Below are 57671 nucleotides of genomic sequence, written 5' to 3' on the forward strand. Positions count from 1 at the left end.
TGAGTACATCGAGATCACCTTTGATGAAGGTGTCCCTGTTGCCGTGAATGGTCACGTCATGCAGTTTCATGAACTGATTGGAGAACTGAATAGAATTGCCGGCAAGCATGGGGTTGGCCGGATTGATCACGTGGAGAATCGACTGGTTGGCATTAAGTCTCGTGAACTGTACGAGTCTCCCGCAGGAATCGTCCTGGTAAGCGCACATAAGGAACTCGAGGGATTGACTCTGACGCGAGAAGTAGCACAGTTTAAAGCCGGTATCGAGCTTGAGTACAGTAAACTCATTTATAATGGGTTGTGGTTCTCTCCGCTGAAACAAGCGCTCGACGCTTTCGTTTGCGAGACGCAAAAACATGTCACCGGCGATGTGCGTGTAAAACTTTATAAAGGGCACTTTCAAGTGGTTGGTCGGAAGTCAGCCTATTCGCTGTATCGCCACGACCTGGCAACATACTCGACCGGCGACTCCTTCAACCACAACGACGCGGTTGGGTTTATTTCCTTGTGGGGTCTTCCAACCACTGTTTACGCCGAAGTACAGAAACAGACTGGCCCAAAAGAAGGGCCAGTATCTGCAACTTCTTTTTCCGATGTCACCGCACACGTCCTTGAGGAGGTCAACAGTTGAAGCTTTGGGGTGGCCGCTTTACACAAGAATTAAATCAACTTGCACTTGAATACACAGCATCAATTGGGTTTGATCATCGTCTGTTTCCGTTCGATGTGGAAGGGAGCATGGCACACGCACGGATGCTTGCGCGAGTGGGCATCCTGACGCGTGAGGAGGCCGATCAGCTGATTTCCGGGCTGTCCGGCCTCAAGGCCGATTACGAAGCTGGCAGGCTCAGTTTTTCCATTGATGACGAGGACGTTCATATGAACGTGGAACGTCTGTTGCACGAGCGGGTCGGCGTGGTCGCAGGGAAACTGCACACAGCGCGCAGCCGCAATGATCAAGTGGCTCTTGACATGCATCTGTTTGTTAAGCAGGCGATTGCGCTTGTGGAGGAGGCCGTCCGAGACCTGCAAGGGGCCCTCGTGGAAACGGCACAACGCAATATCGATGTCATTGTGCCAGGATACACGCACCTGCAGCGCGCCCAGCCGATCCTGTTTTCACATCATCTTTTGGCCTACTTTTGGATGCTTGAACGGGACAAGGGTCGACTTCTAGACGCGATGAAACGTGCGGATTGGATGCCGCTTGGGGCTGGGGCTCTTGCGGGGACGACGTTTCCCATCGATCGGGATTTTGTGCGTGAACAGCTGGGATTTGCAGCCCTCTATGAAAACTCCCTCGATGCTGTATCTGACCGGGATTACGTAATTGAGTTCGTCAGTGCCTTGTCAACGCTGATGATGCACCTGTCCCGATTGTCTGAAGAGATCATCCTCTGGTCGAGCGAGGAATTTGGCTGGGTTGAGTTAGCGGATGCCTATTGCACCGGATCGAGTATGATGCCGCAGAAGAAGAACCCTGACGTGGCTGAGGTTGTACGAGGCAAGACAGGCCGCGTCTACGGACATCTGATGGGGCTGCTTACCATCCTTAAAGGGCTTCCACTCGCTTATAACAAGGATTTGCAGGAGGACAAGGAGGGCGTATTTGACGCTGTGGATACCGTATTGCCCGCACTGCGCCTGTTTGCGGGTATGATTCGGACCTTGTCGATGAAGCGGGAGCGTTTGTCCCATGCTTTCGATCACGATTTCTCGAACGCCACAGACCTGGCGGATTATCTCGCTGCAAAAGGCTTGCCCTTTCGGGACGCGCACGCAGTCGTCGGACGCTTGGTTCTAGAAGCCATCACCCGCGGAACAAACTTGGCTGGTCTTAGTCTTGACTTGTATAAGTCCGTCAATCCCTTGTTTGAAGAAGACATTTACACGAAACTCGAACCCGCTCACGTTGTGGAGGCAAGGCAGGCTCGCGGGGGAACGGCTTCGAGTGCAGTTGCCGTCCAACTGGAGCTTGCCAAGCAGCGCCTTGCCGGCACTTGAAACGAATCGATGAGCAGGACAACAGCCTGCAGGGGCATTGCCTCTGCAGGCTGTTTGGGATAGATTGACGTAGTGTGAGCTTGTCTTGCAAGGTAGAATAGACATGATAGAGAGAATCAGGCGTAGCTCGGGACCGAAAGAAAGAGAGTTGAGAGAGTCCCCATGACGCCATCCTGGGAGTGGAAACGTTGCTGATTGTTCAGAAGTACGGTGGTACGTCGGTTGGGACTGTTGAGCGAATTCAGGCCGTTGCTGACCGGGTCGCTGAGACTGTGGCAAACGGGTCATCTGTCGCCGTTGTCGTCTCTGCCATGGGGCACACCACAGATGAGTTGGTGGCATTGTCGAGTGCGCTGACCAGAGTGCCAAGTCCGCGTGAAATGGATGCCCTCCTGTCAACTGGGGAACAGATATCGGCCGCTTTATTGTCGATGGCTTTGGAAGTGCGTGGTGTCCGTGCCCGGTCGTTTACGGGGCGGCAGGCCGGAATCGAGACGGAGCCTGTGTTCGGCAGTGCACGCATTGCAACGATTCACACAGAAGCGTTGCAAACGGCACTTTCTGAAGGAGTCGTGCCTGTCATAACCGGTTTTCAGGGTTATGCCGGTGAAGACGTCACAACACTTGGACGCGGCGGCTCGGATACAACCGCAGTTGCTGTGGCTGCGATGCTTCATGCAGACGTTTGCGAAATTTATACGGATGTTACGGGGGTCTTCACCACAGATCCACGACTTGTCAAAACAGCGAGGAAGCTCTCTGAAGTCTCCTACGATGAAATGTTGGAATTAGCGAATCTCGGTGCGCAAGTCTTACACCCTCGCGCGGTCGAGAATGCGAAACGATATCAGGTGCCGCTTGTCGTCAAGAGCAGCTTTTCACAGGAGGAAGGGACCTACGTGACTGAGACTTCAAACTTAGAGCAGCAGAGTGTTGTTACGGGCATTGCATTTGAACGGGAAGTAGCTCGGGTGGCTTTGATCGGCGTGTCGCTGCAAAAACATGGGTTAGCGGCCGTTTTCGGCAAGCTTGCTCGGGAAGGGGTTAACGTCGATGTCATCGTTCAGAGTGTCGTGCAGACAGTGGACGCAGATGTATCCTTCACAGTGCGCGAGAGCGATGCGGACAAGACATTGTCGCTGACGCGTGCGATGCAGGAAGAGCTCAGCTTCCGCGATCTGGTCCTCGAAACCGGACTAGCAAAGGTGTCCATTGTGGGGGCAGGCATGATCAGCAATCCCGGTGTTGCTGCACGGATGTTTGAGGTGCTGGCAGGGAACGGGATCGAGATAAAGATGGTCAGTACCTCTGAAATCAAGGTCTCATGTATTATCGGCGAATCCGATATGGAAAAGGCAGTTTCTGTACTCCATACCGCATTCCTTGAGTCCAGTCCCGCTGTATAAACGCCCTTCCCCCAAGGGAATGGATGTGTGAGCGGGCCGGTGTGTGTGCATGCGCGGAACGAATTTCCTTTGCAGTTTGTCTCATTTATGTCTTGCAGGAGCGGTAATGTCGTGTTAATATAAGCGATGTCGCTGTCTAGGCGAGGACAAGCGCAAAGGAGCTTTTGGAGAGATGTCCGAGTTGGCCGAAGGAGCACGATTGGAAATCGTGTAGGCGGTTTAAACCCGTCTCGAGGGTTCGAATCCCTCTCTCTCCGCCATGGCGGTGTAGCTCAGCTGGTCAGAGCACACGGTTCATACCCGTGGAGTCAGTGGTTCGAATCCACTCACCGCCACCATATCCGAACAGTCAGGGTTTACCTTGGCTGTTCTTTTTGTATCTGCGTACAAGGCCCCCTCTCAGTACCTCTATTTCGTACATCCCGACTTGGACATTCGCGGTGATTCGGCTGTGTTGGAAATGATGGTAGATAGGGACCGCCTTCAGAGTGTAGAGTAGAGATAGCTAGTGGGTGGACACTCGCAATCTTTGAACCAGGCGCCCAACGATGAAGGGAACGATGAAATGAATTTAGATATCCACTTTTGGTTGCAGCACTACGGGTATATCGGCGTGTTCTTTATTCTGATGAGTGAAGTAATCGGGATTCCATTCCCAGCCGAGACTACCCTGACCCTGACGGGAATTGCCTGGAGCGCCGGGCAGTTATCGTTGCTGCCCCTCGTGATTATGGCCTCGCTTGGCAACATTGTAGGTTCAACAATTGGCTATCTTGTAGGCAAATACCTCGGTCGCTTGGTGATTTTACGGGTAGGAAGGTTTGTTGGAATTACGGAGAAGCGGCTTGACGCAGCTGAAGTACAGTTTGGGAAGTATCAGTACGGCATTCTCGTCGTGGGCAAGTTCATCGCGGGGATTCGCGTGTTGATCCCTTATCTGGCCGGGATTAATGAAATGCCGTTTGTGCGGTTTACAGTCATTAACAGTATCAGTGCTGTCCTCTGGGTGTTCACATTCATCGTCCTTGGCAAGTATATTGGGCAGTTGTGGAAGAAGTTTCACCCAATTATTCTGCATTACCTGACACCGTCGATCATCATTTTGTGCATCCTTGTTGGGCTGTACGTTTGGTGGAGGGTGTATCGGCATCGGAGAGAGAAGTTGAAGGACAGTGAGGACCGAAATTCGAATCAATCGATGTAGTCAAAATGAAGAAGACGAGGTGGATTACTCCTCCTCGTCTTCGTCTTCCAGCTCATCCATGTAAGTGTTGTAGGCATCGACAACTTTTTGCCACTCTTCGTCAGTGTCGATGTCCGCGAGCACCATTTGGTCTCCGTCTTCACCGTCGATCCGGAAGATAACACCCTCTTCAAGCTCGTCATCAATTGGGAGCAAAATTGCGTAATCCTGCTCTTCAACGGTAATGACGTCGCCGAGAACAAACCGGTGTTCCTGGCCGTCCTCATCTTCCAGAACTATGACTTCCTCATCAAACTCGTCGTCATGATGATGGTCGTGGTCATGATCGTGATCCGCCATAATAACCCTTCTTTCTGCCACTGGCAACAATAACTTGTCCAACATAGCATGTCCTGCCAGACCTGTCAATGTGCCAAACAGACTGCCAGTTGCTGCTAATCAAATCTACAGACGCCCGGTCTGCAGCGGCCCCGGGCCTCAAACCCGGTTGCCATCGTCATCCTCTTCAACGCGTGCCAGCACCGCCTGAGCGAGACGGCTTGTCACTTGCTGGAGCAGGTCATTGACCTCTTGTTGGGACTGTTGAAAGGAGACGACTTCCGGTATCTTTTCCAGTTCGCCCATAATTGATTCAGAGTTGTGAAGTAAATGTATATAGTGCTTTGGTGGAACCTTTCGAGCCTGGAAATCTCCAATTTGCTCCTGAAGAAGCCTGAGTTCAGCCATTAACTGAGTCGCTCTTACGTGCGCCTTCAGGTTTCGTTCTGCTTCATGAAACGCAATGATTTCGGGCGATTGCATGATGAGTGACGCAAGTTCGTCTGTTTCGGCCCAAAGTTCGCCTTGATTCAAGGATACCAGCCTCCAAGATCATGAAGAAAGGGTCAGTTATGACCCTTTCTGTGGTGTAGTTCGTTGTATTGGCGATATGCGTCCGTTGGGCGGTTTTCAATTCTGTCTCCAATGACAGCGAGGATGATGCCTGCCACCGCAAGTATCGCCAACATGACATAAGACTTGGCAACTAGCCCAATGGCGACCAAGACAAATAAAAGTCCGAATAGTACATAGCGTATACCGAGTGTCCGGTTCACGGGTCGTTGCTCCTCTCTATGATTTGAGAATCATGCATGGTGCTTAATGCACCCCTCAATGCATCTTGCTTAATGGATCATTCTTACTGCATCTTCCTTACTGCATCTTCCTTAATCGATCCTGCTTAATGAATGATGCTTAGTTGTATTATACTTGAATATCAATCGTGCAGAAAGGTCATCGTTCGTGACTGTTTCGTGACGCTCCTTGACCCGCCAAGTTCGATGGATTAATCTGTTCATAGGACCTTAGTTTGCTGAAAGGGGGGCGCGCAAATGACTAATGGACTCATTGGAATGGCTGTTGCGGCAATTGGTGTTATTTGGATGTTGATGACCTGCGCGTCAGAAACAAAAGAGAATTTTGACCGAGCCCTTGCAAAAGAAATAGACGAATAATGTCTGATACAAGGTCCTGATTGTGAACAGCAGGGGAATCCCTGCTGTTTTTCTATGCACTTGATGATGGGAGGCTGTGCAAGGTGGAATTCTCAGATCTGAATATTCGCTTTCGAGGCACTACACCATTCGTCTTTTACTTCGAAAATGTACATCTATTGCTGTTGACGTATGAGCGGGACGACGCAAAGTTTTTGTTTCGAATCGCGTCCCAATCCGGGACTGATGTCACACTCGATTACCCCGGGGAGACGTTCGTCGAGCGTGTTCTTGACACATTGTCCAAGGTCTTTTTCGTGCAGGTTCAAGAAGGTGAGGAGGCCGAAGCAGAGGAGTATGTGCTCGGGAGCTACTTTGAGTTAAACGGCAAGCTCTATGCGGCTTACTATCAGCGTGAAAAGGTGGACGGTGAGGTGGTGCTGTTCAGGCTTGAAGGAGATACACCGGATTACCTGCTCGAGCCGCTGGAAGGCGATGAATACCAGCGAACTGCTTCATATTTCCTCGAAAATTATGTGTAAAGCAACAGGCAGAGAATTCGTATGTTATCATATGCGAACACAGCAGCCCTGAAGCGGGGATGAAATGGCCCCAAACCAGGCACGTCAAACTGCCTGTGAAAAATTCAAAAGCCAACAACGCAGGCACCCGGACACGGATGCCTGCTGTCATGGTCTTTGGAGCGCTTACAGGTTCGATGTCAAAAACTCGGATAACTCTTCAGCTTCATCTTCACGGCTAATCTGGAAGGCGTGCATCAGATAAGCCACGTCAGCTGCTTCATCATCGTTGAGGATCGCCGTTCGTCCGGTTTGGATGACTGTGACCAGCTTCTTACCGTAAAAGTGTGCGGTTGTCGTGATGGCGACATCGAAGCGGCTGTGATTACCGGCGTATCCAACATAACGGGTTGACGTGTTTTCTGTGTCATCATAAAGAATCCAGTCGTCCATCATTTACCCTCCGAACGAAACAAGATGGTCAACCGCAGTCTGACCTTGTGCCGCTATTGTACCACGATGCACCCGGCTAAATTTGAAATCGACGAGATTTAACCACGGGCTGGTTTTGCTCGCTTTGTAAGCGGTTCAATTCGTTGGTTGCTCTAATGAATAGTTCCTTATCCCGGGCCGAGAGGGCTTCATCAATCTGTTGCCGCAGCCGTTCTTTTTCATTATCTCGTTTCTGTACCTCACGCAGAAGTTCGGTGACTTCTGATGGAACAGGCAAGTCAGGGAGGTTCACAAACAGGTACAGCACATCCTGTCGATTGAAAAAACTCCTCAACCGACTCAGGATCTCGTCCGGCTTACTGACTTTCTGAACAGACCCGGCGGCCGGAATACGTGCAATCATGCCGTGACGTCCGATAATCAAAAGGGGAACGTTTTCCAAAACAATATGAGTCAGCTCGACCTGCTGGTGTCGCGCTGCAAGAAAGTCAAGAATGCTGTCCGCACCCTGTGGAAGGATTTTGGTCTTGAGTAGGAGTAGTTCTTCTTTTGCAATCATGAATACCCCTCCTTACCAAGGAAATAATAGGTATCAAAGATTCATCAAGCAAACCCTCATCAAAGGGTTTCATTCATGGCGTTCTGCATCATTCCAAGGCTTGTGTGTCGTTCCGATACTGAGGAGCACAACAGAGCCTGAATTTGTGTGTATCATCATCGTATGCAGAGAGACCATATCCTGTGAATTTTCGAAACCAAATGTGTTGCTTCACTGAGAATCAGGGATTCTACGTTGCTTCACTGAGAATCAGGGATTCTACTATGTATATATTTTATCAGAATCATGACTTCTATAGAAGCAGGAGTCGTTTGCCACTTCGGATGCCTTTTCATTTGGAAATACGGGTGGTACGATGAACCCGAAACGTTGCTGAAGGGATTGAGGTCTGTGAAGAAGGCTTTAGTCGTCCTTGATGTACAAAATGAGTTTCTCGGCAATACCCTGGACTACATCGCACCTTTATGTCAGCGGTACGTAAATTCGTCCGCAAACGAGTATGACGCTATTATTTTAACTCATTGGGTGTACAAGGAAGCAGAAGGAAAGAGTGAGCTCCTGGTCAGCCATCCATCCGCCGTCACGGTGGAGAAGCACGGCTATTCGGGTCTCACTGCAGAAACCAAAGCAGTGTTTGACGAGCGTGGGATTGAGCAGGTCCACATTGCGGGCGTTGATTCTGAAGGCGCTGTTCTTGCCACGATGTTCGCCTGCTTTGATGCCGGGTATCAAGTCCAGATTCTCGAACGGCTGGTCGCATCTTATCACGGCCGCAACTGGGAATCGATGACCATCGCCAGACACATCTTAGGGCCGGAAAACGTTGTGAATATTGGTGGTGATCGCGTTTACGTGTAAGGTCTAACAGCTTTGAAAACCGCCTCCCCGAGCATACTACGTGCACGGGGAGGCGGTGCTGTATGGATAACTGGGTGTATTTTGCGGGCCTTTACGGTTCTAAGTTTGAAGCGTACTGCGCCGTGATGTGGATTGAGGCAGACGAACGAATTCGCGGTACGACTCAACCCACTGAGGTCCAGGTGTATCAGACCAGACACGGGAAGTTTGGCGTACGCTTTCGAAAGGCAGAGGACCACACGCTGTCACAATCCGTCCGAACGACGTACTAAGTCACGCCAAATGTGACCCGGGTCACAGACTGACCGCGGGTCAAATATTTACTGAAACGACGTGTTCATTGCAGCGACCACCTCGTCGCGCTCGGACTTGTTTCGTGAGTCAGCCATCCGGTTCCAAGACTCCAACTGTGGGCCTTGGTGACCGGATGGTTCTTTTTGCTGGTAGTCTCCTTCGTTCGGTTGCGACCGAGTGGTTCCGTCCAATGGGCGCTGAGATGACAGATGCCGACCGGAATTCTCCTTGGTCTGATCAGAACCTTGGTGATGTATTGAAGCAAGGCTGCCGTTTACCTGACGATGTTCGTGCTGTTGGCCGTGGTGCTGAGCAGATATTTCATCCGCTGGTCCGTGATGGCTGTCATCTATTTTGGAATGCTTCATCTCACGGTTTGTGTTGGACTTCGTCGTCTGGTTGTTCCGATTGCTGATGTTGTTCTCGTTTTGGGATTCAACAACGCCGCGAGTGTCCTTTATCCCGAACAGTTCCATGACGGGACACCAGCCGAGAATGCCCTCGGTCACTTTCATGGCCCCAAGTGCCATCAGGGCCCGACTACCGAGACTCGAATTGCGGCTTGAGACAGAGCTGCCGATGAGAAAGAGTCCGCTCGCTAGTCGGATGTAGCGGTCAAGCTTACCGATGTTCGGCTGCCACTCGGCTGAGGAGGTATGTGCCGTTTTCTGGTTCAAGCTTCTATGCTGCGATGTAGATGATTCGCCCGTGATTTCAGCGGTTCCTGTCATTTCAGCGTGCCCTGTTATTGCAGCGTTCCCTGTCATTGCAGCATTCAAGGAAAAAACTCCTTTCTGATGGTCCATACTGGTGTTGGAAACACTTCCGCTCGGTTTTGTTGATTACAAGTTTTCCAGACATAGTATGTCCGAGCATCAGGTGACTATGTTGGTTCATACCTTCTCGTCTACGGGTTGAGTTGTGTTTGACCTTTCTTGACTAATTGATGTTTGTGCATCATACTAGGGACGTACAAAATACTGATTGCTCGGACAGTCACGGTCCGTGCCAAGGAGGAACTTCGAATGGGCTTGATTCCGTATGTTGTTGAACAAACCAGCCGTGGAGAACGCAGTTACGACATATATTCCCGGCTGCTCAAGGACCGCATTATTTTTCTCGGCAGCGCAATTGACGATGAAGTGGCCAATGCTGTCGTTGCCCAGATGTTGTTCTTGGCAGCGGAAGATCCAGATAAGGATATCCAGATGTACATCAACAGCCCTGGTGGGTCTGTTTCAGCTGGACTAGCCATTTATGACACCATGCAACACATTAAGCCTGCGGTTTCGACCATCTGTGTGGGATTGGCGGCCAGCATGGGGGCAGTGCTGTTAACCGCTGGTGAAGCTGGCAAACGTTTCGCTCTGCCAAACTCAGAAATCATGATTCATCAACCGCTCGGTGGAGCCCGTGGGCAAGCATCTGACATTCAAATCCATGCAGAACACATCCTAAAGACCAGACAACGGCTCAACAAGATTTTGAGCGACCGATCCGGTAAGCCCCTCGAACAGGTGGAAAAGGACACCGACCGTGACCGGTTTATGTCCGCGGAAGAAGCCAAGGCTTACGGGCTGATAGACGATGTCATCGTTCGGAAGTAAGAAAGACAACGACGATACCGAGGTCAATCGGATTTGGGACAGGTTACGTGCCGCAGGGAATGAGCGGGGATGGATATCGTTTGGTAAATATATGGACCTTGCTCTTTATGGCCCGGAGGGATATTACCAACGGGTCGTCCGCTTAGGCGGAGCAGGGTCCGATTTTTACACTGCAGCTCAGTTTCCGCTCTTCGGCATGACAATCGGACGATACATAAGTCAGCGATGGCAAGAGCGGGCTATGCCGGATGATGTGTTGCACATTGTCGAACTGGGACCGGGCCAGGGAGAATTGGCCTATCAAGTATGCTCCTACCTGATTCACGAGCAGATTGTCCATGGACCCATTCAGTACACGTTCGTTGAACGATCAAAATACCTTTCTTGTGCACAGCGTGAAAAGGTACATCCGCTTCGGGAGCGCATTCAATTTGGCTGGATCGATCCAACCGAGGCCGCTTCTTCTGAGGGGTTCAAGTCCCCTGAAGGGTTCAGCATATCTGGGGAGATTGTCACAGGACGTCGGCACGCCTTCGTCATCTCAAATGAACTTCTTGATGCCCTTCCCGTCGAACGTATACGTCGGACAAAGGACGGTTTTCTACAGTCTTACATCCGGGTTAAGGATGGGGAGAACGAACTTCTGGAATCGTTCCTGAAGGCGGACGAGCCTCTGGTATCATTGGCAGAATGTTACGCGCCGGTGCCGGAGGGACAGGCAGCGGAGATTTGTCTTCAGTATCCGGATATCTTTCAATTTTGTGCGTCCTTGGCCGACGAGGTCGATGGTCTCTTCTTTGATTATGGGACGTACAGGGATGAGTGGGCGGCTGGGATTCGACCGTCAGGAACCCTGCGGGCGTACCGCAACCATCAGTTGGTCGACCCCCTCAGCCAACCCGGGTTTGCCGATTTAACGGCTGACGTCAATTGGGACCTGGCTGCAGACGCAGCGCGTAAAGCCGGATTTACGGTCAGGGAAATCTCTGGTCAGGGCTCTTTTCTCATGAAAAACGGGATCATGGACGTCGCGGCCAAGCTCGTTGCAAATCCTCAGTTGGCGCCAATTCCATCGTCTGGCCAGCATCCCTCGGATGTTCCTTCCGAACGGCACAATCCTGGTGCAAACACGTTGTCTGCCACGGCAGTTGTTTCAGGAGCCATTAAGCAGTTGGTGTTGCCAGGGGGCATGGGGGATAGATTTTCCGCTTTCGTGTTTGTGAAACAAAGAGGGGATGGAGAACAGCTGTGCTAAGGCGACTGGCAATAGTCTGTTTGATTGCTGGACTTGTATTTTTACTTTTGGGATTAGGCTGGATGGCAAAGTCACACATGTAAAAAACCTGGATAGGACTGTCGCGGGACTCTGATACAGAGACTTGCGACAGTTTTTTTGCGATCGGTTGGCGACCCCACCGTTTATCTCACACGTTTGTCGACAAATGTGACATACTATAAATTGAAAAACGGATATTTCGTATGGATCATTTAAAGCAAATTATGTACTATATAGATCGGGAATCAGAACGTCGTGAAACACCGTTATGCGACAAGGACAGAAGAGAAAAGGGGCGTTCAGACGGATGGCAGTGAAGGTGGCAATCAACGGATTTGGCCGTATTGGTCGGATGGTGTATCGAAGAGCCCTGGAAGTTGGCGACATTGATGTTGTGGCTGTAAATGGGACTGCAGACGTCGAGACGTGCCTGCACCTGTTAAAATATGATTCCATCCATGGGACATGGCGGGTGCCAATGAAGAGCCTGCCGGATGGTTTCGAAGTGGCAGGCCAACAAACGCGTTATTTCTCAACCAGAGATCCTGCAAATTTGCCTTGGGGTGACCTGGATGTTGATGTGGTTATAGAGGCGACTGGGAAGTTCCGTACCCGGGAGACCATGCAAGTTCACATGAATCAGGGCGCCAAACGGGTTGTCCTTACTGCGCCGGCAAAGACAGCGGCGGATGCGGATGTCACACTGGTAATGGGCGTCAATGAACATATGTACAATCCTTCTCTGCATCGGATCATCTCTGCTGCGTCATGCACAACCAATTGTCTCGCGCCTGTTGTCAAAGTTTTGCATGAGACGTTTGGGATCAACCACGGACTGATGACGACGGTTCATTCCTTTACAAATGATCAGAACAGTCTCGACAACCCGCACAAGGACCTGCGCCGTGCAAGAGCCTGTGGAGAATCACTGATTCCGACGAGCACCGGTGCAGCCAAGGCGATGGGCCTGGTGTTGCCGGATTTGGCAGGCAAACTCAACGGAGTGTCCATCCGGGTCCCGACGCCGAACGTATCCATGGTCGATCTGGTCGCTGAACTATCACAACCTGTCACCGCAGATGCAGTCAATTTGGCTCTGTTTGAGGCAGCGAACGGGCCGATGTACGGAACACTTGGTTACACAGAGGAGCCCCTGGTGTCTGTCGACTTTTACGGCGACAGTCACTCCGCTGTGGTGGACGGATTGTCGACTATGGTGATTTCGGAACAGACGGTGAAGGTGCTCGCCTGGTATGATAACGAATGGGGATACTCTTGCCGCGTGGTCGATATTGCCCGGTTGATTGGCGGCGTTGCCGCTGACAGCGAGGGCACTGTTCAGGAGTTCTATCCAAAAGTTCAGTCGATGGCCTGAACACCCTGATTGATTTTTACAATTTACAAAGGTCCGTTGACATTTGCACGCTGAGGTTCTCGGCGTGCATTTTTTCGTAGACTTCTGTACGCTAAGAGGCGACAGTTTGTCTATTTCGCAGCAGCAAAGGAGTCGTATTCGTGGAGATCTATTTAGACAACGCTGCGACAACACCCATCTTGCCGGCGGTGCGCGAGGCTCTGCTTGAGGTCCTCGACATCTATGGAAACCCGTCTTCCTTGCATGGACAAGGCGTAAAAGCACAGAAAGTGCTCGAGGGTGCACGCAGTGAAGCTTTAAAAGCACTTGGTGTGCGGACTGGGAAAGTGGTCTTTACCGGCGGCGGCACTGAGGCGAATAACCTGGCCATATTCGGAGCTGTCTCTCGACATGAACGTCGTGGGCGGCATTTGATAACCACGTCAGTCGAACACCCATCGGTTCTTGAGGCATTTCGGAGTCTAGAACGCCACGGATGGAATGTTACCTACATTGCACCAGCGCAAGACGGGAGTGTGTTGGCAGCGGACGTGCTGTCTGCTGTGACCCCCGAAACGGTGCTCGTGAGCGTGATGCACGTGAACAATGAGACTGGCGCAATGATGCCCATTGAAGAGATTGCAGACGGACTCAAGGTGTTTCCGAAAACACTTTTTCATGTGGATGGAATACAGGGCTTTGGCAAGGTTCGTGTCAACCTTCAATCCCATGCTATTCATATGTATTCCATGTCAGGTCACAAACTTGGGGCCCCAAAAGGTGTCGGTGGTTTGTATGTTCGACAAGGGCTGGACATTCACCCGGTCTTGTACGGGGGCGGTCAAGAGTACGGACTTCGTTCTGGCACGGAGAACGTGCCTGGCATCCATGCATTTGCGACGGCGGTAAGGTTGGCCGCAGAGAGCATGGACGAGGAGAGCCGGCGCGTTTCGGGCCTCCGAACCCTGCTTCGGGATGCACTGACTCAAGATCCGCGGTGTGTAGTGCACAATCCGTCCCAAGTCTCACCTTATATCCTGAGTGTTTCATATCCCGGTCTGAAAGGCGAGGTCCTCGTTCATGCGCTCGAACGGGAGGGTGTGTACGTGTCCACCGGATCGGCATGCTCAACAAAGGGAGGACGTATTGCCGCGAGTCACGTGATGCAGGCTATGGAATTATCGGATGTTGAGATAACGGGTACTTTGCGGTTGTCCTTAGCACGGTGGACGACCGAAGAAGAGGTCTTGGAAGCCGTGAAAATTATCCGCCAACAGGTGGACTGGCTGTACGATGTGGGAGGCATGAAATGATGATTGAGCACGTGGTTATCCGTTATGGGGAAATCAGCCTGAAGGGAAAGAATCGCCACGAATTCGAACAACGGCTGTTCAATAACCTCAAACGTAGCGTTTCAGATATGCCAGAGGTACGCTTGCAGCGAACCGGAGGGCGCTTTATAGCCAGTCTTGGCGGGGCTGATGTGGAACGAGTGATGGAGCGGTTTTCAAATGTTTTCGGCGTGTTCTCGCAAAGTCCTGTCGAAGTTACGGCATTGTCTGTAGATGAGATGGTCGAAGCGGCAAAGCGGGTCATTCAGGAGGAACAAGGTGAACATCCCGCCAGGACGTTTAAGATTGAAGTGAAGCGGGCAAACAAGCGTTTTCCTCTTGACTCGCTGCAACTGGCGGCGGAAGTTGGGGGTCGCGTCCTCGAAGACATGCCTTCTCTGACTGTGGATGTCCATCATCCGGATACGACCGTGTTTATCGAGGTGCGGGAGAATGAAGCGTACGTGTTTGGAAGACGGGTGCCTGCCGTGGGCGGACTTCCTGTGGGTACGGCAGGGCGCGTTGGTTTGCTTCTGTCCGGCGGGATTGACAGCCCGGTAGCGGGGTGGCTCAGCCTGAAGCGCGGGGTGGACATTGAGGCGATCCACTTTCACAGCTTCCCATTCACAAGTCAGCGTGCGCTTGACAAGGTGGAGGACCTGGCGCAGATCCTGGCGAACTGGGCCGGCCGTGTGCGTCTGCATACCGTTCATTTTACCGATGTTCAGACAGAGATTCGCAAACACTGTCCGGATTCATTGGGGATTACTGTAATGCGGCGCATGATGTTGAGAATTGCGACAGAGATTGCGAAGCAGCGAAAACTGTTGGCACTTGTCACTGGAGAGAGTCTCGGGCAAGTGGCCAGTCAGACGTTGGAGAGCATCCGCACTATCAATTCGGTGACAAACGTACCTATCCTGCGACCCTTGATTGCTGAGGATAAAGTGGATATTATCCGGAGGGCCCGCCAGATTGGCACCTATGAAACGTCGATTCTCCCGTATGAGGATTGCTGCACCATCTTTGTCCCAAAGAGTCCTCGCACCCGGCCGAAACCGGAAGAAGCAGAGGCAGCCGAAGTGAACCTGGAGATTGACAGACTAGTCACAGAGGCGGTTGAACGAACGACGCAAAAGACTTTTGTCGCCAAGGAATTTATCGAAGCACCTGTTCTGCGAGTTTGATTCTGGCTGTATCTGAGCACCCTACGCGTGGAGGGTGGTTAAAATGAGGACGATCCGCTCGATGTACAGGCTTGTGCGTTTCATGCTGCTGATATACGGCACAGTCAATGCCATTTTAAAGAGCCGTGGGTTTGTCGTTGTCATGGCGCTGCTTCGAATGCTGATGCGCCGGCGCGTCCGCAGTGTGAGAAAGACTGCGGCATTGACATTTGTGGATGGTGGTGAGCCTGCAATCTACAGACGTCAAGGCTGGCGTAAGCTCACTTTGCAGCGCAGGGACTAAGGTCTATGTCGGAACAAAATTTTACAGAGTTGCCGATTTGATACTAGGCATGATATTCCTCTTGTGTTTAAAAACTCCTGAAATCGGAAATGATGATTAATAGTTTCTGATACACAGGATTGTTAAATGCAGGAGGACTCTATATGTCACAAACCTTAAGAACAATGAGACAGGACGCCTGGACAACGGAGGATGACTCCGCACTGGCAGAGGTTGTACTCAAACACATCCGCGACGGAAGTACACAGTTGGCGGGATTCAACGAAGCCAGTCGACGGCTGGGACGCACGGCAGCGGCGTGCGGATTTCGCTGGAATGCGTGCGTACGAAAGCAATACAGAAAACAAATAGAGCTTGCGAAGGAAGACCGTAAAGAGAAGAAGTCGCAAAAGATCCAGGCGCAGCTGGAAGGCGGCGACTATGATCACCCGACCGCAACGCTCATGAGTTGGGCACAGGTATTGCGATTCCTGCGTCAGGAGAAAAACACAGCACAGCAGTGGGCGTCCAGATGGCGTGCTGCTCAAAGAGAGAGCAACGAATGGAAATCAAAGTACGACCATCTGAACCGGGAGTCATCGCAGATGCGCGAGGAACTGCAACGGTTGCGTAAAGACTATGAGACAATGGCTGCGGATCACCGCGCGCTTGTGGATATCGTCGAGCGTGCACGGAAAGCCGCGTTCCTTGACGGAGACGACATGTCAGCAGGATTTATCTACCGGATCGACGAGTACGGGAACCTGGAGCGCGTGAATCCAGACGAACCACACCAGCAGGCGGAATGACTGCTGCGGTGAATGACTGCTCGCGGATTCTACACAAATTGTGTTTGGCAGCTTGCCACACTTACGACGAACGGCCTGAGAACTCTCAGGCCGTTATGTTCGTTTCAAAGAGAGGCACGGGAAAGTGCCTGACTGATATCCTCCCAAATCTCCGAAAACGGTTCAATGCCGACCGACATTCTGATTACGCCGTCCGTGATGCCTAGACGCAGTCGTTCTTCGCTGGTAAACGCCCGGTGAGAGGTGAGAGCTGGATGTGACAGTGTTGTGCGCACTCCGCCCAGGGAAGGGGCGAAATCGACGTGCTGGCAAGATGCGACGAAAGCATTTGCCGCCGGCTCACCACCCGCCAAGTCGAACGACACCATGGCTCCAAAGCCGCCTTGAAGGATCCGCTTCGCAACCTCATGCGTTTCGTGAGCATCGAGTCCTGGATAATAGACCTTGTGTACCGCCTGATGATTTTGCAATGCGCGTGCAAGCTGCATGGCGTTTTCACACTGTTGCCGGACACGGATGTGAAATGTTTCAAGTCCTCGTTCGGTCATCCACGCATCAAACGGAGATAAAACACCACCGAACGTTTCAACAAACTTGCGGACTTTCGCAATGACCTGTTGCGATCCGCTGACTGACCCACCGATGACGTCGCTGTGCCCGTTGAGGTATTTGGTTAAGCTGTTCACCACGAGGTCAGTCCCATAGCTGTACGGTTTCGTTAACGAAGGGGTCGCGAACGTGTTGTCGACCATCAAAAGACAGTCGTGGGCTTTGGCAAATCCGCTCACCGTCTCAAGGTCCGTCACCTGAAGCAAGGGATTTGCGACGGTCTCAGCGTAGATCATGCGCGTCGTCGGGCCATAGGCTGCTTCCAGCGATGCGGGGTCATTCACATCTGCGTAGGTGACTTCTACACCCCAAGGACGAAGAACCTGTTCGAAAAATGCATAGGTGCCTCCGTACAATACCTCTGTTGCAATCAGCGCGTCCCCAGGGTGTAAGAGCGCGAAACAACCTGCGGAGATAGCAGCCATCCCGGACGACGTCAGGACGGAGTCTTCAGTTGCCTCAAGGCGAGAGATGATTTTCTCGACCTGAGCGGTGTTGGGGTTGCCGTTTCTCCGATACACGTAGGCCGACGCTGGGTCGCTGTAATACGCCCTGACTTCGTCAAGGTTTGGGAATGTGTAGACCGAGCTCATGTAGAGTGGGGTGGTTTCAGGTCGAATTGCCGCTGAGGTATGCCTCGCAGGTTCCTGGTGGTGCAGGTCTTTGTCGGAACTGTTGGTCATTGAATCCGTCTCCTTCAAAATGAGTCAGGAGGACTTTATGAGGATAGCTCCCCGAGTCTCGGAGCGAGCTTCCGAACAAACTCCATTCCCGATGAACACATCCTACCACGAACCGACCTCCGTATCTGCTATATCTGCATTTATCCTCCAGAATCCGGAGAGACTACGCTGTGAATGTGTTCGGGAGGACTGGTGTGATGCGGTTTCACAGATGGCTGTTGTGCCTTTGGCTAGGATTAACACCACTCTTGTTATCTGGTTGCTATGATCGCAAGGAACTGGAGCAACAGGCATTTGTGACTGTGCTCGGTATTGACAAAGGACCTTCAGGGACGATTGATTGTACCTTTGAACTGGCAACGCCACAAAGTCCTGGCGGGGGCGGACCAGCGAGTACATCAACACAGTCAGGGAAGCGCGTGGCCGTGCGCGCTCACAGTATCGCGGAGGCATTGACCGTTGCGAATGCCAGTGTCGAACGTACTTTGTCGTTTACGCACCTGACATTGATCATGTTTGGACAGGCTCTGGCGCAGGACGATTTGGCCGGGCTGACCCAATCTCTGATTCGCTTTCGCGAATTTCGTGGAACGATTCTCCTCGCCGTGACAAAAGGCACTGCCCAGGGGACGATGACAGCATTTGAACCCGTCCTCGAGCAGTCGCCATCTCGAGCAGCAGAAAGCATCGCGTTGGTAGGGCAGCAAATCGGGATCATTCCACTGACGTATCTTCATGACTTCACGAGGCAATTGTCGACACAGCACACTGGGATGGTTGTCCCACTCTACGCTGTCAATGACAACGCGAAACAAGACCCGTCTGGAGAGCAACCGATTCCCGAGACTGCACACCCTCAGTTGAACGCAGGCTCCTTGCCGAGGACTGGCGGGAATCCCGTTGAGTGGAGCGGCGCAGCCGTTTTCCGCGGGGCTAAGATGGTCGATACCTTAAATGGGGAGCAAATGCGGGATGTGCTCTTGTTGCAGGGGAAAATCAAACGCACCTTGATTACATTTCACGATCCGGTAGACAAACAAGCATACATCGGCATGTCTGTTCATGCCGAGGAGGCACCCATTTATCAGGTGAGGTTGACAAAGCCTGTCCAAATTCAAGTTCAAGTACCGCTTGAAGCTGACATTCAGAACACACAAAGCGGGGTGGATTATACCAATCCAAGTATGCGGGCGCGGCTCGAAAAGGACGTCGATCAGCAACTCAACAGTGAGTTTAGCGCAGTACTAAAACAACTGTTAACGAAGGATGACGCAGACGTGATACCGGTCTCAAACCGCATCCGTTCCAAGTTCGCGACGCACCAAGCATTTGCCGCATATCCGTGGGAGCAGCAACTTACCAACGCGCAAATTTCCGTGAGCACAGACCTGCACATTCGCAGGTTTGGCATCCAAACGAGCCCGATCAAGCCGAACGCGTAACGATGGTGTCACGCGCCGAAGCAGCATAGTTACTCACCAATATCCGTACGGGGCAGGCGGTGCCGCGTGTAACCACGGTTGACCAGGGACCTGCTGCCCAGGGACCTGCTGACCAGGGACCTGCTGCCCAGGGACCTGCTGCCCAGGGACCTGCTGATACGGACGATAGGGGTTGGGCACGCCTGCAGCGGGTGGTTGTCCGGTAATGTAAGGTTGCTCTTTATTTGTATCATGTTTCTCTTTCGAGGGGCTTTCAAGCATGCCGGTTACGACCGGACCTATCGTCTGCATCAGGATTGGCCAAATGGGACTGTCGACCACTTTGGCCACAGATTTGATATCAAACGAGCTGTCTGTTTTCACCGTATCTCGAAAAGACTTAGAAATGGCAATGGCCATGCGTACGTACTCTTCAACACTAAGACCGAGCTGACTTGCTTCTCTCGCGATGCTCCGTTGCAACGTTTTAGGAACAAGGGTACGCCGATACTTTCGGGGCCGGCTTGCAGGTTTACCGTTCGACCGACTATGTGTGTGTTCCCGGGTTAAACGTCGGTTGGAACGGGCGAGCTTCGCCAATGTAATCCCTCCTTGTGAAACAATGCCGCGGACCCTGGGAATTTCCCGAGTCCGCCGCTATGCGAAACGCACGGCACTCTCCGTATCATCAGATGCACATACCCATGCCTGGTTGTAGTGCAAACGCCCGTAGTGTGCAGAGCCTTTTTTGGAGTCCAACTTCTTCAAACAGTTTGAGCCCCGGGTCGAAGTCCCGGAGCTCAAAGAATTTGCATTGCGGTGATGCGGCATGACAACCTAAGCTTCCAGACCGCCGTTGGGGCTGATAATCTGTCCTGTAATGTACGATGTGCGCGGGGATGCAAGAAACAGCACAGCATTGGCGACGTCGTCAGGATGTCCGAGTCGGCCGACAGGTGTCCTTGCTTGCAACTGCATGACTTCCTCTTTAGATAGTGACTGCAACATATCTGTTTCAATTGCCCCGGGTGCGACAGCATTCACTGTGATGCCGGACGGGCCGACTTCTTTGGCGAGTGCCTTTGTGAATGCGATAATCCCGCCTTTTGAGGCCGAATAGGCTACCTCATACGAACCGCCTGAAATGCCCCAGATGGATGATATGTTGATAATACGGCCGTAACCTGTTCGTAACATATATGGCAGTACTGCCTTCGTACATAAAAAGGGAGCCGTCAGGTTGCTGTTTAACATTCTCTCCCAGTCTTCAAGCGAGGTCTCAAGCAACAGCCTTGCCTCGGCGATCCCGGCGTTGTTGACGAGAATCTGAGGTTGGCCGAGTGCGGTGGCGGCCACAACGAGACGGTTCACCTCATCTTGTCTGGTCACATCCGCTTGTACCGCGACAGCTTTACTGCCCAGGTTTAAGATGGTTCGCACGACCTCATTCGCCGCATCTCTCGAACTTAAGTAATTGACGACGACGTGTGCACCTGCCCGTCCGAGGGCAACTGCAATGGACCGTCCAATCCCGCGGGATGCCCCGGTGACAATCGCGGTCTGACCAAAGAGTGGTCGAGTCGTAGAGAACATTTCAGGGTTTTTCACGATCACAAGTTCACTCCTTGCCCCCATACACGATGGGACGTTGATGCAGCTCGCCAAGGATGAAATAGCGGCGCCGCAATCTGACAAGTTTTGCATTGTGACATTGTATCATAGAGGCGGAGCGTTGTCCCATCACCTGCAGGCAAGGCGGTCTATCGAAGACGCGGTTGAGGGTTGAGGGTTGAGGGTTGAGGGTTGAGGGTTGAGGGTTGAGGGTTGAGGGTTGAGGGTTGAGGGTTGAGGGTTGCCGCGGATAAGGGAAGTTTTGTTCGCTAAACACCGAGATGGAGCGCTCGAGTGGGTCATAGAGGAAAAATTGTCCGTTGATTGCTCAAAACTACCACCCCCGGTGGAAGAAATCCATCATAAGGGAAAGTCTGGACGTTGTTTCAGCGGATCGCGCCGAAAAAAACATGATAGAGGTAAATTTGACCGCTATTGTCTAAGGCCATTGCGGGCACCATTGCGGGCACCATTGCGGGCACCATTGCGGGCACCATTGCGGGCCTAGCGCCCGAACATTGCGGAGCACCATCGCCGGAACATGATGATCGCGTCACTTGGACCGCTGCGGGCCGGACAAACTCTGATTTGCTTTGCAAAGGTGTGGTTGAACTGCTAACCTTAAATCGAAATATCGGAGGGGAGTGGACTATGATTCGGAAGGTCTTAATTGCTAATCGTGGCGAGATTGCCTGTCGGATTATTCGTACCTGCCGTGAGATGGGCATCAGTACAGTGGCAGTCTATTCTGATGCTGACAAAGACGCATTGCATGTCAAGGAAGCAGATGAAGCGGTTCGTATCGGTCCGCCTCCCGTTGCACAGAGCTACCTGCAAATCGACGCGATTATTGAGGCAGCTCAACAGACTGGTGCTGACGCCTTGCACCCGGGATACGGTCTCTTAAGTGAGAATCCTGAGCTGGCGCGGCGTGTTGCAGCAGCTGGGATCCGCTTTATTGGACCTTCTCCCGAAGCCATGGCTGAAATGGGGAGTAAGGTTGCCGCTCGGTCACGGATGAAAGAAGCAGGTGTTCCGCTCGTTCCTGGTTCAGCCGGGGCACTCAAGGATGTCGATCACGCTCTTGCCGAGGCCAAGGCCATCGGTTACCCTGTGATGCTGAAAGCTTCCGCAGGCGGAGGCGGGATTGGTATGCAGGTGGTTGGCGATGCTGAAGCCTTAAAGAAAGCGTTTGCTTCGAACCAGGCGCGAGCTGCAGCCTACTTTGGCAATGGTGAAATGTTCATTGAAAAGCTGGTGCAAAGCCCTCGCCACATCGAAGTGCAGGTTCTGTTTGATGAGCATGGGAACGGCGTGTACCTGTGGGAACGCGAGTGCTCCATTCAGCGGCGGCACCAGAAGGTCGTCGAGGAAGCCCCGTCATCGTTTGTCGATGCAACTATGCGCAAACAAATGGGAGAAGCAGCCCTGCGTGCCGCCCGAAGCATTGGATACACGAATGCAGGTACCGTCGAGTTTATTGTCGATGCGGATAAGAACTTCTATTTTCTGGAGATGAACACAAGGCTGCAAGTGGAGCATCCTGTCACTGAGGCCATTACTGGACTCGACCTCGTCGAGTGGCAGATTCGGATCGCAAGAGGAGAAGCGCTTACCTTTGGACAGGCAGACGTTCGCCTCTCGGGTCATGCGATTGAATGCAGGGTATACGCGGAAGACCCTGTGAAAATGTTGCCGTCGCCAGGGACAGTCACGGATCTCATCCTTCCTCAAGGTGAAGGGATACGCAACGATGTAAGCCTTGTCGCGGGGGCTGCTGTCACTCCTTTTTACGATCCGATGATTGGAAAACTGATTGCCTATGGAGCCAACCGAACAGAGGCCATTTCGCGCATGGCAAAGGCCATCTCTGAGTACCGTATTGAAGGAATTCGTACGAATCTTCCACTGCTTGAAAAGATTATCACGAGCGAAGCATTCGCCGCGGGCGAAACAACCACCGAATTTATCCAACATCATATCAGCTGGAAGGAGTAATCAATGTGACTGTCGTAGCCACCATGGCCGGAACCGTATTATCTGTACTCGTAGCTGTAGGGGACTCAGTGACGGACGGACAAGATGTCGTTGTCCTCGAGTCTATGAAAATGGAGGTCCCCGTTCAATCCGAAGGGGCTGGTGAAGTTTCCGAGATACACGTTCAGCCGGGAGATTTCGTCAACGAAGGCGATCCGCTGCTCGAACTGAAATAAATCTGAATCCATTGGAGGGACGATGGATGGGTCTGCCGCAATCTGTGGTGATCACGGAAGTAGGACCGCGAGACGGGCTTCAAAACGAGTCCCTGTTCGTCGCAACTGACAAGAAAATTGAGTGGATCAACCGGCTGTCTGATGCCGGTTTCCGCCATATTGAAGTGAGCTCATTTGTTCATCCAAAGTGGATTCCCCAACTCGCCGATGCCGTGGAAGTATTCCACGGCATTAAGAGAGCAAAGGGCGTCGTTTATAGTGCTTTGGTGCCGAATGAACGCGGACTTGAACGTGCCTTCGAGGCACGTGTCGATGCGGTGAGCATTTTTATGTCTGCGAGTGAGTCGCACAATCAGAAGAATATCAACAAGTCCATTCGAGAGACCTACCCCGTACTGCGCCCTGTTGTAGAGTCTGCGAAAGCTGCCGGGCTACCCGTTCGCGGCTATGTATCTACCGTATTCGGCTGTCCTTATGAGGGGAATGTTGACGTAAACCAGGTTCTGTCTGTTGTGGACAGCCTGCTTGATATGGGCGTTGACGAGTTGTCCCTTGGCGACACCATCGGTGTTGCGGTTCCCACGCAGGTGACAGAACTGATTGCACGGCTCAGTAAAGAAGTACCACTCTCTCGGATTGCCCTTCATTTTCACGATACCTACGGGATGGCAATGGCAAACGTATGGGCAGGCTTGTTGGCTGGCATTGAACGGTTTGACGGATCGCTCGGCGGCCTTGGCGGGTGCCCGTACGCGCCAGGAGCGTCCGGGAATGTGGCAACCGACGACCTCTTGTATCTCTTTCAGAAACTCGGTGTAGAGACCGGCGTCAACCGAGAGCAGGCGCTCTTGGCAGCAGCATGGTTCGAGCAAAATGTCGGCCGTACACTTCCGAGTCACGCGATGTCGGTGCTTCGAGGTCAGTAGACGAGACTAGCGAAGAGGAGCAATAAAGCTCTGAGCAGCGACAAAGCTCTGAGCAGCGACAAAGCTCTGAGCAGCAACAAAGCTTTGATGCTTCATAAGGCTCTGAGGAGCAACAAAGCTCTGAGAAGCAAAAGAAGTTCTATGCAAATCAAGCTCGAAGTGGGACTACTTGGTATTGCGCGCGATTGGGATGGCGCAGTTGATTGGTATTGCGAAGGAGGAGACTGCCGTGAGTTCGTCTTTGGTGTTGTTCGAGGAAACGGGCGGCATTGCGACGATTACCTTGAATCGGCCGGAAAGTGCTAACGCGCTGTCCCGAGAACTCTTGACGGAGCTATCGGGGATTCTAACCGAGGTCGCCCACCGTGAAGACGTACGCGTCGTCGTTGTGACTGGCGCTGGAGATCGGGCGTTTTGCGCCGGTGCAGACTTAAAGGAACGCAAAGGCATGAATGATGCTGAGGTTAAGGCGGCTGTCCAAGGGATTCGTTCGTCCATTCATGCTGTATCGGCACTGCCGCAACCAGTCATCGCTGCCGTAAATGGTGTTGCTTTTGGCGGCGGCACGGAACTGGCTTTAGCAGCAGATATACGCCTTGCGTCAGAAACTGCCAAATTCGGGCTCACCGAGACGAGTCTCGCGATAATTCCCGGTGCGGGCGGAACACAGCGGCTTCCAAGACTCATTGGAATGGCCAAGGCGAAAGAACTGATCTTCACCGCGCGTCGAATTGATGCAAAGGAAGCTATGCGGCTTGGGCTTGTGAATGAGACTGTTGCAAGTGAAGAGTTACTCTCACGTGCTCGTGAAATTGCAGAGGAAATTGCAAGCAACGGCCCCATCGCGGTTCGTCAGGCGAAGCTTGCCATCAACAAAGGCGCAGAAGTTGATCTTGAGACAGGTCTGGCCATTGAAGGGCTGGCATATCAAGCAGTGATCCCGACGGAAGACCGCATTGAGGGTCTTACAGCATTTGCGGAAAAACGTAAGCCGCAGTATAAAGGTAAGTAGGGAGTGTCGTTCATGTCCAAAGCGAGTCATGCAGACCGTGTCAGCCAGATTTTGTCCGGAGGTGCTCCAAAGTACCACGAGAAGAACGCCGAGACAGGAAAGTTGTTTGTTCGTGATCGGCTGCGCATGCTGTTCGACGGCGATGTGTCTTTCGAAGACGGCATGTTTGCCAATTGTGAAGCGGACGGTCTCCCGGCTGACGGCGTCGTCACCGGCATTGGCCAGGTCCACGGCCGGTCGGTTGCGGTGATGGCGAATGACAGCACGGTAAAAGCCGGCAGCTGGGGTGCCCGCACGGTTGAAAAGATCTTGCGCATTCAGGAAGTTGCGGAGAAGATGCAGATTCCGTTGGTGTACCTGGTAGACTCTGCCGGAGCTCGCATTACAGATCAAGTGGAGATGTTTCCGGGTCGCCGCGGAGCGGGCCGTATTTTCTACAATCAAGTCCGATTGTCAGGGATGATTCCGCAGGTTTGTATCCTATTTGGCCCATCTGCCGCAGGCGGGGCGTATATTCCAGCGTTTTGTGACATCGTCATTATGGTTGATAAAAACGCGAGCATGTACCTTGGTTCACCGCGGATGGCCGAGATGGTCATTGGCGAGAAGGTCACCTTGGAAGAAATGGGCGGGGCCCGCATGCACTGTTCGGTCAGTGGTTGTGGTGACGTGCTTGCTCCTGACGAACCCGCAGCGATACAATCAGCGAGAGCATATCTCTCATATATGCCGAATCACTGCGGCGAATCAGTCGCATCGGAGGTTGCGCTTTCTCCTGCAAAAGTAGAGAAAACGTTGGCTGAAATTATCCCGAGCAACCAGAACAGCCCATTCAACATGCACGACTTTATTACGCGCATTATTGATGAAGGTTCTTGGTACGAGGTCAAACGCTTATTTGCGGGAGAGATTCTTACAGGGTTTGCAAGGATTGATGGACGAGCTGTAGGCATTGTCGCGAATCAACCCCGCGTCAAAGGCGGTGTATTGTTTGTGGATTCGGCAGACAAAGCTGCAAGGTTTATTACCCTCTGCGACGCCTTCAATATCCCGCTGCTATTCCTCGCCGACGTTCCCGGCTTCATGATTGGGACAAAAGTCGAGCGAGCTGGTATCATACGACATGGTGCGAAATTAATTGCAGCGATGTCCGAAGTAACTGTTCCTAAAATCAGTGTGATTGTGCGCAAGGCTTACGGCGCTGGCTTATATGCCATGGCTGGACCTGCGTTTGAGCCCGATTGTTGTCTGGCGCTCCCATCGGCGCAGATTGCCGTCATGGGTCCGGAGGCAGCTGTAAACGCCGTTTACAGCAACAAAATAGCTGAGTTGCCGGAGTCCGAGCGTGCTGCTTTTATTGAACAAAAACGAGAAGAGTACAGGGAAGACATCGATATCTACCGACTGGCATCGGAGCTCGTCGTAGATGGGATTGTCGAGCCGGATGATCTGCGGGACGAATTGACTCGTCGGTTCAAGGTTTACGAGACCAAGACGATGACGTTCGGACGACGAAAGCACGCCGTGTACCCAGTCTAGGAAATGGAGTTGTCAAAATGAAATGGTCGTTGCGGTCAGAACCGACCGGTCAATCCTTAACGGATTTGCATACAACGGAATTTGCGCGGGTCGCTGACCTGTATCATGGACAGGATCCACAGTCACTCACGACGTATCGCAATCGTCAGCGCGCACTCGAAACACAGTTTTCAGCAGCTCATCGACAACAGCTTGTAGAGACGTTGAGGCCCTTTCTGGCGTCTGTTGAAGCTCCTGAAGCTGCACACAGAGAGCTCGAGCGTTTGCTGCATCCGGAGGCGACTGTAGTGATTGCTGGACAGCAGGCAGGACTGTTTACGGGTCCGCTTTATTCCGTGTATAAAGCGTTATCTGCGGTCGGTATGGCCCGGCGGATGGAAGCGGAACTCGGAAAACCGGTTGTCCCAATGTTTTGGATCGCCTCTGAAGACCATGACTGGGGTGAGGTCGATCACGCTTATCTCCTCGACGCAGGGGATAACGTGCGGAGACTTCGGTTGTCTGACCCAGCGCCCTTACACCAGATGGTCCATCATCAGACGTTGTCGAGAGAGTCTGTCACAGGCATCTTGAATGCACTTGAGGAGACACTGCCTGCAGGGCCCTGGCGGTCCGAAGTCTTGCAGGCTGTGGGGGAAGCTTACCGCTCGTCGTCCACACTTGTTGGTGCATTCGCGCGGTTGATGTACAAGTTGCTTGGAGACACGGGACTCGTCATGCTCGACCCGTGCTTGCCCGGTCTTCGGGCGTTAGTCGGTGGCGTCTGGCGTGATGTGATGGAGAAACAAAACGAGTTGTCGAAGCGTCTTGAAGCGCGGTACAGCGAAGTCAGTGGACGAGGCTTTGTCCCTGCTGTCGTTCGCGATGAGTCGAACACCACGTTGTTCTATGTGATGGATGGTAAACGGTATGTGCTTGAGCGCACGGACAACGAGCATCGCCTCAGAGTGCGCGGGGTCGGGGTGGAGGACTCGATTGAAGGCTGGCTGCGAAAAGCAGAACAGAGTCCTACTTCATTTAGTTCGAATGTACTCCTCCGTCCTGTAGTACAGGATCATCTGTTGCCAACGCTTTGTTTTGTCGGAGGACCGGCTGAAATTGCCTACCATGCCCTGTCAGGGGCGGTGTTCGAAACCCTTTCACGCACGATGCCGCCGCTGTTGCTGCGCGACAGGCTGACGTTGTATCCCCCGACAGTACTGCGCAACATGGAAAAGTGGGAGATCTCAGCTTCTGAACTGACTAGGCCGGTGAACCTTGAGTCACGAGCGGTAAATGAACTCGGTGGAGATGCATTTGATGAAATTCTCTCCACAATGGCCAAGGAAACCGAAGCGCGATGGAGCAACTGGGCGTCTCAGTTTGAGTCGCTTGGACCACAAGTGCAGGCGATGGCGAAGTCCCAGGTGAAGAGGGAAATCGCTGGGATGAACAAAACGACATCCAAAGCGAAAAATCTGTTTGTCAGAGCGCATGAGACAGAGCTTCGGCAGTTGCGGCACATTGAACGGTGGCTGTGGGCGGATGGTCATGCGCAAGAGCGCCGACTGTGTCCCCTGAACTTCTGGGCTCGCTATGGTCTCGACTGGTTGCAGCAGTTACCCTTCTGGGGAGACTACACCAAGGAACGCGGCGTGTTCGACGTCCTCTTGTAAGCACCTCGTTTCAATCGACAATATGGTCATGATATACAGGGCTGTTCAGCGATCAACCAAGGTCGCTGAATAGCCCTTTTGTATGCCGAAAAAGTTGAGAAAAGTTTCTTGAACCAGCAGGAATTGATACGTGTGGGGCGAAGACATAAGACAGTGGTGGAAAGTGGAGTGAAGTGGAGCAAAATGGAGTCCGGGCGGTGATGAGAAGCGTGTTCATGGGGGAATATCAGCATACCCTCGACGAGAAGGGACGGGTTATCGTTCCTGCGAAGTTCCGCGAAGGATTGGGCGAATCCTTTGTGATGACGCGCGGCTTGGACAAGTGTCTGTTTGTATACCCGCAGAGTGAATGGGAGATTCTAGAGCAGAAGTTGAAAAATCTGCCGATGACAAGGGCGGATGCCCGTTCGTTCGTCAGGTTTTTCCTGTCTGGAGCAACCGAATGCTCTCTCGACAAACAAGGACGCATCGTTATCCCTACTCTCCTCAGAGACTACGCGGCACTTGACAAGGATATTGTTGTCCTTGGGGTGTCGAACAGAGTCGAGATATGGAGCCAAGAAAAATGGCGCGCGTATGCTGACGCTGCTGCCGAATCTTTCGCAGATATTGCTGAGAATCTGGTTGACTTGTCGTTTTAGGCAAAATCGAAATCGTTCTGGGGGAAGGCCTTTTGCAGTTTGAACATGAGACGGTACTGCTCACTGAGTTGGTTGACAGCGTCCTGCCGAAAAGCGGCGGGGTCTACATGGACTGTACTGTAGGCGGTGGTGGACACACCAAACTTCTGCTCGATAAGAGTGCCCCGGCCGGTCTCGTCATCGGGTTCGATCAAGATAACACAGCTTTGGAATTTACTCGCAGGAAATTCGCGGACTATGGCGAACGAGTTACGCTGGTGCACGCGAACTTTCGCGAAATCAGGCGAGTGGCCGCCTCGTTGCAGGTGGAAGCTGTAGATGGGATTGTGTTTGATCTCGGTGTATCATCCCCGCAGTTTGACGTGGCGGAGCGGGGGTTTAGTTATCGGGCCGATGCGCCGCTCGATATGAGGATGGATCAGACGATTAGTAAAACCGCAGCAGACGTCGTCAATGAGCTCGATGAAGCCGAGTTGGCGAAAATCTTCTTTGAATACGGTGAGGAACGCTTCAGTCGGGCGATTGCGAGAGCACTTGTTCGCGAACGCGCGAAAGCGCGGATCGAGACAACGGAAAGACTCGCTGAGATTGTGAAGTTGTCGATTCCGGCGGCTGCAAGGCGCAGTGGGCCGCATCCAGCAAGAAGGGTGTTTCAAGCCTTGCGGATTGAAGTGAATGATGAACTTGGCGCACTTGACGAGGCGCTGGACGGAGCGTTCGAGATCCTTGCTCCTGGCGGTAGAATTGGAGTCATCACGTTCCATTCACTCGAAGATAGAATTGTGAAAAGAAGATTTGCTAAATGGTGTAAGGGATGCACATGTCCTCCGGAGTTTCCGGTTTGTGTATGCGGTAAGGAACCTCTGGCAGATTTGGTGACTCGTAAAGCCATCACCCCTGGAGAGGTCGAATTGAGTCGAAATCAGCGGTCGAGGTCAGCGAAGCTGAGGGTTGTGCAGAAACGATAGGAGGTTAGGAAAATGGCAATGGGAGAAAGCGTGGCACGGGTGACGACTTCGCAGGCGTTTCCTATTGAATCACCGAGTATTGATACGAGAGTTCGTACAGCGCCGGCGCCAGTTCGAAAGTTCAATATGGCGTCCATGTGGTTCTGTATTGGTGTTGCAGTAGCGGCATTCTGGTTTATCGCGAGTTTCGGAGCGAAGATCGATGCAACAAACTACCAAATTGACAATCTGCAGACACAGATCAAAGCCCAGACCGCTGAAAACGCGTCATTGACAGCGAGCGTAGCCCGTCTTAAGGAACCATCCCGGATTCTCAGCATTGCACTTGGCGCCGGCGAAAAATACGCAAACCCGGTAACCATTACTGCCACGAGCAAACACTAAAGTCTGGATGGTGACAAAGAGGTGAAGCAGGTAGAAAAGACTTCAAGGAAACGGCGTCCGAGTCGACATCGCAAACGGATGCACCTGATTCAACTCGGGTTATTGGCAGCGCTCGGTACAGTGGTCTATCGAATTTCGTTTGTGCAGTCAGCCTTTGGCCCGGGTCTTTTGGCCTCGGCGGCGAAAGTTCAGAATGCAACGCGCGTCGAAGTGGCACAGCGCGGTGCCATTCTTGACCGCAATGGAAACAAACTGGCGTATGACGTTCCCGCGTTCATGCTTGACCTCAAAACGAGTTCGTTTCAAGACCTCCCATCATTGGCTGATGCGTTAGCACCCCTCCTTGGCAGCAACAGTGCGACGGTGCTGGCCAAACTTCGTTCCGGAAACAACTGGATTGAATGGCCGACGCCGATTCTTGCAACCACCAAGGACAAGGTGAATCAAGCCCTTGCAACCCTCGGAAAAGCTGATAAGCAAGACTACTCCCAAGACGTGACCTTCACGCCGACAGAGCAACGGTTTTACCCTTATGGTAGTTTCGCTGCCAATACCATCGGTTTCGTGAATCACAGTGGTGTCGGCGTAAACGGCCTTGAGGCAGAATATAACCAACAACTGTCCGGAACCAACGGCGAAATCAAGTATATTGAGGACCGCTGGGGATTCCCGATTCAGTCCACGATGCAAACCATCAAAGCCCCAGTGCAGGGCGACGACCTCCAAACGACGATTGACCAAACGATTCAGGGCTTTGTTGAACAGAAGATGGATCAGCTCGTCGCAGACTACCACCCGGAGCATGCAGCCATTATTGTCATGGATCCGAAGACGGGTGCGATTCTTGCGATGTCGAGCCGCCCCACGTTTGATCCGAATACTTATTGGGCGGCACCGAGTTCAACCGCGCTCAACAACAACTGGGCGGTCGATGCATCGTTTGAGCCTGGGTCAACATTCAAGGCCATCACACTGGCTGCGGCGTTGGCGACAAATTCCATTTCGCTGAACCAGACCTTCATGTCAGGTCATACGACCGTTGCAGGCCGGACCATTTATGACTGGAATGTGGTCGGTTGGGGTGTCCTGAATTTTGAACAGGCCCTGGAGATGTCCAGTAACGTCGGATTTGCCACCATTGCGCAGCGTCTCGGCTGGCCGAATCTAATTCATTACATGCAGGTGTTTGGCTTAACGAAACCGACCGGCATCGACCTCCCTGGAGAGGCAACCTCTTTGATTTTCCCGCCTGCAAGCCGACATGTGGTTGAACTTGCAACCTCCGGGTTTGGACAGGGTATATCTGTGACGCCAATGCAGCAGATGGCTGCCTATGCCGCGATTGCCAATGGCGGGGAGTTAATCCGACCGCACCTGGCACAGGCCTTAATCAATCCGATCACAGATAAGGTCGTACAATCGTTCTCGCCAGTCGTCGAAAATCCCCAGGTCGTTCCCAAAAGCGTCATTGCAGCAGTGAACCATGCTCTTGTCCTCGATGTCTCGACAGGGATTGACCAGATTGCTCAGATCCCAGGTTATCAGGTTGCAGGTAAAACCGGTACGGCCAATGTCGTTGATCCGACGACAGGCAAGTACTACTCGAATCGATTCATCGTATCCTTTATGGGATATGCCCCGGCGAGTAACCCCAAGTACGAGGTGTACGTGACGGTCGACTGGCCGAAGACGCCGATTGGCAGCACATGGGGCAGTACGGTTGCTGCACCTACGGCGAGAGACCTGCTCGAAGAGTGCCTGCAATACGGGCACGTACCGGCGGATGACCCGGCGACACTGCCGAAAGCGAATCAAAGGGCCCAGGCGGCAGTCCAATCAACCCATGTCCAAATGGTGACGGTACCACCCATCCTCGGTCTCACCCCGTCCGAAGCGAAGACCAAGTTGGCTGCAGCTGGATTTTCACCGCAGATCGTGGGGAACGGATCGACAGTGGCAGATGTGTGGCCGAGACCCGGTTTACAGTTGCAAAAGGGCGCGAAAGTGTTCGCCGTAGTCAAGGGGGCAGGCGCAGGAAAGGTAACTTTGCCTGACTTTAGAGGTACGTCGACACGCGACGCAGTGAGTGTTCTTGCCGAGCTTGGTATGGAAGTAGACGTCAGCGGGATCGGTTACGTGACGGCGCAGTCAATTCCGGCCGGACAAGTCGTACAACCCGGTACCGTCGTGAAACTCACCTGCGGCATACCGTCTACAAACACGTTTCTTCAGGGGAACAGGAATACGGTCTCACAGACAAACAACATCGGATGACACTCGTAACTCTCTCTGCGTCACTTCTATCGTGAGGATTGTCCGCATAGACTCCATCTAGACAAGACAGGTGGAGGCGACGCACGTGCGAGTGACACATGGGACGATTAGACGCCGACTGGTCGTCTTGCTATTGACGCTCATCGTAGCCATCGGAGCACTGATCGGACGGTTGGGCTTCATCCAAGGAGTTCAGTCGGGTTGGCTGACGAAGGCCGCTGAGGCTCTGCATAACCGCAGCATCCCTTTGCAGGGGGTTCGCGGGACCATCTATGACAGCACGGGGCAGAAGCTGGCGTATACAGCGAGTGCTCCGTCTGTCATTGCTATGCCCGCGCAGATTACGGACAAGCCAAAAACAGCGGACGAGTTGGCCAAAATCCTCGGGATGCAAAGCGCAAATGTCCTCAAGCTGTTGCAGAAACGAACGTTGATGGTCTGGATTAACCCGAACGGCAGAAAAATCACAGATGCTCAGGCGAACGCCATTCGGGCGTTGCGCCTGCCAGGTGTGTATCTGACCGAAGAGGGGCAAACCGTCTATCCGGACGGATCGTTGGCAGCCTCGGTGCTTGGTATCACAGGAGCGGACAATCAGGGATTAACAGGTGTCGAGAAAGAATACGACAGTATTTTGGCTGGACATCCTGGGTCTATCACACTCACCACGAACGCTAGAGGAAAGAAGATGCCAGGGACAGGTGAACAGTTCATCCCACCCCAAGCAGGAAATGACATCCAGCTGACCATCAACGCGAATATCCAACAGTTTGTGGAGCGGGAAGTTGAGCAGGCGGTCGCGGAGTACAATCCGGATCACGTTACAGCGATTGTCGAGGACCCGAAGACCGGTGCGATTCTCGCGATGGCAAACTACCCAACCTTCGACCCAGCCAATTGGCGCAGCGCGCCAGCGTCTGCATACAACCACAATCTAGCTATCTGGCAGACCTTCGAACCTGGGTCAACATTTAAAATTGTCACCCTGTCAGCAGCGTTGCAGGAAAATAAGGTGAATTTCAGCGACAGCTTTTACGATCCCGGATACTACGAAGTCGCTGGGCATAAGATTCGTTGCTGGAAGGCTGGCGGTCACGGGTCCGAGTCGTTCTTAAACGTCGTAGAAAACTCGTGTAACCCTGGATTCATCGCACTTGGCGAAAGGCTTGGCAAAGAAACCCTGTTCTCCTATATTAAAAAATTCGGGTTCGGTTCCAAAACCGGGATCGACCTGCCGGGTGAAGGGAACGGCATTCTATTCAAACTCTCGAAGGTCGGCCCGCTCGAATTGGCCACCACGTCGTTTGGGCAAGGTGTTTCCGTGACTCCGATCCAACAGGTCATGGCAGTCGGTGCTGTAGCGAACGGCGGGTTGTTAATGCAACCGCACGTCTTGAAGGCGATCTTGAACCACAACACAGGTCAGGTGATTCAGGAAGTACAGCCGAAGGTTGTCCGGCGGGTGATATCGACTCAAACGGCGACACAAGTGCGGCAGGCACTTGAAAGCGTGGTGGCGAATGGCTCAGGGAACAAGGCCTACCTGGAAGGGTATCGCGTCGCAGGAAAGACGGGTACGGCGCAGGTGGCCCAAAACGGTCACTATGCGGCAGGCCACTACATCGTTTCCTTTATCGGGATGGCTCCCGCCAACAATCCAAAGGTGGTCGTCTACATTGCCATTGACCATCCAAGGCCGAAAGCTGGGGTCGTGTTTGGTGGTGTCATTGCGGCCCCAATTGTCGGACGAATCATCTTCGATACACTGCAATACGAAGGTGTGCCATACGATTTCAACGGACTTGCGAAAAAGTACCGCTGGGGTGACATACCGAACATTGCAGTTCCGAATTTTGTTGGGATGACTATCGGGGATGCACAAAAAACGGCCATCGAGAGCAGTGCACAGTTGCAGACGCAGGTGCTTGGAACAGGAAAGTACGTTGTCGCTCAGTCACCGCCTGCAAACACCAAAGTACCACCGGGTACAACGGTTCGACTGTACCTCGGCGACAAGGCTCCAGCCCCGTAACGAGGCCGCTTGGGAGCAATGACTTACGTTGACAAAGCGTACAAAACGCAATAGATTGGCAATCATGGACGAGTATCAGATCCGTCCCATGTATGATACAGCGAGGGGGCTTCATGGTGCAGATTGGCCGCTTAATAGATGCGCTGCTTCGTTACCGCACCATCAACGATGCCGATGTTGATATCCGGTCGATTACGTCTGACAGCCGCAAGGTACAACCGGGGAGCTTGTTTGTGGCGTTATCCGGTTACACTGTAGATGGACACGATTTTATTCAAGAGAGTGTCGAGCGGGGAGCGGTTGCCCTGCTCGTCGAGCGCGAAGCGAAGGATGTGAATGTGCCGCAGATTGTGGTTCCGGATAGTCACTTGGCTTCAGCCATTGTCGCGGACGTCTTTTACGGCCACCCGTCGAAGCGGATGCGCATGATAGGGGTAACTGGTACAAACGGGAAAACAACAGTCACGCATCTGATTGAACGCGTACTCGCAGATGCAGGTAAATCCCCAGGCATCTGCGGCAGTCTCGGTGCCCGTTTTGCTGGCAAGTCAATTGAACTCGCGAACACGACGCCGTTTCCAGTCGATCTCCAGTCGATCTTGAACGATATGGTTCTGTCCGGCTGTACGCACGGCGTGATGGAGGTGTCTTCACACGCGCTCGAGCGGCGACAGACGGCCGGTACAGATTACCGCGTGGCGGTATTTACAAATCTGACGCAGGACCACCTGGACTTCCACGGTACGATGGAAGCATACCTGGCTGCGAAAGGAAAACTGTTTTCGCGGCTTGGCAACGGTTATGGCGACGACCGCTTGGGGATGAGCTATGGGGTGCTGAACGCCGATGACCCGGCGAGTACGTACCTTTCGCAACAGACCGTCTCTGAATGTGTCACCTACGGCATTCAGAACGAAGCAGACGTTCGCGCGGTTGACGTGCAAATCGGAGCAGACGGTCTTCGGTGCACGGTACATACTTGGCAGGGCACGGGACGTCTTGAAATGGCTCTGACCGGGCGCTTTAACGTATACAATGCGCTCGCTGCCATTTCAGTTGGGTTGATTGAGGGCATTTCTCTTGACTCGATCTTAGGCTCATTAAAGCGTATGCCTGGGGTACCCGGTCGCTTGGAAAGGGTCCCTGGTGATCAACCATTTACAGTCCTGGTCGACTACTCGCACACACCAGACAGCCTTGAAAATGCACTTCAGACCATCCATGAGTTTGCAGAGGGCCGCGTCATTACTGTCGTCGGTTGCGGTGGAGACCGCGATAAAGGAAAGCGTCCCATTATGGCGAGAATTGCCTGTGATCAGAGTGACCTAGCCATACTGACCAGTGACAACCCGAGAACTGAGGATCCAGAATCGATTCTGGATGATATGGAAGCCGGCGTTCGGGGAACGGCCTCCAATTATCGCCGAGTGCTCGACCGGGCGGTGGGGATTGAGAGTGCCGTCGCCGAAGCCAAACCGGGTGACATCATCCTGATTGCCGGCAAGGGTCACGAAACCTACCAGATTATTGGAAGGACCAAGCATCATTTTGATGACCGCGAAGTGGCGAAAGCGGCGATCTTGAAACGGGTGGGCGGATGACCACTGATTGGGTGAGAGGGGACTAAAGTTATGGATTTGCAGGCATTACTCCTGACCGCTGGGGGATCGCTGATTGTGGCTTTGCTGCTTGGCCCGATTCTGATTCCTGTCTTGCACAGGATGAAGTTTGGACAGCGCATCAGGGAGGAGGGTCCGAAACATCATCAGGTGAAGGCCGGCACGCCGACGATGGGCGGCATCATTATTCTGCTGGCCCTATTGGTATCGACACTTAAGTTTGCGCTCGAAAGTGTCGACGTCATTATCCTTTTGATTGCAACTTTTGGGTTCGGCTTGATTGGTTTCGCTGATGATTTCATCAAGGTCGTCAAGAAACGCAACCTTGGTCTCCGTGCAAAACAGAAGTTGTTTTGGCAGGCCATTGTGACGGTTGTCCTGTTTCTCTTACTGCGCTGGCATTTTGACGCTACGGGTCAGTCGTTTGACGTCGCAGTGCCGTTCACCCATCTGGTGGTTCCACTCGGGGCCTTGTACATTTTATTCCTGATGGTGGTATTACTCGGGTCGACCAACGCCGTCAACCTGACGGATGGTTTGGATGGGCTTTTGTCTGGTACAGCCTCGATTATTTTTGCAGCGTACGCATTTTACGCGTATCGTCATACTGAGTACGATGTAGCGATTTTCTGTGCCGCCATGGTCGGGGCCCTGCTTGGCTTTTTGTACTACAACCGGCATCCGGCAAAGGTATTTATGGGCGACACCGGATCGCTCGCAATTGGAGGTGCTTTAGCCCTTGTCGGGGTTTTGACGCACAGTGAACTCGGACTCATTCTGTTTGGTTTTGTCTATGTTGTCGAAGCACTTTCAGTCATCATTCAGGTCTTTTCGTTCCAGGTGTTTGGGCGGAGAGTATTTAAGATGAGCCCGATTCACCACCACTTTGAACTGTCCGGGTGGTCAGAGTGGGAGGTTGTCCTATTTTTCTGGCTGGCCGCCTTTTTGACCTCATTTGGTACGCTGCTTCTGTTTTCCCGGTAAATTTGGCAGCGGAGGTTCGCGAGTGTCGATGGGCGAAAGCACAATGGAGGATTCATGATGTTTGACAAAACGACCAACACAGTAATCGTGATGGGGTTGGCGAGAAGCGGCCTGGCGGCAGCTAGGCTCCTTTGCCAACGTGGATATGATGTCATTGTAAACGATCAAAAACAGCCTGACCCAAACAACGCCGAGGTGTCTTCACTTAAGGACCTCGGCGCTCGGTTTGTCTTCGGCGGTCATCCGCTTGAATTGCTCGAACAGCCAATCAAGTTTATTGTCAAAAATCCAGGGATTCCCTATCGAGTGCCGTTTGTGGCCGCAGCGATGGAGCAAGGCATTCCGATTTACACGGAGATTGAAGTGGCGTCTTGGTACGCACAGGGCCAGATAACGGCGATCACCGGATCGAACGGTAAGACCACGACCACAACACTCGTCGGGGAAATTCTTGCCGCCGCAGAACTTAATCCGTTGGTGGCTGGAAATATTGGAACGGCATTTTCGGCGGTAGCTGATGAGACTGTGCCGTCCCAGCCGGTTGTACTTGAGGTGTCGAGTTTTCAACTCCTTGGCACCGAGCGCTTTCATCCGCACGTGGCAGCCATTCTAAACCTGTTTCCCGCTCACCTCGATTATCACGGAGACTTCGATGCGTACTTCGACGCCAAATGGAAGATTTTTGCCAATCTCGATCAGGGCGATTACGCCGTGCTGAACTTCAATGACGATCGACTTCGCAAGCGTGCAGGGGAAGTGCAAGCACCGATATTTTGGTTTTCGACCGGACCGCTGCCGGATAGCTTGGAGGGCGTGTATGTAGAGAGAGATGTCATCATGGTGCGCATGAGTGGAAACTCCATTCCTGTCATGCCTGTGTCGGATGTGGCTCTGCCCGGTTCGCACAACCTGCAAAATGCACTTGCCGCAACGGCTGTCGCGTGGCTTGTGGGCGCGAGAGAATCTGCCGTACGACAGGTCCTCACAAGTTTTCGCGGGGTTGAGCACCGGCTCGAATTCGTTGAGACAAAGGGCGGGGTCCTGTACTATAACGATTCCAAGTCGACGAATCCCACGGCAGCCCTGCAAGCGCTCAGGTCTTTCTCACAACCAATTGTTTGGATTGCCGGTGGTCTCGACCGGCGGGATGATTACAGCGTCCTCGATGACGTTGTGAAAGCCCGCGTCAAAACGGCTGTGCTGTACGGCCAAACAGCGGCAGACCTGGTGGAATTTTGTCGCGGCTGTGATGTGGAACAAGTGGTGCGAGTCGACAACCTTGACGATGCTGTGCGAACAGCGGCGAATGCTGCCGTCGAAGGAGATGTCGTCCTGCTCTCGCCGGCCTGTGCAAGTTGGGACATGTTTACCTCGTTCGAAGAACGTGGACGAATGTTCAAGGAGGTTGTGCATAGACTGTAGCGTCGACGTGTGGACAGCCCCTCGCGGACCGTCCGCCGGCTCGAAAAGGAGGTGGCGCTCGCAGTGTTTGACCGGCAGATCCGGTTTGACTGGGTGATCGTTCTCGTCACGCTGGTTCTTTTGGCTATTGGACTGATGATGGTGCACAGTGCGAGTTCCGTGTTATCGGAGCAGAAGTTTAACGATCCGTTTTACTACGCCAAACGGCAGCTTATGTGGGCCGTTCTCGGGATCGTGGCGATGATCCTTGCTGCGAACTACGATTATCACAAACTGCGGACACTGGCACCTAAGTTGATGATCGCGGGGTTTCTGGCACTCGTCCTCGTGCTTATCCCGGGCGTAGGGTCAAACCGCGGCGGCTCGCAGGCTTGGCTTGGCATTGGATCATTCGGGATTCAGCCTTCCGAGTTCGCGAAACTCGCCTTGATTGTATTTCTCGCCCATTATCTAGCCGATGCAAAGGACAAAATGGATTCGTTTTGGAAAGGCTTCGTCCCGCCGTTGTCGATGGCCCTTGTCGCTGTCCTGCTGATTATGCTCGAACCAGACCTGGGCCAAAGTGTCGTCATTATGGGGACAACCATCATTCTCTTGTTCGCCGCAGGTGCCAGGTGGCGGCATTTGTCAAGTCTGTTTGGAGCAGGGTTAGTGGCGTTTGCGGGACTCGTCGCTGTAGCTCCGTATCGCATGGACCGGATTGTCGCGTTCCTCGACCCGTGGAAGTATCCGCTTGACGAGGGTTATCAGATTATCCAGTCCTTGTACGCCCTTGGCTCCGGAGGACTCATCGGTCTCGGGCTCGGACACAGTCAACAGAAGTTTCTTTATCTGCCTGAACCGCAGACCGATTTTGTTTTCTCCATTCTTGGTGAAGAACTCGGGTTTCTCGGCGGCGCAACAGTTCTCGCGCTGTTTGCGGTCTTGGTGTGGCGAGGCTTCCGATGTGCGATGTTTGCCCGCGATGAGTTTGGATCATTGCTTGCTGCAGGCATCACGGGAATGATTGCGGTGCAAGTGCTGATTAACGTGGGAGTCGTGACCGGGTCCATTCCGGCGACGGGGATTACGCTTCCGTTCATCAGTTTCGGCGGATCGTCCCTCACCTTGATGCTGACGGGTGTGGGGATCCTCCTTAACATCTCTCGCCAATCCGTATACGCGGTCGCTTGAACAGGGGCCCTCTGCTATCATGAGGCAGCAGAGGGCCTCTTTGTGTCGGCCGATGACCTATGAATCGCGGGTCAGGGCAGATAAGGCGTCCGGTACTCACCGTTTAGGCCGCAAAGCCATATGCTGACGTACGGACCTGGGCATGTGAACGGAACATTCCTTCTGTGTAATGACATCAAGTCCAGGAACCCGAATTTACCAGGATACGTAATTTAGGCTTGAAACTGAGGTCAGCGCATTACCAAACAGGCTGCCTCAGGGAGGTGACGGGTGTGGAAGCCTTTGAGGTAACAGGTGGTCGTCCGCTGCACGGGACAACCATGATTTACGGTGCCAAGAATGCGGCTTTGCCGATCTTGGCAGCGACCGTTATGGCCGAGGATGTTTGCGTCATTGAAGGGGTTCCGCGACTGCAAGATGTTCGCGTGATGGTAGAAATCCTCCGGACGCTCGGCGCAACTGTGGACTGGCAAGAAGACCGCTTAGTCATTGATCCAAGCCATATCCACAGCACAGACGTGCCATCTGATTTGATGCGTCAGATGAGGTCCTCCATTTTTCTGATGGGTCCGTTGTTGGCTCGCTTCGGTGAGGTTCGCGTATCACGCCCGGGCGGATGCGTGATTGGACAGCGCCCGATTGACTACCATTTGCGCGGGATGAAAGAACTGGGTGCAAAGGTAGAGGAAGCCCACGGATATGTGCGGTGCTCTGCGAACCGTCTCTATGGTGGACACATCAGCCTCGATTTTCCGAGCGTCGGTGCAACCGAAAATTTGATGATGGCTGCTGCATATGCGGATGGCACGACGGTCTTGGAAAACGTGGCTCGGGAACCCGAGATTGTCGATTTAGCTGTGTTTTTGCAGAAATGCGGTGCGAAGATTGAAGGGGCAGGCGAAGACCGGATCGTCATTACCGGGGTACACCATCTCGGCGGCGCCACTCACCGCATTATCCCGGACCGTATTGTTGCGGGAACCATTATGATTGCAGCCGCAGCGACAGAAGGGGATGTGACGCTGGAAGGTGTCGTTCCGTCTCATCTCGGAGCAACCATTTTAAAACTCAGAGAAACTGGCGTGCAGGTCACCATCGACCGTGATATAATTCGGGTGAACTCTATGTCCCCTCGTCGCGCTGTCGACATTCGGACAGCGCCGTTTCCTGGCTTCCCTACTGATTTACAGGCCCCGGCTATGGCCCTGTTGACGACCGTAAACGGCACCAGCGTTATCCGCGAGAGCGTCTTTGAGGCGCGGTTTAAGCACGTGAATGAGCTGGCGCGCATGGGTGCGGACATCGGAGTCGACCTTCAAACCGCAGTTATCCGAGGCGTGAATCGCTTGACTGGAGCTGATGTCGAAGCGAGTGACCTGCGGGGTGGTGCGGCTCTCGTGGTTGCCGGATTGATGGCTGAAGGTAAGACCCGAATTGAAGGTTTGCATCACATTGACCGTGGCTATCAGCAGCTGGAAACCATGCTTCGCGACCTCGGTGCGGACATCGTGCGAATTGACTGACCTGTGGCAACCCTGGCAGGAGCAATGGCTCTTGCCAATTTGCCGGACTCTGGAGGGACAAGCCTGTGCCGACTTCGGCTGTACATAAGAATCAGTCACGAAAAGACAGAAAGAACAAGGCATGGACACGGAGAATTGTGTTCGCCTTTTTTATATTTATCGGTTTGATAGTTCTGCTGGAATCACCGCTCACCCGGATTCGCCATGTGTTTGTCAGAGGTAACGCGCTGCCTGCGGCTATGCTCATCAAGGACAGCGGACTGAAAAACGGGATGAGTTTATGGCAAGTGAACGCTGGTTCGGTGGCACATCGGATTATCGCGCGTGAACCACTCGTTCAACATGTCAATGTACACACGAATTACATGTCGGGTACAGTGACGCTCAGTGTCTCGCAAAAGCAGGAAGTGGCTGTCTTTCAGCAGGGGAACCAGTATTACAGTCTGCTGGACGATGGGACCGTCTATCAAAAAGTCCAAGCAGGTGCCCCCATCACCGTTCCGATTGTTTCATCGAGTGAGGCCAGCATCAACGTCAAGCCTGGAATTGTCTCAAATATCCCCGGCATTGTGTCGTTGTGCGGGCAGCTCGGTCAAACGTCGTCGTCAAATCTTGCCGATATTTCGCAGATTGTGTTGAACCAATACGGTGATGCAGCCATCTATTTGGACAACGGTTTTGTGGTTCAGACGCAGTCAGACCAAGTGTCGTCAACATTGGGCAGCGTAAACTCGGTGATTGCCTACTTTGTGAAGCTCGGGTATGGCCCGGGGATGATTGATATGACTGGGCAACCGCCGTATCGGTACACGCCCTTCCGACCGTCAACAACGACGAAGAAAGGAAACTGAACATGCGGACGAGAACCAAATTGGCACTATCGCTCTCTGTGGTGTCGCTGGTATTGGGCTTTATGGTCGCAGTGCAATACAAACAACAGGCACATACGACGTCCTTCTCGTTTTTCTCTGGCGACCCGCAGCAAAAGCAACTGATGGCTGAACTGACTGCTCTGAAACAGTCTAACTCAAATGCAGAGGCCGAGCTCGCTGCTCTGACGGGACAAATTTCCACCTATGAGCAGCAATCCACTGGAGGCAATGCAGCCCTTCAGACGTTGCAGCAAAAGTTGCAAGACGAACGGATCTTGGCAGGGGTCAGCCCTGTCGCCGGACCTGGTGTCAGCGTGACACTGATGGACGGTGTGGCAACCGGAAACAACGTTGAACAGGTGCTGACGCATGACTGGGATATTCGCAGTGTGATCAACGAATTGTTTACCGCCGGAGCGGAAGCTGTCTCCATCAATGGTTACCGTGTCGTTGCAACATCTGGTATTTTTTGCACAGGACCGGTTGTCGAAATCAATGACCACCGGATTGGCGCTCCGTTCACAATTTATGCGATTGGCGATCCGCAGGCTTTAAAATCAGCCTTAACCATCCAAGGAGGCATTCTGGACAGTCTGCGGCAACGTGGAGTTAACGCTTCGGAACCTCAGGAGATGCAAACGATATCGATGCCAGCCTATACCGGAACGATTATGGCAGGGCCTTCACAGTGAAACACAAACCACGGGGAAGGGGCGGAGTTCCGTGAAGAGAACCACGTTTATGTGGTCGCTCACTGGTATTACGACATTGGTGGGATTCCTTGTGACCGTGCAGTTGACGTCAAGACCTCCATCAACTGCGTCTGGTTTATCGAGTTACATCGACTTGCGGACGCAAGTATCCGAGCTGAACCAGGAGCACCAGCTGCTTGAACAGCAGATTGCGAAGGCCAACAGCCAGGTCTCTGAGTACCGGGCGGCTGCCGGACATGGGACAGATATGATGCAGGCTCTTGAACAAGATGCAACAACCGTCGCGAAGGAGGCGGGACTCACACCCGTCAGCGGCCCCGGGATTACGATTCAAATTCAATACGATCCCAACCTGCCGTTTGACGAACAAACTGCAGGGCTGTTTGACCAGATATCCGATCAGGAAATTGGACTGATTGTAAACGACTTATTCGCCAACGGAGCATCGGCCATCAGTATCAATGGACAGCGACTGGTGACTACGTCTTCGATCCGCTTGGTATCGGGCCTCAGCGGTAATGGTACATTGCAAGTGAATACCGTGCCTGTCACAAGTCCCTATATCATCACGGCAGTCGGTGATATCAACCGAATGCAGGCTATCCTGACGCTGAACAACACAGTTCAGGAGTTGAACATCATGCAAGAGCAGTGTTTGATTACGCCACATCCAAGCCCAAAAGGCGTTACGGTTCCGGGGTATCAGGGACCTTTGCCAGGCAGTTTTGCAAAGGAGGTGCACTAGTTTTGATTTGGTTGCCTGTACTTGGGCTCGTTGTGGGCGTAGCCATCGGGTTTGTTGCAAATGTGACTATCCCAATTATGTACTCGAGTTATCTCTCGATTGCCATTCTGGCTGCGCTGGATACTGTGTTCGGCGGCATCCGAGCAAGTCTTGACAAGACATTCGACTCAGCCGTGTTTCTCTCCGGGTTCTTCTTTAACACGCTGATCGCTGCGTTGCTTGCGTACATCGGCAATCAACTGGGTGTTGATCTTTATCTTGCAGCCGTTGTCGCTTTTGGCGTCCGTCTGTTCCAGAACATCGCCGTGATTCGGCGCGTGGCGTTCGACAGGGCAGGCAAGCGAAGACTCAAAGGCAACTGACATCTAATCCAGATGTTGGATGGTTTTTGTTGGTGTGTACCCGTGAGGTTGAATTACGTCGAAAAAAATTTGTTTAAAAAAGAGGATTGTCGTTTGGCTTGTGGAAATAGCAATAAGTCATATTGTGCACTGTCGTGGATGTAGGGAGGTGCCACACGTTTGGCCAAAGGAGAATACATCGTCAGTTTAGACATCGGCACTTCTAAAGTAAGGGCAATTATTGGAGAGCAATCTGGGAACTCAATAAGTGTCATTGGCGTCGGCTCGGCTGACGGTGAAGGGATACGTCATGGATCCATCGTAGATATAGATCTTACGGTTCAGTCAATCCGTGAAGCGGTAGACCATGCGGAGCGCATGGTTGGAATTCACATTGCATCAGCCTACGTTGGTATTTCCGGCAATCATATCCAGCTTCAAAGCAGCCATGGAGTGGTCGCTGTATCCTCGCAAGACCGTGAAATTGGAGAAGAAGACATTGAACGTGTCCTGCAACAGGCACGGGTCATTGCCCTGCCTCCAGAACGAGAAATTATCGATGTTGTTGCCAAGGAGTACATCGTAGACGGACTGCGCGGGATTATGGATCCTCGTGGGATGCTTGGTGTACGCCTTGAAGTGGAAGCGTACTTGATTACCGGTTCGAGAACCGCCATTCACAACGTTGTCCGATGCGTGGAGAAAGCGGGAATCGAAGTCGCAAATCTGGTTCTGATGCCGATGGCTGCAAGTGCTGTTGCGCTCTCCCAAGATGAACGCAAACTTGGCGTTGCCTTGGTTGATGTAGGCGCTGGCGCAACGTCTGTATCGGTGTTTGAGAATGGCGTTTTGGTTGGGACGAGCATCATTCCGATGGGCGGGGACTATGTCACACATGACATTGCGATTGGTCTTCGGACCCAAACTGCTCAAGCGGAACAGGTTAAGTTGAGACACGGCTGCGCGGCTATTGAGGCTGCCTCTGACAGCGAACGCTTCAACGTACCCCGCATTGGGAATCATCAAGAAGTGGAATACACGCAGCAAGAATTGGCATCGATTGTCGAGCCGCGGATGCAGGAGATTTTCTCTTTAGTCCGAAAAGAAATTGAAAAGATGGGCTACATTCATGACTTGCCGAGCGGGTATGTCTTGCACGGTGGTTGTATGTCGATGCAGGCCGCAGGAGAGTTGGCCAGTCACGAACTGCAGGCTCCTGTTCGAGTTGCAGTGCCAGAATTCCTTGGCGTACGGGATCCGTCGTTTGTGAACGGTGTCGGTATCATCAGCTACGCACTGCGTTCGCAGTTGCGAGCGAGTCAGGTTGATATCGTCACTTCAGGACGACCGGTGAAAACCGGTGGCGGTATGTTCTCCCGTATCAAAGATTGGTTACGTGACTTTATCTGATACGTGCAAACTGTATCAGTGATGGTTTGTCAAATCCAGCAGCGGCTGAGGTTGGGAAAGTCAAGGAGGAGCAGCAATGCTTGATTTTGATGTTGATTATGAACCACTGGCGAAAATAAAAGTCATCGGGGTCGGTGGCGGTGGTTGTAACGCTGTCAACCGGATGATTGAATCCGGAATTGAGGGTGTCGAATTCATTGTGGTGAACACCGATGCTCAGGCGTTGCAGCTCTCCAAGGCCTCGGTTAAACTGCAAATTGGTGAAAAACTGACGCGAGGGCTCGGTGCTGGTGCAAATCCTGAAATCGGGAAAAAGGCAGCAGAAGAGAGCCGGGAGTTGCTCGTTAATGCCTTGCAAGGGGCGGACCTTGTGTTTGTCACCGCAGGAATGGGCGGTGGAACAGGGACAGGTGCTGCACCGATTATTGCGGAAATTGCCAAGGAGATTGGTGCTCTCACGGTTGGTGTTGTCACAAAGCCGTTCCGCTTCGAACAAAAACGTCGCATGTCCCAGGCGGAAAGCGGGGTTAATAACCTGAAAGAAAAGGTTGACACCCTGATTGTGATTCCAAACGACCGCCTGCTTGAAATTGTAGATCGAAACACGCCAATGCTAGAAGCATTCCGTGAAGCTGATAATGTGCTTCGCCAGGGCGTTTCCGGTATTTCAGATTTGATTGCGGTACCTGGACTCATCAATGTCGACTTTGCCGACGTGAAAGCCATCATGGCCGAGCGTGGTTCAGCCTTGATGGGTATCGGTGTGGCAAGCGGTGAAAACCGTGCGACGGATGCTGCGAAGAACGCCATCAGCAGTCCGCTCCTCGAGACCTCGATTGATGGTGCAATGGGTGTACTCATGCATATCGCAGGCGGTTCTGATCTTTCCCTGTGGGAAGTCAATGAAGCTGCTGATATTGTTTCAACCGCGGCAGACCCTGATGTAAACATGATTTTTGGCGCACACATTAATCCTGAACTCGGAGACGAGATTGTGGTTACGGTGATTGCGACCGGCTTCGAAAACATGGGCAAACCAATCCAACAACCCATGAACCAGGCAGCCGCAACGACTTCACCAAAGTCGAAGATTCCATCTATCGATGACTTCCAGCCACAGTCGGGAAATACTTGGGATGTTCCTGCGTTTATGCGTCGTCGGGACAGTCGCTTTGGGCGAGACAAGTAGGCATCCTGCAAACTTAGAAGATCCTCGGGCAGTCTATGCAGCAGCATAGACTGCTTTTTTTATGCTCGTCGGGTCCTTATCATCAAAACTCCGCCATATCATCAAAACTCCTCAAGGAAACCTTCTTCAAACGCGCTGATAAAATTCGTCTGCTCAAATCCCTCGTGATTTTCCGCATGGACAACTAGCTTTCAGAAATCAACAAAAGATCTAGTAATTCGTTGTCAAGTTCCGACAGGGTTTGAAATAGAGATGTACTATACTATGGCCATCGCAGCTCGAGGTGATGCCGTGCCTGTCATATACGCAGACGTGGTTTTCGCAGTCAACCTGTTGATGGACGGTGTGATCATCATCGCCACCACCCTCATCATAAAGCGCAGAGTTCGCCCGATGCGCACATTTTTGGGGGCGGTGTTCGGGGCCGCGTACGCGATGCTCCTATTCACTCCACAGCTCTCGTTCCTCACCACTTGGGTAGGAAAAGCGCTGGCGTCCCTGTTGATGGTTGTCATAGCAATTCCATTTCGCAGTTTGCTCGAATTAACCCGTAACGTGGTTGTGCTCTACTGCGTCACCTTTGTGCTCGCAGGTGCCGTGCTCGCATTGCACTTTGCTGCACCGGGTATGTCGCTGGCTCAAGGAACGGTCATTTCAGGAGGGCGTATCGCGTTCCAGACATCGGTCTCCGGGCTGGCAGTGGTTGCTGCTATACCCATCGCGATGTGGCTGCTTCATGTTGCGATTGGACGTGCTCGCAGAATCCGTCACCAGTCCCAAAGTTTGGTGTCCGTGACGGCTTCGCTTGGTGAAAATCAAGTAGAGTTTGTTGGCTTGCTCGATACCGGCAACCAGTTGCACGATCCGCTTTCCGGCCTTCCAGTATGTCTGCTTGATGCGTCTGTGTTTGAGCGTCTGGTGCCTGATTCGATGGGGATTTTGTTTCAAAAAGGAGTCGATCTTCTCGCTGCGATCCCCAACCTCGCTCATGAGCCTGGAATGCCCAAACTGCATCTTGTGCCATTCCGCGGTGCCGGGGGTGCACAGAAAGTCACGATAGCAATCCGTCCTGATCAACTGTGGGTCACGCATGACGGTGCTGACCGGGTCTTAGCTCGACCGTGTCTACTGGCTTTGCATATGGACCCACTGTCTGTTGACGCCCGGTTTGAGGCCATATTACACACAGAAATACTTACGGGGGATGACAGACATGACAGAAACACATCGACTCAAAAAAGTGAGTATGAGACTTCGAATTCGGTTACAACTGCTATGGATTCGCGTCCGATCCAAAATTAATGGAGGCGTCGAAGAGGTCTACTATGTAGGCGGCAGCGAAGCCCTGCCGCCTCCGCTGACAAGGGATGAAGAGGCGTATCTTCTGACCCGTCTGCCAGATGGCGACGAGTCCGTAAGGTCCATGCTGATTGAACGAAATCTGAGACTCGTTGTATATATTGCAAGGAAGTTTGAAAACACGGGTTTACACATCGAAGACCTCGTATCGATAGGGACGATTGGCCTCATCAAGGCAGTGAATACCTTCGATCCCTCGAAAAAAATCAAGCTCGCCACATATGCGTCGCGCTGTATTGAAAACGAGATCCTCATGTACCTGCGCCGAAACAATAAGCTAAAGTCAGAGGTTTCATTTGATGAGCCGTTAAACGTGGATTGGGACGGCAATGAACTGTTGTTGTCCGATGTGCTTGGAACAGAAGCAGATACCATTTATCGCAATCTCGAAGATGAGGTGGACAAGGTCCTGCTCTACGATGCGCTGTCGAAGCTGACTGACCGAGAGCGGAGAATCATGGAACTGCGGTTTGGGCTTGGCCGGCCGTCAGAGATGACACAAAAGGATGTTGCGGATCTGCTCGGTATCTCCCAGTCTTACATCTCTCGGCTTGAAAAGCGGATTATCAAACGCCTACGCAGAGAGTTTAACCGAATGGTGTGATTTCAAAACGGTGTGATTTCAAAGAAGTCTGTGAACCGCCCCTTGTTGCATAAGTTTGCCCCCCTCGGAAATACTGATGACGACACTTCGGACCATTTGCTTTGGAACTGCTGAACTCGTCAGTCACCTTGGGGGGAACGTGGATTGAAGCGTACGAAAGTCGAGATTTGCGGTGTGAACACCTCGCAACTTCCGGTGCTCACGAATGCTGAGATGCGAGAACTGTTCACAGTTTTGAACGAAGGTGACCTGTCTGCGCGAGAAAAATTGGTCAATGGAAATCTGCGGTTAGTACTCTCCGTCATCCAGCGGTTCAACAACCGTGGAGAGTATGTGGACGACCTGTTTCAGGTTGGTTGTATTGGCCTTATGAAGGCCATTGATAACTTTGATCTCGGTCAGAACGTTCGTTTTTCTACATATGCAGTCCCGATGATTATCGGTGAAATTCGGCGTTACCTGCGTGACAACAATCCGATTCGAGTCAGCCGGTCACTGCGTGATATCGCCTACAAGGCACTCCAGGTTCGCGATCAACTGACAAATCAAAACCTTCGCGAGCCAACGATTCAGGAAATCTCGAAGGAGTTGTCGCTGCCGAAGGAAGATGTGGTGTTTGCACTTGATGCCATTCAGGATCCAGTCTCCTTGTTTGAACCTATCTACCATGACGGAGGCGATCCGATTTACGTCATGGACCAGATTCATGACGATAAAAACCTGGACAAGTCTTGGGTGGAAGAGATCGCCGTTCGGGAAGCCATGCGCCGTCTGAACGACCGCGAGAAAAAAATTCTGTCGATGAGATTCTTTGAGGGGAAAACACAAATGGAGGTCGCTGAAGAGATCGGTATCTCACAAGCGCAGGTATCCCGGTTGGAAAAAGCCGCGATTCAACGTATGCAAAAACACGTCCAGAGTGACGCCTGAAGAACAACGGAGAGTCCTCGATAGTCTTCGGTACTTGGACGGTTCCTGAAAGCAAAACATCCCGCCTCGGCAAGTTCTATCTTCTTCGACATATACTGAGAGGAGAATGGTGACCTAGGAGGCGGGACACTATGCGCATATCTGACCTTCAATCGAAAGACGTCGTCAGCGTTGGAGATGGAAAGCGTCTAGGGTCGATTGGAGACCTGGAGATAGACACGGACAGCGGACTCATTTCTGCCTTGGTGATACCGTCGCAAGGCAGGTTCTTCGGGATGATCGGCAGTGGACAAGATTACGTGATACCGTGGAATCAAATTGTGAAAATCGGAACCGACGTCATTCTGGTGGACCTCAGACCGCTTCGGGAGACAGGTTATTATCTGCCTCCTCAATCTGGGAAACATGGCACGGGAGGGTACTGACCCGTTACCTCGTGCCGGCCCATCTTGACCGAGACCTTGTTTGATGTCCCTCTTATTCTGCTCCCCAGCATTTTTGGCATTCGGCTCCCCGGACTTTGGGGAGCATTATTCTTGTTCGCACGCACAATCCGAGCGTTGCCTCGCAGCCGTCTTCTGTCGTAAGCTCTAGGTAGCAGAACGGAGGGAGGCGTTTTTTTGTTTGACAGCTTGGTTGGAGGTGCCTTGAATTCAAACGTCTGGGTGATTCCAGAATGGTCGGATGACTTGGTGCGCGGAGGTTTCTCATTCCGTCAAGGCGGGTTCAGTGAAGGGCCATACGAAACGTTGAACCTTGGGGCAAAGGTTGGCGACGACATAGAAAAAGTGCGTATGAACCGTGAAGTAGTAGCAACCGCGGGGTTTGGCCCGCAGACTGAATGGGTGATGGCTCAGCAAGTCCACGGTCACAACGTCGGGGTGGTCGGAAGACGGGAACGCGGTGCAGGTGTGACTCTTGAGATGCCGCCGATTCAAGATTGTGATGCACTCGTGACGAACGAGCCGGAAACGACGCTGGTTATTTTGACGGCAGATTGTGTGCCGGTGCTGTTTTACGATCCGGTTCATCGCGCGATTGGTGCAGCCCATTCAGGTTGGCGCGGAACCACGCAACATATTGTTCAGCAGGTGATTTTGCACATGCAATTCCTGTACATGACTGAGGCAAGAGACCTGCGCGTCGCCATCGGTCCATCTATCCATAGATGTTGCTACGAGGTGGATGAGCCGGTTGCTGACATCGTTCGAAACGAGTTTGGTGAAAACTACTTGGTATCTCGCTTTCAAAAGCCAGGCAAGTACCTTTTGGGACTGCAAGACTGCATCAAGCGAGACTTGATCCAGATGGGTGTGTCTCCGGCGAACATTGAAGACGCCGGTCTCTGTACCTCTTGCCATACGGATCTGTTGTTTTCGCACCGAAAAGAGCAAGGCAAAACCGGTCGAGAATGCGGCATTATTCGGTTGAATCACTTTGAGTGAAGACGGGCGGGCAGACTCTTCAAACGAGGGTTAGAAGGACTTCTCCGTAAAGAGTGGAAATATAATGGGGGAGGGTGGTTGGGTGGACGGCAAGGCGGAGTACGAACAAAGGTTTGATGACGTGTTGTCTGCCGTGGCATCTGCCTGTACCCGTGCAGGCAGGGCGTCGCAAGAGATCCGTGTCATCGGCGTAACAAAAACGGTGGATAAACAGGCGATAGATCCGCTGCTCGATGTGGGCGTCCGGGAGTTTGGAGAAAACCGGTGGCAACATGCCAGGGAGATGCTAATGCATCCCCGCCGCTCAGAAGCAACTTGGCATTTTATTGGGCATCTTCAAACGAAAAAGGCTAAGTACATCGTACCGAATTTTGACTACATTCACTCCATTGATTCCGTGCCCTTGTTGCAGGAAATTGAGCGCCAGGCTGAGCGTTTCGAGAGACAACTGTACGGCTTGATTCAAGTCAACGTCTCCGGTGAGGAGACGAAGTATGGTGTTGAGCCGCATTATGCAAGGGCCCTTCTCGAAAGAGCCACACAGTGCAAGCGGCTGCAGGTCGTGGGACTTATGACCATGGCCCCGGCTGGGGTGTCTGAAGAAGAGGCTAGAGCGGTTTTTCGCGGGCTGTCGTCGCTCCGATTCGAACTCAGCGAACAACTCGGGCTGGAATCGCTGACTGAGCTGTCGATGGGCATGTCTGATGATTTCCCTTTAGCAATTGAGGAAGGCGCGACAATGATTCGAGTAGGTCGGCGTCTGATGGGCGACAGTTTTACGCCGGCAGGATAAATCTCCTCTGTCTAAATTGACTTTAGAACCGAATGACACCCGAAATGAGGCCAATGAATGGGCATTTATGTCGTTTTGAACATTGTGAATGGCGTTCTCGCAGCATACGGGTACGTTTTGATTGCAACCGCTATTATTTCATGGATTCCAGACTTGTCCTCCACACAACTCGGCCAGATCCTGGATCGACTTTCAGACCCGTATTTAAGATTATTTCGACGATTCATACCCCCTGTTCAACTCGGCGGCATCATGCTTGATGTGGCATTCCTCGTCGCCATCATCGTGTATTTCTTCGTAGAACGCGGAATCATGGCCGTACTCGTCAGTGTCGCTGCAAGGATTATTGGATGACGATGAATGACACATCCACACAGGGCTGGTTGCGCCCATCAGAACAGTCCTTCTACCGAAGAGCAACAGATCTAACGGCTTGGGTTCGCCGCGAGATGAACTGGAAGCTGACCGATTTTCTCAGCCCGCGGGAATTTCAGATCGTGGAGTCAGTCGCGAGACGTGATGGTTGTCTGGCTGTTGGATATGGCGGTGCTGCGGCGTCCGAGCGGTTACGAGCGTATGTCATGCCGGATGACTGGCAGCCTCAAAAAGAGGACTTCAATATCACGCTCCTGCAGGCACAAACATTAGAGGGTGAGCTCAGTCATGGGGCAGTACTGGGGTCCATCCTTGGGACAGGCATTGACAGAAGGAAAATCGGAGACATTGAAGTAAGGGAGCAATCTGCAATTGTTGCTGTGTGTCAGGATATCGTCCCGTTTCTGCAAACGCACTGGGTGCAAGCGGGCAGGCATGCCATTTCATTAACCGTGACACTGGACGATGCCTTTGTTGGTCCTCAATATGACGACGAGCTTGTCTCCCTCGCGTCGCTGCGGATCGATGCTCTGATCGGGGCATGTTGTCACTGGTCACGAACGAAAGCGAAGGAGGCCGTGGAACGAGGAGACGTCTCGCTGAACTTCACGGAGGTTTCGAACGCGGACGAGCCTGTTGGAACAGGTGATATCGTCTCAGTACGACATTTTGGTCGAATTCGGATTCATGAGACCATCGGCGAATCGAAAAAAGGTCGCCTGCGGATTAAGGTCGGCATACTAAAATCCAATCATTAAGCAGGAAATGTGTTTAATTGTGTCGAAAGAGTAACAACGTTTTGTGCTAGTTCTGCCAAGCATTGTCGATTTTTCGCGAAGTCGGTCGCTGGCAAAGCCGGGCACGTCAGAAATAAGTCGAATTATCGCGCAGGTGTGTCACCACATCGAACGCGATGATGTGCTGATAGGAGGGGGCCAGAGGATGCCGTTATCCCCGTTGGACATTCACAACAAAGAGTTCAGTCGCTCGTTTCGAGGCTATGATGAGGACGAGGTGGATGATTTTCTGGAACGAATCATCCAGGATTATGAAGGATTGATCCGTCAAAACAAAGACCTCGAAGAAAATGTTGAGCATATGAAAGAAAAGCTGAGACACTTTACCAACATCGAAGAGAGCCTGAGCAAGTCTATCATTGTGGCTCAGGAGACTGCGGAAGAAGTAAAAAACAACGCAAGAAAAGAAGCGCAGTTGATTATCAAAGAAGCGGAAAAGAACGCGGACCGCATTGTCGCCGAAGCGCTCAACAAGTCTCGCAAGATGGCCCTTGAAGTGGAAGAAGTGCAAAAGCACGCAGCAATTTTCCGAGCCCGCTTCCGTTCGTTGATTCAGGCGCAGCTTGAGATGCTCGAATCAGGTGATTGGGACAAGTTTGACAGGGATGTGAGTGTCCGTTCAGAGGTTCCTGCTGTGCGTGATGGTTACACAAGAGAATACGCATCCCAAGAAGGCTGATATCTCCCGAACGCCCGAGAGTGTGGAGCAGTCCTGTCCAGCAATAGACTGTGTCTTTTGACTCCGTACAGGTTCTGATGCTGTGTAATTCACTCCATAAAAAAGAACCCAGAGGGAGCGTCAGCTCCCTCTGTTCTTGTTTTATGATGGCGGCACAGCAAGTCAAACCATGCGTGCCAAGAAGTAAGTCACGATACCGAGCAGCAGCAACAGGAAGAAGAACGGTGTATATGGAATGTTGAACGCAAACCAATAGTGAACAAGAAAGCTGGCGACGATCTCAATGCCGCCAATCCACATCGCAACCAGAGCAATCATCTGCAATTGATACCTTCGCAACTCACTCTCTCCTCAGGCTCGTCTACTCTCCATCATACAAGATTGAGCGCGCAAATTCCTTACGGGAGTCCATCTTAAGTTTTCCAGTTCCGACGGTGTATCACGGCCGTTCGATGCAGGGAACATAAGGTGCACAGTCAGGTGTGGAACGAGAGGAGAGGGGACACATTGGACGACTTCCGGGAATCAAAGCGTCAGTTACTTCAAATGAAGAGCGAGTTAGAGGATAGACTGAACCGGACGGGGCGCTATGGGTTGGATGATCCGATGCGCGACGAGTTGGGTGAGCTTTCGTTAGTGGACAATCACCCGGCCGATGTTGCATCTGAGTTGTTTGAACGTCAAAAGGACTTGGGCCTGGTACGCTTAGCCGAGCAGCGACTCGACGAAGTGAACGGGGCCTTAAAGGCAATCGACGATGGGCGTTACGGAATATGCCAGAACTGTGGTAAAACGATTGGCCAGGAACGGATGGAAGCCAATCCGCTGGCAACCCTGTGTATCGACTGCCGGGAACGCCAGGAGGACCTGCGCTATGACCTTGTGCGGCCGGTCGAGGAATCGTTTCTCATGCCTTACTGGGGGCGTTCCAATCGAGACAATTCCGACGTCGTGGAATTTGACGGGGAGGACTCATGGCAGGCCGTTGCCCGTTACAACCAACGTGCAGGGTATGACAGGGACTACGAAGTCCCGCTCGATCGCGAAGACATGGATGACAACGAAGGCATCGTCGACCCGATAGACCGGATCTCCAACGAACAATACCGTGCACAACGCCCCTGAACGGGTTACTTGCCGCGGATCACCCGATGTTTCTTTCTGCTGGTTGGCTACCGAGATTGGTGACTTGTGGTAGACTGTTGCAGTGAACGCATCGGAAGGTTGCGCTGGAGGTGGCATTGGTGTTGGTTTACGTGTTGGCCGTCGTTGTCTTTGGACTCGATCAACTGATTAAGTACATTGTTCGAACTTCGATGGCTGTGAATCAAGAGATCCCGATTTGGCCGCACGTACTCGTGCTAGACTATATTCGGAATCCAGGTGCAGCGTGGGGAATGTTTGGCAATGACAGGTGGCTGCTGATTCTGATCGCACTTATGGTCATCGGCGCGGTCATATACGTACAGTCCCGCTACCGGCTGCGCCGAGTTTATCAAGTTGGTCTCGGTCTGGTTCTAGGCGGTGCGCTTGGGAATTTACTTGATCGGATTCTCTATGGCAAGGTCATTGATTACATCTATTTTCAGGTCATCAATTACCCTGTGTTCAACCTCGCCGACAGCGCGATTGTTGTCGGCGTGTTGCTGATTTTACTTCAGACCTTGCGTTCGGGCAGAAACGAAGAGCAGAAGCCTTCGGAGGAAAAATAATGACAGAACAATTCAAAGATGTCGTGGTCCCTTTAGACGATGAGGGGACAAGACTGGATGTGTGGCTGACAGAAGCCCTTCAGGACGAAGATGCAGACCTCTCGCGGAGTCAGGTCCAAGCCCTGATTCAGGCAGGCGCCGTCACGACGTCTCGCACACGGGTGAAGGCGAGTGACAGGGTTTTTGCAGGCGAAGCGTACCATGTTGTCTTGCCTGAGCCTGAACCGATGGAAATCGTCGGCGAATTGATGCCGATTGACGTAGTTTTCGAGGATGAGGCCGTCGTTGTGGTGAACAAGCCGCGAGGACTTGTTGTGCATCCCGGAGCCGGTCACCTGAAGGGGACGTTAGTGCAGGGTTTGGTCGGCAGAGGCACGACTCTCTCACATCTCGGCGGGAGTTTTCGTCCAGGTGTCGTCCATCGGATCGACAAAGACACATCTGGGCTTCTTGTGTTGGCTAAGACAGATGCAGCGTACCATGCGCTCGCAGAGCAGTTTAAGGCGCATTCCGTCGACCGTGAGTATCGTGCCATTGTGCATGGGAACTTGGAACATGACGCAGGAACCATCGACGCACCCATCGGACGGGACCCGCAAAACAGGCAGAGAATGGCTGTTCGGGAGGCCGGCAAACCGGCTGTGACACACTTCCGGGTCGTCGAGCGGTTTACAGATTACACATATCTGGAGCTGCGGTTAGAGACCGGCCGTACGCACCAGATTCGCGTCCATATGGCGTACATCGGGTTTCCACTCGCGGGCGATCCGGTGTACGGTCCTCGTCACACACTTGCAATCTCCGGGCAAGCTTTGCATGCAGCGACACTGGGGTTTGATCACCCATTGACCGGACAACGGCTTTTGTTCACAGCGGACCTGCCCGATGACATGCAGCGGGTGCTCGGCGAGCTGGAGTTTCTAAAAAGCGCTGATTCATAAACGTATTTGGTTGACGTGCCCCTTTAGGGGTTGACGATAGACCTTTGTTTTGCTAACTTGAATAAGAATCATGTACTGCCTTTAAACCAGTCCCGTGAGATTGGAAAGGGGTCGGAATATGGAAGTGGTTCTGCATATTCGCGTGCGCATTGCAGACACTACTCTCTTCGGCTACCTACCGTCAAACGGCAGGTGGCCTTTTTTGTGCCCAGGCAGCAGGAGAGGCGGGAAAGCCGTGAATCCAAAAGCACAGATTATGGATAGTGTCGCAATGCGGCGCTCAATTACGAGAATGGCTCACGAAATTCTCGAGCGAAACAAGGGGCTTGATGGTGTTGCCCTCGTCGGTATTGTTACACGAGGTGCCCACCTTGCAGACCGACTGGCAGGGAAACTGCTGGAAATTGAGGGGACCAAGGTTGAGGTCTATCACCTGGATTCAAGGCCCTATCGCGACGATGTCATTGGCGAAACGACACGACGCCCCCTTGAGGGCATTGCGGTGTCAGGCAAAACAGTGGTCATGGTTGACGACGTGCTCTACACAGGACGAACCGTCAGAGCCGCGCTGGACGCACTGATGGCCACAGGCAGAGCAAAAGCCGTACAACTTGCGGCTCTGATTGACCGCGGGCATCGAGAGCTCCCGATTCGCGCTGACTTTGTCGGGAAAAACGTACCGACTGCCAAAGACGAAAAGATTGCAGTTCACCTCACGGAGGTAGATGGAGAGGACGGTGTTTGGATTGTCAGCCAGTCTGAACGTGTTTGATACAAAGGGACAGTCCCTGGCGGAACCATCACAAGCGTCTGCAGTGTCTCACGGAAAGCAAGATATCGTGACGGTGCGTGCACTCACCCGAAACCGCGTTGAAACCTATATGCAGCTTGCACAAGAGCTTCGAACAATGCCCCGTCGTGAGGTGATGGCGCGGCGTCAGGGCGCCATTGTCGCCTCCCTGTTTTACGAACCGAGCACACGGACACGACTCTCCTTTGAAACCGCTGCGCTGCGGCTTGGGGCCCGTGTGGTCGGTGCGGAAAATGCTTTGGAGAATTCGTCCGCAAAGAAGGGCGAGCGACTGGAAGACACGTTGAGGATTGTGGGTAGCTACGCTGACGCGATTGTCGTTCGACACCACGAAAATAACACACTCGCAGAGGTTGCGAGCTTGTGCCCTGTACCGGTGGTGAGCGCGGGAACTGGAGCCGGAGAGCATCCGACTCAGGCGCTCCTTGACGTCTACACCCTAGAGCGTGAACTTGGCCGGGTCGACGGCTTACACATCAGCATCCTCGGCGACCTCCGTTATGGACGGACGGTCCACTCACTCTTGTATCTGCTCACACAGTTTAACGGTGTTGTCGTTACGATGTTCGCAGTACCGGGCTTGGAGCTGCCGAGTGAAATGGCAGCGTCGCTGGCGGCGGACGGACTGCGGTTGCGGACGGTGGGCACACTTGAGGAAGCACTCAGTGA

62 protein-coding genes and 2 tRNA genes (2 of these 64 running past the window's edge) are annotated in these 57671 nt (G+C 52.7%); 54 read left to right on the forward strand and 10 right to left on the reverse strand.

Going from position 1 to position 57671, the window contains the following annotated elements:
- From AN477_RS02675 to AN477_RS02700, 6 genes are all read left to right on the forward strand, one after another.
- Window positions 1-631: the 3' portion of an argininosuccinate synthase gene (locus AN477_RS02675; RefSeq protein WP_083485889.1), read on the forward strand. Its footprint begins 641 nt before the window's first position; 631 of the gene's 1272 nt are visible here — the last part of the coding sequence; its start codon lies beyond the left edge, outside the window; its stop codon occupies window positions 629-631.
- Window positions 628-2004, forward strand: a complete 1377-nt coding sequence (gene argH / locus AN477_RS02680; RefSeq protein ID WP_054967627.1) for an argininosuccinate lyase — start codon at window positions 628-630, stop codon at window positions 2002-2004. The genes AN477_RS02675 and argH overlap by 4 nt, the downstream gene beginning before the upstream one ends.
- Before the next feature lie 188 nt (window positions 2005-2192).
- Window positions 2193-3410, forward strand: coding sequence for an aspartate kinase (locus tag AN477_RS02685; protein WP_054967628.1), 1218 nt, complete (start codon window positions 2193-2195; stop codon window positions 3408-3410).
- A 166-nt stretch (window positions 3411-3576) separates the two neighbouring features.
- Window positions 3577-3670, forward strand: a tRNA-Ser gene (locus tag AN477_RS02690).
- 1 nt (window position 3671) lies between these two features.
- Window positions 3672-3748: transfer RNA gene (locus AN477_RS02695), tRNA-Met, on the forward strand.
- Between the two features lie 227 nt (window positions 3749-3975).
- Entirely contained in the window at window positions 3976-4614 is a 639-nt protein-coding gene (locus AN477_RS02700) for a DedA family protein (RefSeq protein WP_054967736.1), read from the forward strand.
- Between the two features lie 24 nt (window positions 4615-4638).
- Here the strand turns inward: AN477_RS02700 and AN477_RS02705 are convergent, their stop codons facing one another.
- The 3 genes from AN477_RS02705 to AN477_RS02715 all read right to left on the reverse strand — a co-directional run bounded on the left by AN477_RS02705 (window position 4639) and on the right by AN477_RS02715 (window position 5708).
- Window positions 4639-4998 carry a DUF1292 domain-containing protein gene (locus AN477_RS02705; RefSeq protein ID WP_245631690.1) on the reverse strand — a complete coding sequence of 120 codons (360 nt, stop codon included), beginning with the start codon at window positions 4996-4998 and terminating at the stop codon, window positions 4639-4641.
- Between the two features lie 93 nt (window positions 4999-5091).
- The gene (locus tag AN477_RS02710; RefSeq protein ID WP_054967630.1) at window positions 5092-5466 is read right to left on the reverse strand and encodes a YlbF/YmcA family competence regulator; all 375 of its coding nucleotides are present in this window, start codon (window positions 5464-5466) and stop codon (window positions 5092-5094) included.
- Between the two features lie 32 nt (window positions 5467-5498).
- Window positions 5499-5708 carry a hypothetical protein gene (locus AN477_RS02715; protein WP_054967631.1) on the reverse strand — a complete coding sequence of 70 codons (210 nt, stop codon included), beginning with the start codon at window positions 5706-5708 and terminating at the stop codon, window positions 5499-5501.
- Between the two features lie 276 nt (window positions 5709-5984).
- Here AN477_RS02715 and AN477_RS25635 point away from each other — a divergent pair, with 276 nt between their 5' ends.
- Both AN477_RS25635 and AN477_RS02720 read left to right on the forward strand, forming a co-directional pair.
- A complete protein-coding gene (locus AN477_RS25635) occupies window positions 5985-6107 on the forward strand; it encodes a hypothetical protein (protein ID WP_281176303.1) in 123 nt (40 codons plus the stop codon).
- Between the two features lie 83 nt (window positions 6108-6190).
- Window positions 6191-6628 (forward strand): hypothetical protein, encoded by a 438-nt coding sequence (locus tag AN477_RS02720; protein ID WP_054967632.1) that lies wholly within the window; start codon window positions 6191-6193, stop codon window positions 6626-6628.
- A gap of 165 nt (window positions 6629-6793) precedes the next feature.
- Here AN477_RS02720 and AN477_RS02725 read toward each other — a convergent pair whose 3' ends face one another.
- The gene (locus AN477_RS02725) at window positions 6794-7060 is read right to left on the reverse strand and encodes a DUF3055 domain-containing protein (protein WP_342668533.1); all 267 of its coding nucleotides are present in this window, start codon (window positions 7058-7060) and stop codon (window positions 6794-6796) included.
- A gap of 76 nt (window positions 7061-7136) precedes the next feature.
- The gene (locus AN477_RS02730) at window positions 7137-7619 is read right to left on the reverse strand and encodes an IDEAL domain-containing protein (protein ID WP_054967634.1); all 483 of its coding nucleotides are present in this window, start codon (window positions 7617-7619) and stop codon (window positions 7137-7139) included.
- Between the two features lie 390 nt (window positions 7620-8009).
- On the opposite strand from AN477_RS02730, the gene AN477_RS02735 reads away from it, so the two are divergent.
- Both AN477_RS02735 and AN477_RS02740 read left to right on the forward strand, forming a co-directional pair.
- Complete coding sequence (locus tag AN477_RS02735; RefSeq protein WP_054967635.1) at window positions 8010-8477, forward strand: cysteine hydrolase family protein; 468 nt, start codon at window positions 8010-8012, stop codon at window positions 8475-8477.
- Window positions 8478-8539: 62 nt separating this feature from the next.
- Complete coding sequence (locus AN477_RS02740; RefSeq protein WP_054967636.1) at window positions 8540-8749, forward strand: hypothetical protein; 210 nt, start codon at window positions 8540-8542, stop codon at window positions 8747-8749.
- 48 nt (window positions 8750-8797) lie between these two features.
- Here the strand turns inward: AN477_RS02740 and AN477_RS02745 are convergent, their stop codons facing one another.
- Window positions 8798-9550: a YgaP family membrane protein gene (locus AN477_RS02745; protein WP_054967637.1), complete on the reverse strand. Its 753-nt coding sequence runs from the start codon at window positions 9548-9550 to the stop codon at window positions 8798-8800.
- 246 nt (window positions 9551-9796) lie between these two features.
- Here AN477_RS02745 and clpP point away from each other — a divergent pair, with 246 nt between their 5' ends.
- The 7 genes from clpP to AN477_RS02780 all read left to right on the forward strand — a co-directional run bounded on the left by clpP (window position 9797) and on the right by AN477_RS02780 (window position 16597).
- The gene (clpP, locus tag AN477_RS02750) at window positions 9797-10378 is read left to right on the forward strand and encodes an ATP-dependent Clp endopeptidase proteolytic subunit ClpP (protein WP_054967638.1); all 582 of its coding nucleotides are present in this window, start codon (window positions 9797-9799) and stop codon (window positions 10376-10378) included.
- Window positions 10359-11633, forward strand: coding sequence for an SAM-dependent methyltransferase (locus AN477_RS02755; RefSeq protein WP_054967639.1), 1275 nt, complete (start codon window positions 10359-10361; stop codon window positions 11631-11633). The genes clpP and AN477_RS02755 overlap by 20 nt, the downstream gene beginning before the upstream one ends.
- 328 nt (window positions 11634-11961) lie before the next feature.
- Complete coding sequence (gene gap / locus AN477_RS02760) at window positions 11962-13029, forward strand: type I glyceraldehyde-3-phosphate dehydrogenase (RefSeq protein ID WP_054967640.1); 1068 nt, start codon at window positions 11962-11964, stop codon at window positions 13027-13029.
- A gap of 140 nt (window positions 13030-13169) precedes the next feature.
- Window positions 13170-14321, forward strand: a complete 1152-nt coding sequence (locus tag AN477_RS02765; RefSeq protein ID WP_054967641.1) for a cysteine desulfurase family protein — start codon at window positions 13170-13172, stop codon at window positions 14319-14321.
- Window positions 14318-15526 carry a tRNA uracil 4-sulfurtransferase ThiI gene (gene thiI, locus AN477_RS02770; protein WP_054967642.1) on the forward strand — a complete coding sequence of 403 codons (1209 nt, stop codon included), beginning with the start codon at window positions 14318-14320 and terminating at the stop codon, window positions 15524-15526. The genes AN477_RS02765 and thiI overlap by 4 nt, the downstream gene beginning before the upstream one ends.
- A gap of 43 nt (window positions 15527-15569) precedes the next feature.
- Window positions 15570-15809, forward strand: a complete 240-nt coding sequence (locus tag AN477_RS02775; protein WP_054967643.1) for a hypothetical protein — start codon at window positions 15570-15572, stop codon at window positions 15807-15809.
- Between the two features lie 143 nt (window positions 15810-15952).
- Window positions 15953-16597: an RsfA family transcriptional regulator gene (locus AN477_RS02780; RefSeq protein WP_245631691.1), complete on the forward strand. Its 645-nt coding sequence runs from the start codon at window positions 15953-15955 to the stop codon at window positions 16595-16597.
- Between the two features lie 104 nt (window positions 16598-16701).
- Here AN477_RS02780 and AN477_RS02785 read toward each other — a convergent pair whose 3' ends face one another.
- A complete protein-coding gene (locus AN477_RS02785; protein WP_054967644.1) occupies window positions 16702-17889 on the reverse strand; it encodes a trans-sulfuration enzyme family protein in 1188 nt (395 codons plus the stop codon).
- 197 nt (window positions 17890-18086) lie between these two features.
- Here AN477_RS02785 and AN477_RS02790 point away from each other — a divergent pair, with 197 nt between their 5' ends.
- Window positions 18087-19331 (forward strand): Ger(x)C family spore germination protein, encoded by a 1245-nt coding sequence (locus AN477_RS02790; RefSeq protein WP_054967645.1) that lies wholly within the window; start codon window positions 18087-18089, stop codon window positions 19329-19331.
- A gap of 33 nt (window positions 19332-19364) precedes the next feature.
- On the opposite strand, the gene AN477_RS25180 is transcribed toward AN477_RS02790, so the two are convergent.
- Window positions 19365-19910 carry a hypothetical protein gene (locus AN477_RS25180; protein ID WP_054967646.1) on the reverse strand — a complete coding sequence of 182 codons (546 nt, stop codon included), beginning with the start codon at window positions 19908-19910 and terminating at the stop codon, window positions 19365-19367.
- Window positions 19911-20147: 237 nt separating this feature from the next.
- Window positions 20148-20924 carry an elongation factor P 5-aminopentanone reductase gene (ymfI, locus tag AN477_RS02800; RefSeq protein WP_342668534.1) on the reverse strand — a complete coding sequence of 259 codons (777 nt, stop codon included), beginning with the start codon at window positions 20922-20924 and terminating at the stop codon, window positions 20148-20150.
- A gap of 648 nt (window positions 20925-21572) precedes the next feature.
- Here ymfI and AN477_RS02805 point away from each other — a divergent pair.
- The 31 genes from AN477_RS02805 (at window position 21573) to AN477_RS02955 (ending at window position 53538) form a co-directional block, all read left to right on the forward strand.
- Window positions 21573-22919: an acetyl-CoA carboxylase biotin carboxylase subunit gene (locus tag AN477_RS02805; protein WP_054967739.1), complete on the forward strand. Its 1347-nt coding sequence runs from the start codon at window positions 21573-21575 to the stop codon at window positions 22917-22919.
- Window positions 22920-22924: 5 nt separating this feature from the next.
- Window positions 22925-23134 (forward strand): acetyl-CoA carboxylase biotin carboxyl carrier protein subunit, encoded by a 210-nt coding sequence (locus AN477_RS02810; RefSeq protein WP_425388112.1) that lies wholly within the window; start codon window positions 22925-22927, stop codon window positions 23132-23134.
- A gap of 26 nt (window positions 23135-23160) precedes the next feature.
- Window positions 23161-24060 carry a hydroxymethylglutaryl-CoA lyase gene (locus AN477_RS02815; RefSeq protein ID WP_054967647.1) on the forward strand — a complete coding sequence of 300 codons (900 nt, stop codon included), beginning with the start codon at window positions 23161-23163 and terminating at the stop codon, window positions 24058-24060.
- A 190-nt stretch (window positions 24061-24250) separates the two neighbouring features.
- Window positions 24251-25072 (forward strand): enoyl-CoA hydratase, encoded by an 822-nt coding sequence (locus AN477_RS02820; RefSeq protein WP_054967741.1) that lies wholly within the window; start codon window positions 24251-24253, stop codon window positions 25070-25072.
- 12 nt (window positions 25073-25084) lie between these two features.
- Window positions 25085-26611 (forward strand): acyl-CoA carboxylase subunit beta, encoded by a 1527-nt coding sequence (locus AN477_RS02825; protein ID WP_054967648.1) that lies wholly within the window; start codon window positions 25085-25087, stop codon window positions 26609-26611.
- Between the two features lie 17 nt (window positions 26612-26628).
- A complete protein-coding gene (gene bshC / locus AN477_RS02830; RefSeq protein ID WP_054967649.1) occupies window positions 26629-28266 on the forward strand; it encodes a bacillithiol biosynthesis cysteine-adding enzyme BshC in 1638 nt (545 codons plus the stop codon).
- Between the two features lie 209 nt (window positions 28267-28475).
- Window positions 28476-28907 carry a division/cell wall cluster transcriptional repressor MraZ gene (mraZ, locus tag AN477_RS02835; protein WP_054967742.1) on the forward strand — a complete coding sequence of 144 codons (432 nt, stop codon included), beginning with the start codon at window positions 28476-28478 and terminating at the stop codon, window positions 28905-28907.
- Between the two features lie 32 nt (window positions 28908-28939).
- Window positions 28940-29875, forward strand: coding sequence for a 16S rRNA (cytosine(1402)-N(4))-methyltransferase RsmH (gene rsmH / locus AN477_RS02840; protein WP_054967650.1), 936 nt, complete (start codon window positions 28940-28942; stop codon window positions 29873-29875).
- A gap of 12 nt (window positions 29876-29887) precedes the next feature.
- Complete coding sequence (locus AN477_RS02845; RefSeq protein WP_054967651.1) at window positions 29888-30259, forward strand: FtsB/FtsL family cell division protein; 372 nt, start codon at window positions 29888-29890, stop codon at window positions 30257-30259.
- Window positions 30260-30280: 21 nt separating this feature from the next.
- Entirely contained in the window at window positions 30281-32533 is a 2253-nt protein-coding gene (locus AN477_RS02850) for a penicillin-binding transpeptidase domain-containing protein (protein WP_054967652.1), read from the forward strand.
- Between the two features lie 85 nt (window positions 32534-32618).
- On the forward strand, window positions 32619-34565 hold the full coding sequence (locus AN477_RS02855; protein WP_054967653.1) for a stage V sporulation protein D: 1947 nt from the start codon (window positions 32619-32621) through the stop codon (window positions 34563-34565).
- A 116-nt stretch (window positions 34566-34681) separates the two neighbouring features.
- Window positions 34682-36166, forward strand: a complete 1485-nt coding sequence (locus tag AN477_RS02860) for a UDP-N-acetylmuramoyl-L-alanyl-D-glutamate--2,6-diaminopimelate ligase (protein WP_054967654.1) — start codon at window positions 34682-34684, stop codon at window positions 36164-36166.
- A 30-nt stretch (window positions 36167-36196) separates the two neighbouring features.
- A complete protein-coding gene (gene mraY / locus AN477_RS02865) occupies window positions 36197-37168 on the forward strand; it encodes a phospho-N-acetylmuramoyl-pentapeptide-transferase (protein ID WP_054967655.1) in 972 nt (323 codons plus the stop codon).
- 57 nt (window positions 37169-37225) lie between these two features.
- Window positions 37226-38590, forward strand: a complete 1365-nt coding sequence (gene murD / locus AN477_RS02870) for a UDP-N-acetylmuramoyl-L-alanine--D-glutamate ligase (RefSeq protein ID WP_054967656.1) — start codon at window positions 37226-37228, stop codon at window positions 38588-38590.
- Between the two features lie 63 nt (window positions 38591-38653).
- Window positions 38654-39763, forward strand: coding sequence for a stage V sporulation protein E (gene spoVE, locus AN477_RS02875; RefSeq protein WP_054967743.1), 1110 nt, complete (start codon window positions 38654-38656; stop codon window positions 39761-39763).
- Window positions 39764-40035: 272 nt separating this feature from the next.
- Window positions 40036-41286 (forward strand): UDP-N-acetylglucosamine 1-carboxyvinyltransferase, encoded by a 1251-nt coding sequence (gene murA / locus AN477_RS02880; protein ID WP_054967657.1) that lies wholly within the window; start codon window positions 40036-40038, stop codon window positions 41284-41286.
- 65 nt (window positions 41287-41351) lie between these two features.
- Window positions 41352-42137, forward strand: coding sequence for a cell division protein FtsQ/DivIB (locus AN477_RS02885; RefSeq protein WP_054967658.1), 786 nt, complete (start codon window positions 41352-41354; stop codon window positions 42135-42137).
- Window positions 42138-42139: 2 nt separating this feature from the next.
- Window positions 42140-42850, forward strand: a complete 711-nt coding sequence (locus tag AN477_RS02890; protein WP_054967659.1) for a DUF881 domain-containing protein — start codon at window positions 42140-42142, stop codon at window positions 42848-42850.
- 31 nt (window positions 42851-42881) lie between these two features.
- Window positions 42882-43616: a DUF881 domain-containing protein gene (locus AN477_RS02895; RefSeq protein WP_245631692.1), complete on the forward strand. Its 735-nt coding sequence runs from the start codon at window positions 42882-42884 to the stop codon at window positions 43614-43616.
- Between the two features lie 5 nt (window positions 43617-43621).
- Window positions 43622-43978 carry a small basic family protein gene (locus tag AN477_RS02900; protein ID WP_054967744.1) on the forward strand — a complete coding sequence of 119 codons (357 nt, stop codon included), beginning with the start codon at window positions 43622-43624 and terminating at the stop codon, window positions 43976-43978.
- 159 nt (window positions 43979-44137) lie between these two features.
- Window positions 44138-45367, forward strand: coding sequence for a cell division protein FtsA (ftsA, locus tag AN477_RS02905; RefSeq protein ID WP_054967661.1), 1230 nt, complete (start codon window positions 44138-44140; stop codon window positions 45365-45367).
- Between the two features lie 76 nt (window positions 45368-45443).
- Entirely contained in the window at window positions 45444-46556 is a 1113-nt protein-coding gene (gene ftsZ, locus AN477_RS02910) for a cell division protein FtsZ (RefSeq protein ID WP_054967662.1), read from the forward strand.
- Window positions 46557-46808: 252 nt separating this feature from the next.
- A complete protein-coding gene (locus AN477_RS02915; protein WP_083485891.1) occupies window positions 46809-47858 on the forward strand; it encodes a sigma-E processing peptidase SpoIIGA in 1050 nt (349 codons plus the stop codon).
- Complete coding sequence (sigE, locus tag AN477_RS02920) at window positions 47770-48519, forward strand: RNA polymerase sporulation sigma factor SigE (RefSeq protein WP_425388113.1); 750 nt, start codon at window positions 47770-47772, stop codon at window positions 48517-48519. Before AN477_RS02915 ends, sigE begins: the two co-directional genes overlap by 89 nt.
- 144 nt (window positions 48520-48663) lie before the next feature.
- Window positions 48664-49449 (forward strand): RNA polymerase sporulation sigma factor SigG, encoded by a 786-nt coding sequence (gene sigG, locus AN477_RS02925; protein WP_054967664.1) that lies wholly within the window; start codon window positions 48664-48666, stop codon window positions 49447-49449.
- A gap of 131 nt (window positions 49450-49580) precedes the next feature.
- Complete coding sequence (locus tag AN477_RS02930; RefSeq protein ID WP_054967665.1) at window positions 49581-49874, forward strand: YlmC/YmxH family sporulation protein; 294 nt, start codon at window positions 49581-49583, stop codon at window positions 49872-49874.
- A gap of 195 nt (window positions 49875-50069) precedes the next feature.
- The gene (gene pgeF / locus AN477_RS02935) at window positions 50070-50894 is read left to right on the forward strand and encodes a peptidoglycan editing factor PgeF (protein WP_054967666.1); all 825 of its coding nucleotides are present in this window, start codon (window positions 50070-50072) and stop codon (window positions 50892-50894) included.
- A gap of 82 nt (window positions 50895-50976) precedes the next feature.
- A complete protein-coding gene (locus AN477_RS02940) occupies window positions 50977-51687 on the forward strand; it encodes a YggS family pyridoxal phosphate-dependent enzyme (RefSeq protein WP_054967667.1) in 711 nt (236 codons plus the stop codon).
- Window positions 51688-51744: 57 nt separating this feature from the next.
- The gene (locus tag AN477_RS02945; protein WP_054967668.1) at window positions 51745-52041 is read left to right on the forward strand and encodes a YggT family protein; all 297 of its coding nucleotides are present in this window, start codon (window positions 51745-51747) and stop codon (window positions 52039-52041) included.
- A gap of 2 nt (window positions 52042-52043) precedes the next feature.
- Entirely contained in the window at window positions 52044-52820 is a 777-nt protein-coding gene (locus AN477_RS02950) for a YlmH family RNA-binding protein (RefSeq protein WP_157061780.1), read from the forward strand.
- Window positions 52821-53004: 184 nt separating this feature from the next.
- Window positions 53005-53538, forward strand: a complete 534-nt coding sequence (locus AN477_RS02955; protein ID WP_054967670.1) for a DivIVA domain-containing protein — start codon at window positions 53005-53007, stop codon at window positions 53536-53538.
- Window positions 53539-53700: 162 nt separating this feature from the next.
- On the opposite strand, the gene AN477_RS24205 is transcribed toward AN477_RS02955, so the two are convergent.
- The gene (locus AN477_RS24205; RefSeq protein WP_157061781.1) at window positions 53701-53877 is read right to left on the reverse strand and encodes a hypothetical protein; all 177 of its coding nucleotides are present in this window, start codon (window positions 53875-53877) and stop codon (window positions 53701-53703) included.
- 168 nt (window positions 53878-54045) lie between these two features.
- Between AN477_RS24205 and AN477_RS02960 the strand changes: the two genes are divergently transcribed.
- The 5 genes from AN477_RS02960 to pyrB all read left to right on the forward strand — a co-directional run.
- Complete coding sequence (locus AN477_RS02960) at window positions 54046-54663, forward strand: TraR/DksA C4-type zinc finger protein (RefSeq protein WP_054967671.1); 618 nt, start codon at window positions 54046-54048, stop codon at window positions 54661-54663.
- Window positions 54664-54782: 119 nt separating this feature from the next.
- Window positions 54783-55250: a signal peptidase II gene (gene lspA, locus AN477_RS02965; RefSeq protein WP_054967672.1), complete on the forward strand. Its 468-nt coding sequence runs from the start codon at window positions 54783-54785 to the stop codon at window positions 55248-55250.
- On the forward strand, window positions 55250-56191 hold the full coding sequence (locus tag AN477_RS02970; RefSeq protein WP_054967673.1) for an RluA family pseudouridine synthase: 942 nt from the start codon (window positions 55250-55252) through the stop codon (window positions 56189-56191). Before lspA ends, AN477_RS02970 begins: the two co-directional genes overlap by 1 nt.
- A 235-nt stretch (window positions 56192-56426) precedes the next feature.
- The gene (gene pyrR / locus AN477_RS02975) at window positions 56427-56963 is read left to right on the forward strand and encodes a bifunctional pyr operon transcriptional regulator/uracil phosphoribosyltransferase PyrR (RefSeq protein ID WP_157061782.1); all 537 of its coding nucleotides are present in this window, start codon (window positions 56427-56429) and stop codon (window positions 56961-56963) included.
- Window positions 56929-57671, forward strand: partial view of an aspartate carbamoyltransferase gene (gene pyrB / locus AN477_RS02980; protein ID WP_245631693.1) — the 5' portion only. It continues 268 nt past the right edge of the window; the window shows 743 of its 1011 coding nt (coding positions 1-743); the start codon lies at window positions 56929-56931; the stop codon falls past the right edge of the window. Before pyrR ends, pyrB begins: the two co-directional genes overlap by 35 nt.

The sequence above is a fragment of the Paenalicyclobacillus ferrooxydans genome (assembly GCF_001399675.1).
GTDB classification, from domain to species: domain Bacteria; phylum Bacillota; class Bacilli; order Alicyclobacillales; family Alicyclobacillaceae; genus Alicyclobacillus_B; species Alicyclobacillus_B ferrooxydans.

What these genes read in the sequence shown, in the direction of transcription:
- AN477_RS02820 (WP_054967741.1), top strand. Translation starts at nt 24,251, where the DNA reads ATGGCGCAGTTGATTGGTATTGCGAAGGAGGAGACTGCCGTGAGTTCG.
- AN477_RS02805 (WP_054967739.1), top strand. Translation starts at nt 21,573, where the DNA reads ATGATTCGGAAGGTCTTAATTGCTAATCGTGGCGAGATTGCCTGTCGG.
- ftsZ (WP_054967662.1), top strand. Translation starts at nt 45,444, where the DNA reads ATGCTTGATTTTGATGTTGATTATGAACCACTGGCGAAAATAAAAGTC.
- AN477_RS02915 (WP_083485891.1), top strand. Translation starts at nt 46,809, where the DNA reads ATGTACTATACTATGGCCATCGCAGCTCGAGGTGATGCCGTGCCTGTC.
- clpP (WP_054967638.1), top strand. Translation starts at nt 9,797, where the DNA reads ATGGGCTTGATTCCGTATGTTGTTGAACAAACCAGCCGTGGAGAACGC.
- gap (WP_054967640.1), top strand. Translation starts at nt 11,962, where the DNA reads ATGGCAGTGAAGGTGGCAATCAACGGATTTGGCCGTATTGGTCGGATG.
- thiI (WP_054967642.1), top strand. Translation starts at nt 14,318, where the DNA reads ATGATGATTGAGCACGTGGTTATCCGTTATGGGGAAATCAGCCTGAAG.
- AN477_RS02705 (WP_245631690.1), bottom strand. Translation starts at nt 4,998, where the DNA reads ATGTTGGACAAGTTATTGTTGCCAGTGGCAGAAAGAAGGGTTATTATG.
- AN477_RS02740 (WP_054967636.1), top strand. Translation starts at nt 8,540, where the DNA reads ATGGATAACTGGGTGTATTTTGCGGGCCTTTACGGTTCTAAGTTTGAA.
- AN477_RS02955 (WP_054967670.1), top strand. Translation starts at nt 53,005, where the DNA reads ATGCCGTTATCCCCGTTGGACATTCACAACAAAGAGTTCAGTCGCTCG.
- AN477_RS02725 (WP_342668533.1), bottom strand. Translation starts at nt 7,060, where the DNA reads ATGGACGACTGGATTCTTTATGATGACACAGAAAACACGTCAACCCGT.
- AN477_RS02730 (WP_054967634.1), bottom strand. Translation starts at nt 7,619, where the DNA reads ATGATTGCAAAAGAAGAACTACTCCTACTCAAGACCAAAATCCTTCCA.
- AN477_RS02950 (WP_157061780.1), top strand. Translation starts at nt 52,044, where the DNA reads ATGAATGACACATCCACACAGGGCTGGTTGCGCCCATCAGAACAGTCC.
- AN477_RS02700 (WP_054967736.1), top strand. Translation starts at nt 3,976, where the DNA reads ATGAATTTAGATATCCACTTTTGGTTGCAGCACTACGGGTATATCGGC.
- AN477_RS02755 (WP_054967639.1), top strand. Translation starts at nt 10,359, where the DNA reads ATGTCATCGTTCGGAAGTAAGAAAGACAACGACGATACCGAGGTCAAT.
- bshC (WP_054967649.1), top strand. Translation starts at nt 26,629, where the DNA reads ATGAAATGGTCGTTGCGGTCAGAACCGACCGGTCAATCCTTAACGGAT.
- AN477_RS02780 (WP_245631691.1), top strand. Translation starts at nt 15,953, where the DNA reads ATGTCACAAACCTTAAGAACAATGAGACAGGACGCCTGGACAACGGAG.
- AN477_RS02775 (WP_054967643.1), top strand. Translation starts at nt 15,570, where the DNA reads ATGAGGACGATCCGCTCGATGTACAGGCTTGTGCGTTTCATGCTGCTG.
- sigE (WP_425388113.1), top strand. Translation starts at nt 47,770, where the DNA reads ATGACAGAAACACATCGACTCAAAAAAGTGAGTATGAGACTTCGAATT.
- AN477_RS02930 (WP_054967665.1), top strand. Translation starts at nt 49,581, where the DNA reads ATGCGCATATCTGACCTTCAATCGAAAGACGTCGTCAGCGTTGGAGAT.
- AN477_RS02845 (WP_054967651.1), top strand. Translation starts at nt 29,888, where the DNA reads ATGGCAATGGGAGAAAGCGTGGCACGGGTGACGACTTCGCAGGCGTTT.
- mraY (WP_054967655.1), top strand. Translation starts at nt 36,197, where the DNA reads ATGGATTTGCAGGCATTACTCCTGACCGCTGGGGGATCGCTGATTGTG.
- AN477_RS02825 (WP_054967648.1), top strand. Translation starts at nt 25,085, where the DNA reads ATGTCCAAAGCGAGTCATGCAGACCGTGTCAGCCAGATTTTGTCCGGA.
- AN477_RS02785 (WP_054967644.1), bottom strand. Translation starts at nt 17,889, where the DNA reads ATGACCAACAGTTCCGACAAAGACCTGCACCACCAGGAACCTGCGAGG.
- AN477_RS02815 (WP_054967647.1), top strand. Translation starts at nt 23,161, where the DNA reads ATGGGTCTGCCGCAATCTGTGGTGATCACGGAAGTAGGACCGCGAGAC.
- AN477_RS02945 (WP_054967668.1), top strand. Translation starts at nt 51,745, where the DNA reads ATGGGCATTTATGTCGTTTTGAACATTGTGAATGGCGTTCTCGCAGCA.
- AN477_RS02890 (WP_054967659.1), top strand. Translation starts at nt 42,140, where the DNA reads ATGCGGACGAGAACCAAATTGGCACTATCGCTCTCTGTGGTGTCGCTG.
- AN477_RS02970 (WP_054967673.1), top strand. Translation starts at nt 55,250, where the DNA reads ATGACAGAACAATTCAAAGATGTCGTGGTCCCTTTAGACGATGAGGGG.
- AN477_RS02790 (WP_054967645.1), top strand. Translation starts at nt 18,087, where the DNA reads ATGCGGTTTCACAGATGGCTGTTGTGCCTTTGGCTAGGATTAACACCA.
- AN477_RS25635 (WP_281176303.1), top strand. Translation starts at nt 5,985, where the DNA reads ATGACTAATGGACTCATTGGAATGGCTGTTGCGGCAATTGGTGTTATT.
- murD (WP_054967656.1), top strand. Translation starts at nt 37,226, where the DNA reads ATGTTTGACAAAACGACCAACACAGTAATCGTGATGGGGTTGGCGAGA.